Genomic DNA, 57,671 nt, shown 5'->3' with positions numbered 1-57,671 from the left:
ACAGCGTGGTTTAAGTTGTTTCAAACTCTGATAACCGTATGAATGCTGATGTATAATACTCGAAAGGAATCAAGACCACATATGGTTTCTGATAGAAACTTACTAAGTGAAAGAACAAATTAATGCAAGAGCAAAAATCTTTGGAGCTAGAAGCTCGCATGATACAGCGTAAAAAAGAAATTTTAACGCTGAATTGATGAAAATAGATATGAAACTTCTGACTTACCCTCGCCCGATAGGGCGAGGGTTCTTATCTTGCTATAAGAACAATTTCTAGTTCAACACGCTTTTACTAGATAACCTCTTGCGATGTTATCCCTGATCTAGTCGCGGATATTTAACGTCATTGCTTCATGTACAAATCCACAACAGCTACAACGCTTTGATCTTGGGAAAAAGCGATCTACCTCTGCGATAGTGCGCCTTGCCCATTCAGCTTTGTACTTGAGTTGGCGAAGGAACTCGCTCCAACTCTCATCAGCGATATGTTTTGCTAGTTTTACATTGCAGATCATGTTTTTCGCTTGTAGCTCTTCAACAAAAATAATTTTGTTTTCGTTAATGAGTTTGTGAGACAACTTGTAAAAGTAGTCTAATCGACTATCGGCAATTTTTGAATGTAGACGGGCTACTTTTTGCCGTATCTTGCTGCGATTTTTACTGCCTTTCTTTTTCTTGGCTAGTTGATATTGTAGGTATGCCAGTTTGTTTTATAGTGTTTTGTATGGCGGGGCTTATCGACTTTTTTTTACCGATATTAGTGATGAACAGGTTCTTTAAACCCAAATCAATACCAACCAACTTAGCAGTTACAGGCATTGATTTAGGTTCGAATTCATAAAGTATCACCCAGCTTTATCTTTTAAAGTTGTGATTGCACTTGGTAGTTTGCGTGACCTGCAAATATCAAGTAGTTCTTTTGATTTTGCAATGAATAGCTGACTATTGAGATAGTTAAAGGCTGCTATGGTTAGTCGGATAGATTGCTTGTCATTTTTTGATTTGAAATGCAGATACGTGGTGAGGTTTTCCCAGAAGTTTTTAAATTCTTCTTATTGATTACGTATAATCTGCTAGAAGATAACGCTGGATACCTCTTTTAGCCATTCAAACTTGAATTTCAAAGGCACTAGGTGTTTGTCCAATACTGAATGAGCAATAGATTCACCGCGCTCATAGTACGCATCAGTGCGGTATTTTAGAAAGTAATTTCAGATAAAACGACGACAGCCAAACGATTTTACTAGTAGTTAGGTTTGCTGCATAAGTTGGATAGAATCTTTCTTTATATTCTAGTTTCATGTTGCATATTTTACAGAAATTATTACCTATTGGGAAGGTACCTCTTCTCGGTATGTGCTTATATCTCCGCCTATATTGGGCGAGGTTTTACGCACTTAGCGGATAATTGCAGGTAAAAGTGCAGAGGCAATTGCTACCCAGGTTGCAAATATGCTTTGTTGCATGTGTTCTAATTGATCAGTTATGTCTGCTGCCATTTCCTCCGCGATTCTTAAGCCCTTATCTTTTTCCAATTCGGCAATAGATATTTTCAAGCCGTTTGTGTTTTGCATTAATAGGTTCAGCATTGATGTTGCTTCTTGTGTGCCAAATGCTTTGGAAAGTTCGGCCGACTCAGCAATGGAAATAACGTCACTGTAACGTGCTTTTAATATATTAAAAGTGTCTACAATTGGTAGCAATTTGTGTTGCGAATCTAAGAAGTTAATATTTATCGCGTGTTGCACTTTTGAAATCCCCGACAAGAAAGTTCGGTATTTCGTGCCTGAGACACTACCGGACATCGTTGCTTTCAAAGTACCGAGAACACCAATTTGTTCACTCATGCTCACACCAACTACCGTTGCTGATGCCCCCTCTGATGTGAATCCCTCCGACATTTCAGATTGAGTAGTTTTGAATATTTTAATAACTTTAGCTGTTTGACTGCCTAGCATATTCACCCAACAATTAATTTTCTCCACTGTGTTCTATCTGGAACCTTTGGGACTTTAACGGTAATGTCGCCGAGTTTAGTTTGTAGGTGCCGCTCAGGTAAATGACCATTGCAAACCACTTCCTGCTTTCCATTAGCTTGAAGTGATGTAAAATTATTGAAAAAGGATTGAATCTTGGCTTCTATAGCTTGAGTGAACAACTGCTGTACGCCTTGTTTTAGCAGTTCATTAAGGGGGGTCTAGTTTATGAAGATCGGTAACGTTATGATTGTTGTCGATGCGGTGTATTCCTTGTTGGTTGTTAATCAGGCAATATCAATCAACAGGTTACACCGAATTATCTCTTATCCATACACCAGAAATCACTATATCTTGATGCAGTTACGTTTGCATTAATTGGCGACGAAACCTATAATCATCATACTGATAGTATTGAATCACCAGTACATAAGATTTACGCGTTACTTGATGAGGATGGCAACTTTACAAAATAGGATTTATATAACTATTTGATTAACAGAGGGCTTGAGCGCGCCATGTTCTCTAATAGAGATCTGTGTTTAATCAACTTAAGTATCAGATTTGGATGATCAAGGATTTAAAGAGATTTTCGCTTTTGTTCGTCAAGCGCAATAGGCGCTCCTAGCTGGTAATAATGAACCAGATAAAATTAATTCTTAACTAAGAAGTTGAACGTAAAAATGAGGCTTAAGGGAAACCATGGCATTACGGGGCTTGTGATGTTGTTTTTGTTGTTATTCTTGGAATTTATCATGTAGTTTATGAGGAAATAATTGAGTGTAAACTGTCCATCTTATATTTAAGTTTCTATGACCAGTATCCTGCACAACTTCTTCAATACTATAACTTTTTTCTAATAATCGATTTGCCATCTCTCGTCTTAAATCGTGATACTTCAAATTAGCTATGTTTAGTTTGTTTCTAACTCGGTGAAATGGAAAAGTGACACTACTTTGTGTTATACTGGGATAGCAACTCTTGCTCATTACTCTGTTTTATTACAATATCAAATGCTCCACCAAGTAACGGTGGCTATAATGTGATTACCTTGTTTTTTCAGAAGATTTTTTCTATTGCGAACAAATATTATTTTATGGTCTTGATTTAAATCCTCCCGTCTTAAAAAACATACCTCGCTAATGCGCATGTCACTTAATATGCTCAAGTTTAGAATATGAGTAAGAGGAATTATATTAGCGTGATGCTCTTGTCATTTAGCAAGTGTAGCTCTTAGCTTTTTTAACTCAGCATCGGTAGGCCTTCTTGTTCGTTTTTCCAATTAATTACATATCACTTAGTAGTGCGAATGCTTCATCAAAAATTAAAACATTTATATATATATTAAATATAGGCTTTGTTTTTTTCATTATAGCCTTTACGTAGGATCTATCGTGAGAAATCGTTGCAAGTTTCAGCTCCTGAGCTACGTCTATTGCGACAATGAGTAATTAACTTGAGCTGAGTATAAAAAATGAACTAAATGTCAAAGTCTTGACCTGATCGTTTAAAAACTATTGACTGCATAAGAACTTGAACATGAGTAACTTAGACACTGTTCTCGTCGATGTCGACGACTTCTGCCAGACTTTCCTCCCTGCATGGTAAAAATACCCAATTTCTTCCGGTGTCAAACAAAAAAACAAGTCTTCTCGCCTCTCAGTTAGCTAAGTGATGACGATAGTGATCGCTTTCCATCAATCTTGGTATCGAGACTTTAAAACTTATTACATCCACTTTGTTTGCCGCTACCTCATCAACGAATGTCCTGAATGAGTCAGCTACACGCGAAGGCTCAAGCTCATGCAAGGTGTTTTGGTTCCGCTTTGTTCTTACCTCACTCACCTGTCAGGCAAGGCCAAAATGGATTGCCTTCGTTGATTCGTCCAAGTTACAGGTTTATCACAACCTACGCATTTTTAGATATCAGGTTTTTAAAGGTACCTCGAAGCGAGGAAAAGGAACGATAGAGTGGTTTTACGGCTTCAAATTACACCTTATTATCAATGAGTAAGGTGGTATGATCTCACTCAAAGTAACGATGGCTAACGTGGATGATAGGAAGCCTGTGTTGGAAATGGCTGACGAGCTTAGTGGGTGTTTATACGGAGATAAAGGTTATATCTCTGATCCATTGGAGCGGGAACTTGCAAATAAGGGAGTGACACTGATAACGGGTGTGAAAAAACATGAAATCCAAAGTGATGAAACTTTGGAACTACCTGATGATCCGAAAATAATCTATTATAGAAACCGTTTTTGATCAACTAAAAAACATATCCAAAATCGAGTATTCTCGGTACCGTAGCAGCGTCAACTTTATGGTCGACTTGCTGGCGGGGTTTATCGCGTATTCATTTCAACCAAAGAAGCCGAACATCAAGATGACTAGGTTTAATAAGCAAACACTTATGCAGATTTGAGGTTAATTAAGTATTTCATTTTCAATTCGTTTGTGTATATTCTTGCGATCTTACAATTTCTTAGCAGTTTGATGCAGCAACGCTTTGTTCGTCCATTTTTATTAAATAGATCCCTAGCATTGATATAGGTATCGATTAACTTCCCAATCGTACACGTATGCCGAGTGTTCAGTCCGTTTGCTTCTAAGTCTGTAACTCTATTTTTACCATACGTGGTAGCGAGCACCTTTTTTTTGAATGTCTTATTTTTGAGGTGTAAAATCTTGCCGTATTTTTTGATAAAGACAGTCGACTTGTATCGTAAGTCGCTGTTATTTAATGTTCTTTGTTCTATATTGAAATAAGCCATGAATAAGATCCTTAGATCCCCTATTAGAAAAAGGATCTTTTAGGGGGTCTATAGCAAGCATTTATGATACTTTCAGATCATTTATAGGTACTTAAATTACATATGGAAAATCAACACATACAGATACATAACGGCATAACCAGTACTTATGGACTTAATAGATTTAGCGTTGCGCCGATGCTGAGTTGGACCGATCGGCATTGTCGCTATTTTCATCGAATCTTATCGAAACATGCCCTACTGCACACAGAAATGGTAACAACAGGCGCGATCATTTACGGCAAAGGGGATTTTCTTACATTTAATGATCAAGAACATCCTGTGGTGTTACAGTTGGGAGGTGCAAATCCTACTGATTTAGCGCATTGTGCCAAACTTGCAGCAGAGCTTGGCTATGACGAAATTAACCTGAATGTCGGTTGCCCGTCTGATCGAGTGAAAAACGGTAAGTTTGGTGCTTGCTTGATGGGTGAAGCAAATTTGGTTGCGCAGTGTGTGGCGGAAATGAAAGAAATGGTTGATATTCCGGTTACTGTGAAAACCCGTATTGGTATCGATGATCAAGACAGTTATGAATTTTTGGTTGATTTCGTGCGTACCGTGAGTGAGAAAGGCAATTGTAGTAACTTCACTATTCACGCACGTAAAGCATATTTATCAGGCTTGAGCACAAAAGAGAACCGCAAAATCCCAAAGCTGGATTACCCACGTGTATATCAACTTAAGAAAGATTTTCCCCATCTGACCATAGGTATTAACGGTTGTATTAATTCACTAGTTGAAGCGGAAAAACACCTGAAGTTTCTAGATGGTGTGATGATTGGCCGTAAAGCGTACCAAACCCCGTATTTGCTGACAGAAGTGGATCAGTATCTGTTTGGTAGCGATGCACCAATGATTAAACGATGCGACGCGGTGAAAGCCATGTTCCCATATATCGAATCGGAGTTGAGTAGTGGGACGTATCTTAACCATATCACCCGGCACATGCTGGGTTTGTTCCATACTCAGCCAGGTACTAGGCAGTGGCGTCGTTATATCAGTGAAAATGCGCACAAACCTAGCGCAGGTATCGAAGTGTTAGAAGCCGCATTGGCTAAAATCCAAGATGCGTTGAATGTTTAATATACCAAAATAACTTGAAAATGCTCAATTTCAGATATTGTGGTAATAGCAGTTATGCTTGTCCTGATATTTAACCTGATTTTCGTGTACGAAATGAACTAAATATCCAAGTCACGATCTGATCTTTTGCATCAAATTATCCATCACATAAGGACTATTATATGATTACTTTAAACGTTGTTCTCGCCGATATCGATGGATCTCTATTAGGTTTTCCTTTCTATTTTGGGAAAAACACGGTGTTGTTGATTAAATTAGGTCTATAACGCAGTGATCCCAATCTTTTTTACAGTCTTAATTTGTCTGTTAGCGAACAGACATACCGAGTCTTATAACTTTGTTCATCGCTTTTATATTTTCCAAGGTTCACTAACTTGAGCATTGTAATTACGAAGAGTGAGTTTAGGGTTTATCAACTGTTTATAGCGAAACATTGCTGTTTCTGCTAATGAGCGCTTGTGATAACCACTGTCCTTTTTTCATTCCGTCAGTTTGTCCTCTTTATAACGCCTTCACAGCCCCATTTATAGGATGATCTTCCTCCCAGTACTCCTCGTTGCTTCGAGGTGGAATAGTGGGCGTGATTTCTTGGTTCTTCAGTACGTGGTGACATGCTCTTGTGTCATCGGATCCATCAGCACTGACTTGCTCTATCTTTTGTCATAATGGGTTATATAATGTAGGTAAAACCTCATTGTCATCCACAGAAACTAGGCTAACTGCTGGAGCAATACTCTCATGAGTAGACACATCAACGGCAAGATGAAGTTTGCGTCAGATACGCCGTTTATCCTTACCGTGTTTACAGGTTTTCCATTCACCTTCATCGTATATTTTTAGGTTGTGGCATCAATGTAACAACTGAATTGAGAAAGCCTTTTAATCCACGAAGTGGGAATTTAAAAATATATTTCACCATTAGTGCCGTTTCAATCAAGGTATCCAAAAATATAAACCCACGGTCACGATAACCGTGATGCTTTAGACAATGGCATACCTTAATAGCAGCGACGTCTGTCCAAAAAGTCACTGAGCCATGCTTTACTAATGTTTGATTATATTCTTTCCAGTTGCTGATCTTGTGCTTGCTCTTTCCCATTATAACCTCCGACTTAACTCCAGGATGATCTGATTGTAGGAATTGTGATTAGTTCAGATATTAGGGAAACAACCCCGAAAAATACTGGACTTCAGGTGCCAAGGCAAGAAATAGACCTGCTCGCCTTTCAATCAGTGGAGTCATGACTATTATTGTATCTTTTCATCAATCTTAGTTTCTTGACTTTAAAATGTATTACATACAACTTGTTTACTGATCCTAACAGGTGAATTCCCTAATTTCTCGGCTATAAACGGATGTTTAGGTTGATGCAAAGTGCTTTGGTTTCACTTTTTATTATCTGGTTTACGACCAAGCCAAGCTTACGGGTATCGCGTCAGGTGATTCAACAAGCTACAGTTCCATCATAATCTACGTATTTTACGGTCTTGAGTGTTTGATGGGGTGGTTAAATGAAGTGAAGAGGCCGATGGGATTGTTCTATAGCTATAAACTGCATCTTATTACCAACGATCACGGTAGTATCATTTCGGTAAAGGTAACAACAACCAATGTTGATGATAAAAAGTCGTGCCTGATAATCTATGGAGATCCATCTATGGAAATAGGGAGCCTGCATCCAGATGATAACAACGACGCTTATAGTTTAGCGTAGATGAAGCCAACTATCTAAAGTAACCTCAGATCTGCATAAGCGCTTACTTATGCAGATCTGAGGTTAACAACAACTATTTCCATGAAATACGCTAGTTTTGTACGGCATACTTTAAGAGGCTTTGCTATAGTCTTTCCAATATAAGTTTATAACCGTTAGGTGGAGTTATCTGAATGAAAAAATCATACCTTTATATTGTGGCGATAGCAGTGGTTGGTATATTCTCAATGCGTGCACACTCGGCAATGCTTCTAGGGGCGAAAGTTGGTGTTGATACTTGGTATTCCGATAGTACAATCAACGACATACGCACTAATGATGCAAATAATCAGTTTTCTTACTATGTCGCATTAGAGCATTTTATTCCTCTTATTCCTAACGTAAAAGTGCGTCATTCTAGTATGCAATCAATGAAATTCAACACTGATTTTAATCAGATGGATTTTATCGCGTATTACGAAATTCTGGATAACAATCTGATCTCATTTGATGTCGGTCTGAACCTACAATCTTTTAATGGTCGTTTTAATGGGCAGAAGTTCAATGAATGGCAACCAAACATTTACAGTGAAGTACGTCTTGGCATTCCAGCAACGTCAATTTCACTGTTCGGTAGCTTAAGCTTTGGTAGCTACGATAAAACAACTACAGTTGATGGTGAAGTGGGTACGATGTTCACCTTAGGTGTTGCCGCAGCTGATCTGAACTTCAAAACGGGTTATCGTATTCAGGATTACGATTTTAATTACTTTGGCACAAACAAAGGGAAATTTATGAATGATGGCTTTTTCTGTGGAATTGAGTTCAACTTCTAACTACCTAATAGTAGGTAGTAGGTGTGATAAAAGATCGCGATTTGTCACTGTTTATGTGTGTCGTTGACTCTGGCAGAAGTCGTCGGTATCGATGAAAATAGAGTTTAAGTTATTCATGACCAAGCCCTTATGCAGGCGATAGTTTTTTAACGGTCAGATCATGACTTTGGCATTTAGTTTATTTCTTATGCGTAACTCAGGTTAATTGTGGTCTACAATCATGAATGAGGAAATAATCGGATGAGACTTTCCCCATGATATTTGATACTTTAATGGATACACTCAATCACTCGTAGAGTGATCTTTCACCCTCAGGGCGGCTCTTGAAGCGGCGATGTAGCCACATATACTGTTCTGGTGCACGCAAAATAGAACGCTCAATAAATTTGTTAGTGTAGGTGGCTGCTGCGGCCTCATCGTTATATGGAAAAGCGGCCATTGGTGGATCTAACGTTAGTGTATATCCCGTGCCTTTTCGGTCACGTGTAATCGTGAATGTCATGACATCTGCTTTACCTGCGGATGCTAATAAGTGAGTCCCCGTGGTAGTGCAGGCCTTTTCTACTGCAAACAGGGGTGCCCACGCATAACGATGGCATCCGTAGTCGTGGTCAGGTGCATACCAAAGTAGACCACCTTCACGCAGAATCTTCACCATTCGTTTTACGTCAAAACGATCGATAGCACCATTATCTTGGGTTCTTCCTCGGTATTGAATCCAGTCATAGACGGGATTGCTATTAGCACGGTACACACCGAATCCTGACGTGTGGGTGCCAAATGCTCTTGCACCTAGTTCGAGGTTCAGTGAATGAACTGCGATGATCAGAACGCCTTTCTTTTTCGCTTTAATCGCGTCTAGCTGCTCGAAACCAATATACTTAACATGTTTCTTGATACGCCAATCCGGCCAAAACCATGCCATACAGGTTTCAAATAATGCTAAACCTATGTGCTTAGAATTTTCTTTCAGCATAACTTTGCGTTCACCTACTGTCATTTCTGGGAAGCAAAGCTGAAGGTTACGCTCGGCGATGTTTCGCCTGTTTTTAAGAAAATGCATGATCAGTAGTCCAAACTTTTGGCCTAAGAGACGTAGCACTCGGTATGGCAGCCAACTGATGAGGAACATCAAACTAACACCAATCCAAGTATGAAAATACTTTGGATGGAGGAAAGACCATTTAAATGTTGGTGCTTCCAATATTTGACTCATGATCGTTATGTGTTTCCTAAAAAGGCAGAAAACGAGGGCGGTATTTTATACCCAAATGACCCTAAGATTCATTTTCCTTCTAAAATTGATTGGTTTTATCATAAAAATATAGTGCTGTAAGCATTGTAGATTATAGCGTGTTGAATCTTAAGTATCCTCTGCTTTTTAGGTATTGTGGTAATATCGCACACGTTCCTTTTGTCCCATGGAGAAAACAATGAAACTGACCTTGCCTGACTACCAGCGAGCGGATGTACTGATTGTTGGTGACGTAATACTTGATCGTTACTGGTATGGTCTAACAGGACGTATTTCGCCGGAGGCGCCTGTGCCTGTAGTGAAAATCAATCAGACAGAAGAGCGTCCAGGTGGGGCAGCTAACGTGGCAATGAATGTTGCGGCGTTAGGCGGTAAAGCGAGATTGATTGGTCTAGTAGGTCAAGATGAACACGCTAATGTGTTAAATGATACTCTGAGTTCGTCTGAAGTTGAGTGTCATTTTGTTCGCGTAGAAAATTACACTACCATCACCAAACTTCGTGTGATGAGCCGTAATCAACAACTCATTCGCCTTGATTTTGAAGAAGATTTCCACAATGTAGATGTGGCACCTTTGCTTGAGCATATTGAGGCGTCATTGCCTCATACCAAAGTGATGGTTTTATCAGATTATGCTAAGGGTGCTTTGGAAAATGTTCAGTCAATGATCCAGTTAGCGCTTAAAGCTGGCGTACCAACGCTCGTAGATCCTAAAGGTACAGATTTTGCGTGCTATCGTAGTGCATCGTTGTTGACACCAAACATGAGCGAGTTTGAAACCGTTGTTGGTGTCTGTTTGAGCGAAGAAGATGTGGTAGAAAAAGGTCTTGCGTTGATCCGAAAGTTTAAGTTCGGGGCGATGTTGATTACCCGCAGTGAAAATGGTATGACCTTGTTGCGTGAAGGGTACGAACCGTTGAACCTACCAACATTGGCAAAAGAAGTTTATGATGTAACAGGCGCTGGAGATACCGTCATTTCGGTAATAGCTGCATCATTGGCGGCAGGAAAACAGATTGAAGATGCGTGTGCGCTAGCAAATGCTGCCGCTGGTGTAGTTGTAGGAAAACTGGGTACGTCAACTTTGTCTACTATTGAACTGACAGAAGCGGTTCATGGTAGTCATCAATCAGGTTTCGGCGTGGTGTGTGAAGCACAGTTGATTGCTGAGGTTCAGGTGGCTAAAGCTCGCCGTGAGATCGTTGTTATGACTAATGGATGCTTCGATATTTTGCATGCGGGTCACGTGGCATATCTGAATGAAGCAGCAAAATTGGGTGATTACCTGATTGTAGCTGTAAACACGGATGAGTCGGTTAAAATAGTTAAAGGGTCTAATCGTCCAGTTAACCCGACTGATCGTCGTATGGCAGTATTGGCGGGTTTGAGAGCTGTAGATTGGGTTGTCCCTTTTAACGAGGAAACTCCGCAACGTTTGATCAGCAAAGTGTTGCCAAATCTGCTGGTGAAAGGTGGTGATTACAAACCTGAAGATATTGCCGGTGGTGAAGAAGTTCGTGCTGCTGGTGGTGACGTGCATGTGCTGAACTTCGAAGAAGCTTGCTCAACCACAGAGATTATCAATTTGATTCTTAGGCGCTACACATAATATGTGTGAGATCAGACTGAATCTTATAGTTACCATTTTGAGTGGGTATTTGTCCGATTAAATTTAAGCTGAATGCCCTTCTATCAATTCTCTTTCCATCCATTATCATTGCAAATGATATGAGCCCTAAGCATATTTCTATTGAAAGGTTATCTATGTTATCAAGCAGTTGATAATACGGAGACCGTAGAGGGTAATAAACCCGTAGGTTGCTTAGGGCAATGCCAGTAAGACTTGCTTGACTATAAGTCAGATAAGAAAAAAGTGGAACCAAAACATCTTCCATGAACTTGAGTATTCGAGTGTAGCCTTTCAATCAGTGAAGTCATGTTGAGTATTATATCTTTTCATCAAAGACTAAAGCGATATCATGTTGGTAGAAGGTAATAAAAAGCAATATTAATGATAAAAAACCCTTGCCTAATATGACCGATAATCTCTGGAGATTACTCTATGTGAGATAAGGGGTATATATCTAACCTCAGATCTGCATCAGCGCTTGCTGATGCAGATCTGAGGTTGATTACCTTGTAAAGATGCAACACTACGGTCTACCTACACGCTTACTGGATATTACTAATAATCCATTGGTTGCGTTGTACTTTGCTAGTAACACTCATTCAGGAAGAGGAAGAGATAGCTCTAATGGTGAGGTCATTATATATGAAGTTAAAGATGAGGATATGAAGTTTCACGGTAGTGATAATATCCTTGCTATCCGTAACTTAGCAAAAATAGATTTTCAGTTTTCATACCCACGTATAGAAAATAATAAATGAAGTGATAAACAACAGGAGCAAGTTGGTAAGCTCTTACACTTTATTTACGCAGAGAAACCATATTTTAACAGTGCCATCGTACCAGAGTACTTAATATCCATTCAGTCTGTTAGAGCAAAACTAGATAACTAAAGAATTATTCGGCAAAGTGGCGCATTTTTAACTTTTGGTATGCATAAAATAAAAGCCCTTAACCAAGGATTTTTCTAGCTACGGGCTAGGTAGAACAACCACAATTTCTTGGTTTAATCTATTAAAACCATATTCTCAGAGAGAGCTCAACTTATTGATATTTAATGAACTAAATTATATATAGAAAATAGAGTTTTTCTTCGTAAATTCATCTGGGTCTTTAATAATCAACATTATAGAGATATCCTCGACGCTTCACTGTCGCACAGGCAACTTAGAAAAGTTAGACGAAAATAGTGTCTTTGTTCGTGTTAAATCGTACTAAATGTATTAGAGAAATGGACATGCTTAAGCTCCACCACATATAGTTTCTGGGAGGAAATTAATAGGTAAAAGGAACAAAAAGCACCTGCCATCCAACGAAGTAAACAAGTTATATAAAAAAGTAGATTTGAGTAGTGTACAGCACGAAGGTAAAGATGGAAAAACAACAACATTCTTCTACGAGATCGAAGATAGAGGCTATGTATTAAAGGGGAAATCCGATAAAAAGGACGAAATCATTCCAGCCCTTGAAGGGCTGGAGGTATCAAAAGCCACGTTGTTTCCAGAAATTAATGAAGTTGCTCAACACATTAAATCTTATACTGCCGAGTATCTAAAGGATTAGTCAATGTTAGACGCAGCACAAGAAAAAACATTTCAAAACGACATCCTTGACAAAATTCAGTCTCACGGTTGGTTGCTAGGTGAGTCGAATAAATTGAACAAACAATTGGTACTTTACCCTGAAGATGTAATTGCCTTTGCTAAGGCAACGTAACCTGAACAGTGGGATAAATTAGCGGAGCACTTCCCAGAGACAGAGTGTAACCCTAGGGTTACTGCTGATGCACTTCTCAAGTTATTAGAGAAAGAATTAAAAAGAGATGGCACGTTATGGGTATTACGCAATCAAATTAGAGATCGTGGTGCTAAGTTTGACCTATGCAGCTTTAACCCTGATCACGACTTAAACCTAACAACAGTACGTTATGAGAAAAACATTCTACGTGTTGTGCCTGAGCGGGTTTACTCGCTAAATGGTGATGACGGCCGTTTAGATTTAACCTTTTTTGTTAATGGTATTCCTGTCGCTACCTATGAGCTTAAATCTAAGTTTAAACAGTCGATTGATAATGCCAAAGTTCAGTATATGAAATACAGGCAGCCAAAAGATCCTAAAACGAAAAAGCCAGAGCCATTACTAACCTTTTAAGCGTGGTGCATTGGTTCACTTTGCCGTGAGTCAATACAATGTTGCAATGACCACTTCTTTAGATGGTAAAAAGACGTTCATTCTTGCCGTTTGACTAAGGCACAGAGGAAGGTGGTAAGGGCAACGGTATTCCAAGCGATGACAGCTATGTAACGTCATACCTTTGGAATGAGATTTTCCAAAAAGACAACCTACTTCTGATCTTAAGTCGCTACATTCATCTTGAGGTAAAGGATGTTGAACGGTTAGATGGTTCTATTAAGCTAAAAGAAACGATGATATTTCCTCGTTATCACCAATGGGCAGTCGTTTTTAAATTACTCAATACGGTCGATAGTGAAGGCACAGGGCATAAATATCTTATCCAGCACAGTGCTTGTTCTGGTACATAAAACTCGATTGCTTGGTTATCTCACCAGCTTGCTTCAAAGAATTACTACACCGACCATCCAGAACTAAATACAACCTCTGGTGATAAGATATTTGATTTTGTAATCGTCATTATTGACAGAACGGTACTAAATAGTCAGCCATAAGATACTATTTACCAGTTTGATCATAACGAAGGAATGATTGCTCGTGTTAACCGTGAAGAGGCACAAGGCTCTAAATCCAGCCAATTAGCTGGAGGGTTAAAAGCAAGCACCTCTATCATTATCGTGACCATTCAAATATTCCCACATATTTTAAAAGCTATCCGTAAAGACTCCACTCTTTCAGGTCGAAGTTTTGCGGTTATTGCTGATGAAGCCCATTCAAGCCAAACAGGAACAACCGCACGTAAATTACGTGAAGTGCTAATGGCAGAGCAGTTAGACGGGAATGAAAAGCTAGATAGTGAAGATACACTTCGTTTGTTGCTAGAAGCTCGTAAATGCTCAAACAATATTAGTTATTTTGCGTTTACCGAAACAACGAAAGCGGAAAACACTAGAATTATTTAGTCGAAGATCTGAGGCTGATGAGCCAGCAAGCGACACCAATAAACCCTTGCCGTTCCACGTTTACTTAATGCGCCAAGTGATTGAAGAAGGGTTTATTCTGGATGTATTATAAAATTACATCAGTTATTGAGTCGCTTACCAATTAGCATACGACAACCCAGCCTCAGATCACGAAGTTGACAGTAAAAAAGCCGCTTCAAAAATGGCGGAATTGGTTCGTTTATACCAATATAATATTGCTCAAAAAGTAGAAATCATTGTCTGAACACTTCAACGCAAAAGTGAAATACTTATTCGCCGATAAAGTAAAGGCAAGGGTCGTTACCCGTAGCCGTTTAGAAGCGGTTCGCTACAAACTAGCCTTTGAAAAATACGTTCAGGACAAAGGTTATAATAACGTCCATGCGATGATGGCATTTTCTGGCGAAGTGAATAATCCAGATTTCCCTGATCAATCATTCACTGTAAACAATATGAACCTTAATCTTCGTGGTCGTGATATGCGTAAAGCCTTTGATACTTTTGATACTGTGGATTATCAGGTGATGTGAGTTGCTAACAAGTTCTAGACAGGATTTAACCAGCCTAAACTGAACTTGTAAAGGCAAATACAAGATCTTTGTACTCGATTTTGTGAATGATCCAGAAGAGATTTTGGTAGAGTTTAAGGTTTACTTCCACACCGCTGAACTGGCTGGTGTATCAGATCCAAACATCATTTATGATCTAATGAAAAAGCTAGGTAAGGTTGGGATTTACCAATGATTTTAAGTAAAAGGGTTTGTAAATGCCTATAACAGTAAACAAGCAAACCAAGACAAACTTTTAAACATAGTGAAAGCCCCACTTCCTTTGTGTGTTATTTCATCTATATAAATAACAACAGATTGTTTTACATGGTGATGATGCGCCTGATGTAACGGTGTTAACATATTACTGACTCGTCCTTGGGCTTCATCTGGCAAATTGGCTCGGACGGTATGGTTATAGTACTGGCACCTACCCTAGAATAACTAATATTTAGTAATATTTAACGATGACTTGGGTAACTCAAATACTTGATGACGATGGGTAGATTTCGTATTCGGAACAACATTTCCACCGCATTGGTTGTATCAGGTATCTAGCTGACAACACACGATGGAATCGGTTTTTTTTGGTCGCTTACTGGTCTTTTGAGTCCCTCATAGCGAGGCTAAGTGCCCATCTGATTTCAGATGAAATGGTGTTGATCTTTTTGCTCTCGTCCCTTGCTGCTGGGTAGTTTGACGACGGAGAGCGTGATGAGTTCCGTACACTAGCAGACAACCTATCTTCGTACTCATGAAGCTTGTTCCATAGTTCACGGATGAGTGCGTTGGCTTGCTCTGAGCTAACTTGTTTCACCGTTGTGGTTCCCTTTTCAAAATACTTATTTTTCATGAAGCTAGTTTGGCAAGCTGAGAAGCTTACTCAATATGAAATTGTCGATCGGGAGATGATTATCACTTATTGCTTTTCAATGGGGGACTGGTGAACAGTTATGAGTTAGAAAGTAGCTTAATGCCAGTAAAAATATTGATTCTGTGTTGCTTACGCTAAATCTAAAAAGTGCATGATAACATAATAGGCGTTTATGTCAAAGACAAGTTTTCCCACTAATCAATATATTGGAATCCTGACTTAGGTCGGAACATGAATGTTCTTTGATTACTTATCCCTGATAATTCGAATGAAATTAGTGTGTGTTTCAATTGACGTATTCGTGGGCATTAGACAAATTGTCTGTTTTTTTCGTTATGTATTTAATAAATTGAGTGGTTCGTTAATATGACTTGCAACTCCGTTGTTTACTACCTCAGGTACGATGTGTCATCACAGAATTTATAACTCTGAGAAAATTATTTTCTATACTGAAACCAACTTACTAAAAACACGTCCTCGATAGGTGAGACTCAATAAACCTTCGCTATTATTGTGCCTAAAGTATAGAAACTAACGCTACCAGTATCTATCCTGTCGCTTTGCTCTAGCTATCACGTGATACGGCATTTTTTCTTCAAGTACTTCTCGTAAAAAGGCAACTTTTTGGTGAGTTGTTGTATCAGGTGTAATGGTATGATAAAGCCAACGATATGCATCTTCATAATCAAGCGGGCTACCATAATCTGCTACCAGTAGTTCCGCTAATTGCAATATTGCCCGCGTATTACCTAATGACGCCGCTTCGCGCAGGTATGGTATGGCTCGTTCTTTGTCTTGTTGTACCAACGTGCCTTGCGAATAATAACGTCCAAGTTGTTCGAGTGCCACAGGAAGACCTTGCTGTGCAGCAAGCTGCATGTAAAAGATACCTTGTTCTACATCACGACCCACGCAAACGCCCCAAGCTAACATATCTCCATAAAGGAATTGGTATGCTGGCAATTCAACACGAATAGCACGCGCTTCAATATCTTGTAGCAATTGACATTCATCTTTTTTTACTTTCTGTAAGTGAGTATTGCTTTCGAACAAGTGGAGTAATTGAGATTCTGAATACACAGGTAATGCAGAGCCAATGTATGCTTTGGTAGCTGAACTAGTTAACATGATAAATATAAACAGCGATTGCAGTTTCATGTATTCCCACTTAAAGAAAGTGTTGTGACTCTAATACGAATTAGCTTGCCTACTTTGCATCGGCAACTTGTTGCTTAACTTGATCTTCACTGTGAACATTTTTTCGTTCTCCTATTCAATATAGGAACTAAAAGGAAAAAAGCCTCAATCATTGATTTTTCAGCTTGATGCTGATGAAGATGAGAAAGGATGATCTTTAATGATGGTTTCGTTGCGATCAGGGCCAGTTGAAATGATATCAATTGGTACACCAATCAATTCCTCGATACGTTTGATGTAGTCTAACGCTGCTTGTGGCAATTCCTCGAGGGATTTCATACCGAAGGTATTTTCCTTCCAACTTGGAATGGTTTCGTAGATTGGTATGATGTTTTTGTATGAGTCAGCAGCCATTGGAGAGACGTTTAATACCGTACCATCAAGCAGTTGATAACCAGTACAGATCTTGACTTCTTTCAAACCGTCCATGACATCTATTTTAGTCAGGCATAAACCTGAGATAGAGTTGATTTGAACAGCACGCCGCATTGCAACTGCGTCAAACCAACCACAACGCCGCTTACGACCCGTCGTTGCACCAAACTCATAACCATTCATGCAGAGGTACTCACCGATGTTGTCATGAAGCTCAGTTGGGAATGGGCCTGCACCCACGCGTGTACAGTATGCTTTCGCAATACCTAGGATGTAACCGATGTGACGAGGACCAAAACCAGAGCCTACAGCAACCCCACCCGCAGTAGTGTTAGAAGAAGTTACATATGGATAAGTACCGTGGTCGATGTCTAGTAGCGTACCTTGTGCACCTTCGAACATGATCTTGTCACCACGCTTACGCGCATTATCAAGTTCTTGAGTGACGTCTATAACCATACTGGTCAGTACATCGGCTTGCTCTAAGATCTGTGTTAGTGTTTCCTCGTAGCTTACTGATTCAACTTGATAATAATGTTCTAGTTGGAAGTTGTGGTAGGTCATCACATCTTTAAGTTTCTCAGAAAATGTCTCTTTGTCAAATAAATCTCCAACACGAAGTCCGCGCCGCGCTACTTTGTCTTCATACGCAGGTCCGATACCACGACCTGTGGTTCCAATAGCTTTCGTACCACGTGCAGCCTCACGAGCAATATCTAGTGCTATGTGATAGGGAAGAATTAACGGACAAGCTTCTGATAGGAACAAACGTCCACGAACTGGGAAGCCACGCTCTTCTAGTATATTAATTTCTTTCATCAGTGCGCAGGGGGAGATTACAACACCATTACCAATGGTACACTTAACATTGTTGCGCAAAATTCCAGAAGGAATCAAATGAAGAACGGTTTTTTCACCATCGATTACGAGAGTGTGACCTGCATTGTGACCACCTTGGTAGCGAACCACGTAATCAGCGTTTTCAGTTAGAAAATCTACGATTTTTCCCTTACCTTCGTCACCCCATTGGGTGCCGATAACGACTACATTATTACTCATTTTGTCCAGTCAATTGATGATTGAGGGAGAATTCTAGCACCTTCATTTATACGATGCAGTCATTTTCTAATTGTTACTAAGAAGCTGATTGCCAGATTGATATAAGATATTTCTATTTTATTTACTTCAATGGACACATTAAACAGATAAATACCTCCACTCTAAACGACGCTACATCTGATAATAAGTTTCTGCCCCTCACCCTGTTTTACTATTTTGGAGGGATGAACATCACGCAAAAAGAAACGGTCATTTATCCAATAAGTTGAATAGTTCATCAGTATGAGTTGCAATCACGTTCTCCCTCAGTCAGGTGAGATGTACAACCTAGGAGAGAGTCAACCAGATTGAAGTATACTCTCCGTATCCTCTTTTGATGTAGAGATGTGCGTACCCATAAACAGTTAAATAATAAAAATCGGTTTTATAATTAAACACCGATTGACTGAGGGTGATTCCTTTAGCCAGATTGCTAAAACACTTGGCTATACTCACTCAACTATCAGCTGGGAATAACGCAGTATATTCCAGACAATTTTACGGCGTGTACTGTCATCAACTTGTATCAACACAGGCCAAAGAAACCAGTTTCAACACCACGAACGTGTCAATCTTTAGCATATTTCCGGAGAAAAACAAGACATTCATTCATGAATGTTTCAGCATATACACGCCACCAGAAACTGGCTTTCAAGCACGATATGGTGCTCAGTGAAAGTAGTCTGTACTGGCGTTATTTCGCTATAAACAGTCGGGCAATCCTAAACTCACTCTTCGTAGTTACAATACTCAAGTTGGTGAAGTGCTGGCAAGTGTGAAAGTAATGAACAAAGTTATAATACTCGGTATGCCTGTTCGCCAGCAGACAAAGCAGACAAATTAAGACTGTAAAAAAGATTGGGATAAGTACGTTATAATCCTTATTTAATTAATAATGCCGATTTCAGCGGGACAATCATTAACGTAAAAAACGAATTGAGAAAGCCTTCTAATCCACGGATGGGGAGCTTGAAAATACCTTTTACCATCAGTTCCGTTTTAATAATGGTATCGGAAAATATGAATACACGGCCACGATGCCCGTGATGCTTTGAACAATATCATACCTTAATAGCATTATACCTTAATAGCAGTGGTGTCTATCGAAAAAGTGATTGAATCACGGTTTACTAATGCTTGATTATATTGTCTCCAGTTGCTGATCTTGTGCTTTCCCTTTCCCTTTCCCTTCATCCTCTCCCGCTTAACGCTCTGATAATTTGGTTTTATAAATTGAGATTAGTTCAAATATCTGGGAAATGACGCCTCTCTAGGTGTGTAATACATGAGGAGTAAAGTAATATGAAGATTTATCTGTATTCTGTTATCATCCATCAAGTGGAACTTGCGCATTTGATAATGTAACCAAACAGTTGGGGGAACGTAATATGGCCAGTCGTGGTGTAAACAAAGTGATGTTGATTGGTAACTTGGGCAATGACCCTGATGTTCGCTATCTTCCAAATGGAGGTGCAGTTGCAAATCTGACTATTGCGACCTCTGAAACGTGGCGTGACAAGGGCACTGGCGAGAATAAAGAAATGACAGAGTGGCATCGCGTGGTGATGTATCGTCGTTTGGCTGAAATCGCAGGAGAATATCTGAAGAAAGGATCAAAAGTGTATCTGGAAGGCCGTTTGCAAACACGTAAGTGGCAGGCTCAGGATGGTCAAGACCGCTATACTACTGAGATAATTGTTAATGAAATGCATATGCTAGACAGTCGTTCTAGTGGTATGGGGCAAAGTAAGCCAACGCAACAAAACCAAAATGAGCAGCAAAGTAACTGGAGTAAACTTCAACAGCCTTTATCTCAACAACAGACTGCACAGGAACAAGCTCCACCTCAGCAGTCTCAACCTCAGCAGCAGTACAATGAACTTCCTGACTTTGATGACGATATCCCATTTTGAGTATTACCCGAAATTATAGACATGGTGTTGTAATGTTGGAATATAGATTCCAACATATTTAATATATTGAGAAAACCGTCATCCAGTGATGGTTGGAGTTTTTGTAATTCTTTAGGGTGATTATAGAAAAAACTTAAAAATGAAGGTGTCAGGGAGCTTTACTTATGTCATGATTAAGGCATAGCATTTGTAGGTGTAGTGAGTTCTATCAAAAATGGATAACATCGAGCATGGGGTTAGCAAGTTGGCTCTCATTTAGGGTCTCTGTACTCCCATTCCGTCGTTAAATCCACGTGAAATGGACTGACGATTCCTATGAAACTTTTCTCAGAACTGCCCGCACTGATGATCTCTGAAATCAAGTATTTCTAGGTCGTTGGGGTGTTTTTATTTGGATATAGTAAGGAAAATGATTTGACACTAAGAATCGTTTTCAGATTGAGTTGTTCTAAGTGTATACGGTGGATTAAATTTTTCCTCGCAATGCTTTGCGTATGAAGCTTTCCAACAATATGTTATTTTATCACCGCCTGACAAGCGAGTGTTGTATATTTAAGCTATAAACTTTAGCAACGATAGGTTAGTATCTGCCATAGGCGATACTATGCTCTATAACTGTTTTTGTGTGCTGGTAAAACGACATTTAACGTCAACAGTAGCTATGATGATTATCATGTAAGAACAGGTACATTTCCAAAGAAAAATACATTGAATACATGACCTTGAAGCGTATCGAATAGCAAAAACTGTGACGAAGGTATGATCCGTGTTGGTTTTTTAGAAATTCTGAAAGAAGAAATAACCTTCATTAATATATGTTAGCCAGATAAATCATTATGCGTCAGGTGCAGTTTGCCACAGACTTATCTGGGTTCATCTGAAAAATCTTGTTTGCGATCTTTTATCTATTTTACGTTGCTTCAGAGCGTCCTATGCCATAAATAGTCGATAACTAGGTTCTATAGACGCTTAAAGTACTTCATCAAATGGGATGAAGTTAGACTTTTAAAGGAGATAAAAGTCTCGGCCAGTAAAAATGGCAACGCAACTTGTCTGTCGCAATGGGAAACGTCACTGTATGACGGAGAAATCATTGACTATTTAGTAGTCGAGGAGAGTGCTTCTACTCGACTTGACGATTACTTTGATTGAGCGAGAGAATAACAGCTCGCCCCCATGAAAAAATATATATTGATCTACTACCCGTATCTATCTAAGGTCATCAGTTGTCATTATACAGAATAAAGATTACTATAAGTAACACTGGTAGTATGCCAAATTATTGATAGTCATAACACTTATCAACTCAGTTAAGAATCAAAAATAAGACATAGCTTCCATTCTGCTGCACAGTGTGGAAAAGCCATTCAGTATACAATCACCCTATACACCTTGATAAAGTTAAACACACTCTGTGAATATTCTCATTCGACCTTTGCTAATAGTGAAGAAGTAAGGTTTAATATATCCAAAATCTTAGATTTATAATTCCATATACATGTAAAAACATAAAGTTATATAATTTTATTAATTTTAACGGATATTGCACTGTGATTGTAATCCAATCCCTCTTCAGGGGGAAATCTCATTATTGAATATATTCATCAACGACTTTACCCACAAGAATTACAATGTGGATAACTCTGTTGAGAAAGTATACTGAGATAGTGTTAAAATACAAAACTCCCGCGAAAGTCGAGTGGATACTCCAAAATAAAGTGTTCTAGATTTTTTACATAACTTATGTTTCACCTCATGACTGATAACGAATTTATTAGTCAACGATTCAATAGCTTGATTATAATTTAAAGGTAATTTTCACGTTTAATGCATGTATCGAGTGCTTTGTCGTGCATTCCTGTTTATTTCTGGTAATGTGTTCAAGGGATCTTCCGTCTAGGAAACGGATTTGTTCTTGGTTACAAATACTTTTAGTACACATGATACCTGTAGTAGTCGACAACTGGGTTGCAAGTCATACTAACGAACCATTCAACTTATTGAATAGATGCTCTGATCTTTTGGTATCTAATGGTTGTCGAATTGAATTGTTCCAAACGTGTACGTTAGGTCAAATTCTCCCTCTAAATTTGTTGCGTATAAAGCTTGTTAACAAAGTGTTTATTCTCGGGAATAGAGATCGTACACATTTAATTAATAACACCCCTCCAAGTATACAAAAGTAAGCACTGGTTATTCTTGTTACCCACGAAAGACAATTGCTCATCTACTTTGCAAATAAGCACTATTTCCTGTGTATCAAGATGGAATCTTGACACACAGAGGGATGTAAGTTTTTTAAAACTCGGATCATGGCATGAAGGCTTACATAGCGCACTCTAGAGGAGTTGTTTCTATCCGAATTTTTTTATAGAAAGTTCAATAATTCACTCTTTGATCCCTACTTGACAATCTGTGTGTGTATATATCACCTTAGAAGGTTTGTGAGCATGACTGAATACGGGAGCTATAATGGTAACAATGCAAAAGTAAGTATTTCACATAACACAACCCTTTGAATGCATCCCAGATTTTCTGTATACTGCATCCAACTTATATAATATATTTAGCGAAGTATTGGTGCTGCCCGAGAATAAATTGTAAGAAATTTGGAACGACCCTTGAGATTTTAGTTCGTGACTTTAACCTTAGTCAACCTCAGATCTGCATAAGCGCTTGTTTATCAAGCTGAGACATTTTGATGTTCGGCTTCTTTAGTTGAAATGAATACGCGATGAGTCCTGCCAGCAAGTTGACCATAAAACTGATATAACGACGGTGTCGAGAATGCTCAATTTGGGATATGTTTTTTAGTTGGTTAAAAACAGTTTTAATAATAAATAGTTTCCGGAGCATCAGGCGGTTCTAAAGTTTCATCACTTTTGATTTCCTGTTTTTTTAGACCCGTTATCGGTGTCACTCTCTTGTCTATAAGTTCCCACTCCAATGGGCCAGAGATCTAACCTTTATCTCCGTATAAATACCCCCAAAGCTCGTCAGCCATTTCCGACACAATCTTTCTATCATCTAGGTTAGACGTCGTCACTTTGACTGAGATAATGCCACTTTGGTCATTGATAATAAGGTGTGATTAAAAGCCGTGGAACCAGCCCAACGTTCCTTTTCTTCGCTTCACGGTACCTTTAAAGAACTAATGTCTGAGAATGCGTAGGTTGTGATAAACCTGTAGCTTAGATAAATCAACAAAGGCAATTCCTATCGGCCTTGCCTGACGATGAGTGAGGTAAGAGCAAAGCGGAACTAGAACACCTTGTGTGAGCTTGAGTATTTGCGTGTAGCTGATTAATTCAGGAAATTCGTTGGTGAGGTAACGGCAAACAAAGGGGATATAATAGGTTTGGAAGTCTCGATACCCCGATTGATGGAAAGCTATCACTATCGTCATCACTTCGCTAACGTAGAGGTGAGAAAGCTTGTTTCTTTGTTTGATACCGAAAGAAATTAGGTATTTTTCCCATTCATGGAGGAAAGTTTGGTAGAAGTCGTCGACATCGATGAAAACAGCGTTTAAGTTATTTATGCCCAAGTCATTATGCAGCAATAGTTTTTTTAAACGGTCAGATCGTGACTTTGGCATTTAGCTCATTTCTTAAGCTTGTGTTGCATTGACTTTTTATGTTTGTCCTTAATAAGGACTTAAATCTCCTCATATTAAAAAATATTTTTAGTGGCATCGACTACTTTCAGAATTATATTCTGAAGATTGTGTTGCGATAAAATCGCAGTTCCTCGATTGATTCGCGAATGTCATTTAACGCAAGATGGGTAGCTTGTTTATGGAATCCTTTTAGGATGTCTGGTTGCCAACGACATACTAATTCTTTAATAGTACTAACATCAATAGTGCGATAATGGAAGAAACTCTCTAATTCAGGCATTTGCAAATACAAAAAACGACGATCTTGCCCTACGCTATTACCACAAATAGGTGATATACCAGCGGGCACCCACTGTTGTAAGAATAGAAGGGTTTCTTTGACGGCTTGTTGTTCAGAGATAGTACTAGCTTTCACTCTGTCCACCAATCCATTCCGTGTGTGCGTGTTGCTACACCATTCGTCCATCTTTATCAACTCGTCGTCTCTCTGAAAAATAGCAAAAACGGGTCCTTCTGCTATTACATTAAGTTCACCATCAGTAACGATCGTAGCGATCTCAATGATTTTATTGACTTGAGGATTAAGTCCTGTCATTTCTAGATCAATCCAGATTAAATTCTTATCGCTGAAAGACATCCAATTTACCTATTATACAAATAAACCATGTATCATACTTACCCTGACAGGAAAACCAACTAAACTAGTGACATTCTCGTGGCAAAAAAGAAGAAACTCTCAAGAAGCCAATTATACAGCATACGGATAAATAAAAAAAAAGGTATCGACCGTCAGCAAAAGGATATCCAGTGGGAGGCATCCCTGTTGCCGACTCCCCATGAGGGAGTCGTCATTACCCGCTTTGGGCAACATGCCGATATTGAAGATATTCAAACTGGCTTGATTTACACTTGCAAAATTCATCGTTCAATCAAAAGTCTAGTGACCGGTGATGTTGTAGTTTGGCGCCCAAGTACAAAAACACTGCAAGGTATCGTCGGCGTGGTTGAAGCCGTTTACGAGCGACGCTCAGTACTTAGCCGTCCTAATTATTACAACGGTGTAAAACCAGTCGCGGCTAACATCGATCAAGTAGTGATTGTTTCTGCGATATTACCAAAATTGTCTACTAGTATTATAGACCGTTACTTAATTGCAACAGAACAGGTTGATTTTAAACTGCTTATCGTAGTCAATAAGGTTGACTTGCTAGACGTGAGAAGCCTTAAGTTAGTAACGAATACCCTCTCAATCTATAGAGATATCGGCTACGATGTGCTAATGGTTAGTCAAAGATCTGGTGAAGGTATAATCGAGTTAGAACAACGTCTGTCAGAGGTCACCAGCATTTTCGTTGGGCAATCAGGTGTAGGTAAGTCTAGCTTGGTCAATACACTGCTACCTGACGTACATATAGCAACGAGTGAAGTTTCGGAAAACTCAGGGCTTGGTCAACATACGACCACTACGATAAGACTGTATCACTTCCCTAATGGTGGTGATTTGATTGATAGCCCAGGTGTGCGTGAATTTGGCCTATGGCACTTAGAACCAGACCAAGTGACTCAGGGATTTATCGAGTTTCATGATTACATTGGTGGTTGCAAGTTCCGAGACTGTAAACATGGCAGTGATCTAGGTTGTATTATCCGTGCTGCCGTCGAAAAAGGGAAAATTAGCAAGACTCGCTATTTGAGCTATCACAAAATCATCGAAAGCATATCTGAAATGAAGGCAAATCGACAATTTTCAAGAAACAAAGTGAACTGATCCATACTCCATAACGTCCCTCTGGATAGAGGCGCGTTAACTTTTAAACTATACAGATGTTTTAAAGATGGCCTTCAAGGTTTTCTAAAACAATCTACTATTTAGGGAAATCATCGTGTTTAAGAATCTAAAAATTGGACTGCAATATTGTATGCCGAAACACTTTCTTACGCGCTTTATCGGGAAATTCGCTTCTGCGAAAGCCGGCTTTCTGACCACCGCAATGATCAAGTGGTTTGTACACCACTACAAGGTCGAAATGAGTGAGGCAAATAATCCAGACCCTGCGAGCTACCTAACATTTAATGATTTCTTTGTTCGTGAACTCAAAGAAGGTGCTCGTCCTCTGAATACTCAAGTTGATATTATAAGTTACCCCGCTGATGCTTGTATCAGTCAAGCAGGTTCTATTGAGAGAGGCTGTTTGATCCAAGCTAAAGGCTGTACCTTTGATGTTTGTGAATTACTCGGGGGTGACTCTTCTCTGACGGAAGAGTTCACTGATGGTGATTTTATCACGATGTACCTATCACCTAGTGATTATCACCGAGTACACATGCCATGTGATGGCACACTTCGTCAGATGATTTATATACCAGGTGATCTCTTTTCTGTTAATCCACTGACAACTGAAAATATACCTAACTTATTCGCTCGCAATGAACGTGTAGTCTGTATTTTTAATACCTCATTCGGTTCCCTAGCCCAAGTTCTGGTGGGTGCTACTATCGTTGGTAGCATAGAAACTACGTGGGCAGGTACCATTACGCCACCTACAGGTCAAAGTATTCATCGATGGAATTATCCTCTGACAGGTAAACACGCAATTATATTGAATAAAGGTGAAGAAATGGGTCGTTTTAAATTAGGTTCAACTGTGATCAACTTATTTCCGAAAGGCGCAGTACAATTTAATGATAACATTGTACTAGGCAACTCAACTCGCCTAGGTGAAGAGTATGCACGTCAATGTATGACTGTATCTGGATAAGAGACAGATCAATGTAAAATGTACCCACACAAAAGTGAATCCTAAATCTAGCAGGGAAAGGGTATTATTGCCTCTTTTTGAGAGTAAACAGATTTAAATCTAGACGTTATTTAACCTGAGCTACGCATAAGAAATGAACTAAATGCCCAAGTCGAGATCTGATCGTTTAAAAAAACTATTGATTGCATAAGGACTTGGGCATGAATAATTCAGACATCGTTTTCGTCAATATCGATGACTTCTACCAAACTTTCCTCCATGAATGGGAAAAACACCTAATTTCTTCCGGTGTCAAACAAGGAAAGAAGCCTTTTCGCCTCTACGTTAGCGAAGTGATGACGATAGTGATAACTTTCCATCAATCGGGGTATCGAGACTTACAAACCTATTACATCCACTTTGTTTGCCGTTACCTCACCAACGAATTTCCTGAATTAATCAGCTACACGCGAATGCTCAATCTCACACAAGGTGTTCTGGTTCGCTTTGCTCTTACCTCACACATCGTCAGGCAAGGCCGATAGGAATTGCTTTTGTTGATTCATCTAAGCTACAGATTTATCACAACCTACGCATTCTCAGACATTAGTTCTTTAAAGGTACCGTGAAGCGAAGAAAAGGAACGTTGGGCTGGTTCCACGGCTTTTAATCACACCTTATTATCAATGACCAAAGTGGCATTATCTCAGTCAAAGAGACGACGTCTAACGTGGATGATAGGAAGACTGTGCCGGAAATGGCTAGCGAACTTTGGGATCGCCTGATGCTCCGGAAACGATTTATTATTGAAACCGTTTTTGACTAACTAAAAAACATATCCCAAATCAAGTATTCTCGGCACCGTAGTTATATTAGTTTTATAGGCAACTTGCTGGCAGGGTTCATCGCGTATTCATTTCAACTAAAGAAGCCGAATATCAAGATAACTCGGCTTGATAAGCAAGCGTTTATGCAGATCTGAGGTTACTTATATCGTTTCCAGCGGCTAATCTTGTGCTTGGCTTTTCCCGTTCCCGTTCCATTGCTCATCATCACCTCCCACTTAACTCCATGATGATCTGATCGTAGGAATTGCGATTAGTTTATATAGTTGGGAAACCACACCAATTGTATGTGAAGTTATATCACATTGATATAAGGGTAATACTTACATTCCATGAATGTACCGATTACTTTATCGTGCATCTCCTTAGACTTTTAGTATCCAATCGTTTTTCGGTTGAGTTGTTTAAAGCGTGTACGGCGGGTCAAGTGTTCTCTATCAATGCGTTTTTTATAGAGCTTGCCGACAATGTGTTTACTTATCGGGAAGTATATTTTACACATTGAAACTGTCTGTGCATCAAAATGTAACATTGAATATGGATAATCGATTGAAAAGTAAATTGAGTTTCTTTCTTCTACGACAACCGAATGCGTGAGGAATTATTCTCTTCAATCGAGGCTCACAAGCCTACGAGAGCCAGCGCTAATCATTTTATTACCAACGGAAGAGCCTGAATTCAAGTCTGAAGTGCGATATTTTTTTAAGGAAACTGATAATGCCATCTCTTTAAAAAACGGCAGGTTGCGTAAACTCTAAATATTCCTTAGGATGATGATTGTTCCTTGATTGAGCTTAGTTAATTTCTTCATCCGTGATCCTTTTAAAGTTTATCCCTTTCTTTACGTATTGTCTCAAAGATCTATTTTCATTCATCCCTTGTCACCATGAAGGGTAACAAGGGCAAAGTAAATTTCAACATCCAAAGTTTTTGCTGTTTTTTCATGAGGAGTAAACTCCTGACCATTATCTGTCGTAATCGTAAGGATATGATTTTTGCATGGTATCAGTAAATCAATTATCGCTGCGGTGACATTAACTGCCGATTTAGATGTTGTTCTTAAATTAAATAAAAAGTTTTGTATTCTAATATCGTGATGATAACACTAGTATCATTATTGCTTAAAATTGTATAAAAATTCTAATTAACAAATTGTTGTCGACATATCTATAAGATATGTTTACTCATCAATTTATGACCGAAAGATTTTTGAGCTATTGGTATTTTATTTTCGTGGCTACCTGTTTATAATTCATTGCAGTACTGCCTGTCTTCTTGGAGAAAATAGCGTACGACTTTCGGTAGTTGGCTTCTCCTTCTACGTTAGATCATAAGTGTCGGAAGTTATTACCTAAATTCAGGGGAAACGATAGCGTTGGTCTCCACAACGGACAAGACTATGCTTGTTGAGCGTTCTTGTGTTCTGGAAAAAACGACATGTACTATCAACGATAGCTATAATGATTACCATGCAGAAATAGATTTCTTGCACGAAAAATAATCTATTAAATGCATGACGGTTCGTTAGTTGTTTGATAGTGTACCTGATATACTTCAAAAACTTGTAAATATTTGATTTTAAAGGTCATCAGTGCGTTCAGTTCGAGAAAAACACGCATGGTAATGAGTATCTCATTTCACGAAAAGTCAACAACGGAATGTGCACATCAATACAAATACACCCAAGTGAGGTATATTTACTGATGCTCTGCTCGGTATTATTCCATTCTAAATGGATCTCATTACACCTATAAATAGATGCTTTGTTCGTGATATCGGTTAAGATCATTGAAACCTGCATCTTTAAGTTCTTTGGGTATATCCAAGGTTATTAATTAACCTGATCTGCGCATAATAAATCAATTAAATACCAAAATTACAATTCTAATCGTGTAAGTCAAAGAATTAAGTTAAAAAAGGATTTTAACATGAATAAGTTAGACGTTGTTTTATCGGTATTGACTATTTTTGTCAGGTTCCCCTTTCTTTTTTGGAAAAATACCTGATTTAGGTATTAAAAGAAGAAATAAATCTTCTCGCCTTTCAATCAGTGAAGTCATGTCGATTATTATATCTTTTCATCAAAGACCAACGCGGTATCATGTTGGTAAAGGTAACAATAGCCAATATTAATGACAGCAAATCCGTGTCTAATATGACCGATGATCTCTAGAGATCACCCTATGTGAGATAATAGGTATATATCTAGTTTCCTTAAAGATACTCACGAAAAAAGGGATTAGTTTCATCGCAAATACACGGAAGAATATGAAATCAAAGGTAATTAAGTTTTGGGATCGTCTGATGTTTAGAAAACAATTGATCATCAAGACCGTCTTTAATCAACTAAAAAATATATCCTAATTATAGAGAATTCTCGGCATCTAAGTGGGGGAAGATTTATAATCAGCCTGATTACTGTATTCATTGCTTATACGTTCCAATAAAAAAGCCTAGTTTTAAAATTACTCCGCTTGAAAAAGCCGTGCTTATACCAGAACTGAGGTTAATTACGTTGTACTGAATCTGCAGTCGCAATACCGTAGTCGCTATGGCCATTGAGTACTGTGTACCTCTCGGTAAAGTGGTCAAATTATTATGGGAGGTGTCATGGCGATCCAGCTGAATAGCTTTTCTCTTTATCTATCATTAATCATAGATACAAAACTGATATGGTGGTGTTTCAAAGTTAGGGTTCACATGTCATGATGGCATTTACATGACTGTAATTAGTATGGGTAATGCAGGGATGAGATGTACAAACTGGCGTAATTATCAGTGTCTTATTTCCGTTACGGGGAAAGAATGTAGAATTAACAGCGATCTGCGAGAAAATGGACTCCCAGACAACAAATAGGTGGTTCATATGACGGATATTTTTAACACGGAGCTTTTTGATGAGCTATCAACTTTATCCTTTGGTGCTGCTATTGCACTTGCGTGTACAGTACAAACCACTATTTACCTACACGGCGATCTTGGCATAGGGAAAACCACTTTTGCTCGTGGGTTTATTCAATCCCTCGGTTATAAAGGTAGAGTAAAAAGTCCGACATATACCTTGGTTGAACCTTATCAGTTATCAGCCTGGCAGGTATATCATTTTGACCTGTATCGTCTTACCGATCCTGAAGAACTTGAATTCATGGGTATACGTGACTACTTTACACAAAATGCATTGTGTCTCGTCGAATGGTCGAACAGGGGTGTAGGTTTTTTGCCTGAGCCTGATTTGGATATCATATTGAAAGATAACGGTAAACGGCGTAGGCTGAAGGTTAAAATAAATACTCTTTCTGGCAGAACTTTGGTTGATAAGCTAGTGTGGAATTAACGGGATGCAGTGGCTAGGAGTGCCTATAGGGCTACTGTGTTGGCTAGGAATGATTGTTTCTACATCGGCAAATATACTTGAAAATATACGGGTTTGGCCATCTCCTGAAGAGACTCGGGTAGTAATAGATATGGCAGACATGCCAAACTTCACCTATTTTATGCTGACGAAACCTCATCGCCTTGTTGTTGATTTGTATGGTACCTCACTGAATACTAAACTGCCTATAGGTATACAAAACAGTAAGGTTTTAAACCTTATTCGTAAGAGTAACCCCTCGAAAGAAGAATCTTGTAGACTGGTATTTGAGCTAAAAGACAGCAGTTATCCACGTATTTTTATTCTCAATCCTAGTGGTGAATATGGTCATAGACTTGTTGTTAATTTACCGCATAAACTGCAAAAAACGGTGGCTGTGCAAAAGAAAGTGGACGTTACAGAAACGAAAGGAGCATTACCATTTGGCACTGAAGATATTGTTATTGCTATTGACCCGGGTCACGGCGGAAATGATCCGGGAGCGGTGGGGCTAGGTCGGAAATATGAGAAGCATGTGACATTATCAATCTCTCGTAGGTTAGCGGCCAAAATCAATGCCATTATTGGTATGAAAGCAGTCTTGACTCGCCACGGTGATTATTTTGTGGATCTGAATAAACGTTCAGAGATCGCTCGAAATCAGGGTGCTCATTTGCTGGTGTCAGTGCATGCAGATGGATTTGATAAACCCCAACCGAGAGGGGCATCTGTGTGGGTGCTTTCTGTCAGTCGCGCTAACAGTGAAATAGGACGTTGGATTGAAAGACACGAAGAGCAATCCAATTTATTGGGAGGAGGTGCACTACTCAATGATAATGAAGATAAATATCTAAGTCGTGCAGTGCTTGATTTACAGTTTAGTAATTCACAAAAAGAGGGCTATGAGGTTGCTCTTCGCGTACTTAAAGAAATTGGCAGAGTGACAAATCTCCACAAAACCAGCCCAGGACATGCTAGTCTAGCTGTGTTGAAATCTCCAGATATTCCGTCATTGCTGGTGGAAGCCGGCTTCATCACCAACCCACAAGAAGAAATCTTGTTGTTGAACTCTAGTCATCAGCAAAAAATCGCGAATGCCGTATTTAAAGGTATTTTGGCGTATTTTAATGAATTTCCACCCGATGGTACCTTGATGTCTGCGCTGAAAAATGGTATTAGGCACAAAGTGACGCTTGGTCAGTCACTGTCTGTGATTGCAAAAAAATATGGTAGTTCCGTTTCTGGCATCAAGGCGACTAATGGTCTAAAGTCTAATATCCTTAAAATTGGTCAGGTACTGACGGTGCCAGATATGAATGCTAAGGAATTTGTGCCTGCATCAACCATCGCTGTGAGGGAATCAACATCGTCAATTGATCCCATTACCACTTGGACGTACATGCATACTGTGGCGCGTGGTGAGTATTTGGGTAAAATTGCAACGAACTATGGTGTGACCGTCAGCGGAATTCGCAGCATAAATAAACTTAAAAAGGATATATTATGGGTTGGTCAGAAACTCAAAATTGTGTGTAAAAAACCTAAAGACACGAGCATCAAGGTTGAAAATGGTGAATACCTAAGTAAAATTACCAGCAATTAAGGTGTGTCGATTGATGGCATTCGTAATGCCAATAAATTGCAATCTGATGAATTGTCGGTAGGTCAAACATTGATTATCCCTAGGAGTTGGGTTATGTATTCAATAGACTGACCTTCGTGTAAAATAGTAATTTTTCAAGGTAATAGTTGTGACTAACATTGATGTTAAATATCTTTTTAACTAACCTGAACTGCGCATACGAAATGAACTAAATGCCAAAGTCGCGATCTGCCTGTTTGAAAAAACTATTGATTGCATAAAAACTTGGGTATTAAATAAATTTAGACTCTGTCTGCCAGACTTATCTCCCTGCATGGAAAAAACACCTAATTTCTTCCGAAATTAAACAAAGAAACAAGCCTTCTCATCTTTCCGTTAGCGAAGTGATGACGATAGTGATAGCTTTCCATCAATCTGGATCTCGAGACTTCAAAACGTATTACATCCCCTTTGTTTGCCATTACTTCCCCAACGAATTTCCTGAATTAGTTAGCTACACGCGCATGCTCAAGTTCATCAAGGTATTCTGGTTCTACTCTGTTTTCCCTCAGCACCGTCAGGCAAGGTCGATAGGGATTGCCTTCATTGATTCGTCTAAGCTACAGGTTTGTCACAACCTATACATTCTCAGATATCAGATTTTTAAAGGTACCGCAAAGCGAGGAAAAGGAATGATAAGGTAGTTTTATGGCTTCAAACTAGACCTCATTATCAGTGACCGAGGTGGCATTATCTCAGTCAAAGTGATGACGGCTAACGTGGATGATAGAAAGCCTGTGTTGGACTTTCCTGACGAGCTTTTGGGCTGTTTATACGGAGATAAAGGTTATATATCTGGTTCATTGGAGCGAGAACTTGCAGACAAGGGCGGACACTAATAACGGGTGTGAAAAAAATATGAAATCAAAACTGATGAAACTTTAGGACCGCCTAATACTCCGGAAATAATTTATTATTGCAACCGTTTTTGACCAACTAAAAAACATATCCTAAGATAGAGCATTCTCGTCACCGTAGTTGTATCAGCTTTATGGTCAACTTGCTGGCGGGCTTATGCGTATTCATTTCAACCAAAAAAACTATCATCAATATGACTCAGCTTGATAAATAAGCGCTTATGCAGATCTGAGGTTAAGTTATGCATGCCAAAGTCCTTAGGCAGGTAATAGTTATTTTCAAACGATCAGATCGCGACTTGGGCCTTTAGTTCATTTTGTATGCGCAGCTCAGGTTAATTTAAAAGCAATATCGAAACTGGCAGGTGATATCACCGTAGCGAGAATAGATTTACTGATACCATAAAAAAGCATATCCATACGATGGAGATAGATAATTGTCGAGAATTATTTCATCATGAAAAGATAGTAAAATGCCCTCCGTCAGGTGAAATGCACAAGCTAGCGAAGAGTCAGCCAGATTGAAGTACACTGTCTGCATCCTCTTTTGGTTTGGAGATGTGAATGACTCATAAACAGTCAAATAACAAGGCCAGATTTTATATTGAGTAACGATTGGATGCGTGTGATTCTTTTAACCAAATTACCCAAACACGTGGCTGTGCTCACTCCACCCACAGTCGAGAAATAGAGCGCCATGCACTAAATAATTTGCACGGCATATACTGTCAACGCATTGCATCAAAACAGGCTAAGTAAACCCACTCAAACACCCAGAACGGGCTATCTTTTGATAGTATTGAGAGAGAATGAATGTATTCATGCATGAAGGTCTAAGTACGCATACGTCACCTGATATAATTAGCGCCGAACTGGTTCTAAAGCACGATGTGATGCTCAGTGAAGGCACGATTTATCGTTATATAGGGTATGACATAGGTAATGGTGGGGCTCTAATACAAGGATCTTCCCCATCAGGGAAAATTCTACAGAATTAAGATGAACATCGGCGATAAGGTAAAAATAAAGAACCGAGTTGGCATTGAGAAACGGACTGATATTACAGACGAGAAGACATAGTTTTGTCTTTTAGAAATTGATACTGTTATCAGGACTTGGCATAAATCTTTGCTTCTTATCGTAGTAGTAACGTTTATTGATATTATAAATTCCACCTTCCATGAGTTCAAAATCCTTACGTCAGACAACGGTACAGAGTTTACCGATCATGAAAAAATGACCTTTGCTTAAGAAAGGAAGAATTATCTACCTAAGAAATATTTAGGGTTTAATCAGCTTGCCGTTTTTTAAAAAAATGGCATTAATAACTTGATTGAAAAGTGTCTTATTCCAGACTTAAATTTAGAGTATTTATTTTGCAATAAGAACAATAAGCGCTGGCTTTGTTATACTTGGGAACTTCGATTGAAAACGGTCATGACTCACGCTTTTGACCGTCGTAGCTAAAGGATATTTAATCATCTTTTGATGACACTTATCTGAATATAAGGTGACTTCTTAATATACTTATGGTTACAGTGTCTACGATTATATTCCTCTAGAATAAATATATGATAGGCAAGCTTTAAATGCAACTTATTGAGAGGAAAGATGGGCGTTGTTTCCAAAATATCTTAACGAATCGCCATTCCTACAATCAGGTCATCATGGAGTTAAACGGGAGGTGATAAGGGGAAAACACAAATACAAGATCAGCCACTGGAAACAATATAATCAAGCATTAGTAAACTGTGGCTCAGTCACTTTTTGGATAGATGCCGCTTCCATCAAGGCATGGCATTGTCTAGAGCATCACGGTCATCGTGGCCGTTGATTTATATTTTCGGATACCGTAATTGAAATGTCACTGATGGTTAAAGGTATTTTCAATCTCCCATTTCGTGGATTAAAAGGATATCTCAATTCGGTTTTTACGTTAATGAATGTTTCGCTGTAATCCACTACATACACCTGCATTAGTAATGGGATCTAAGACCGTAAAAGTTAAGTACCTTTTGCCGAGTCGAGGAGCTATCATCCTCGTTGTTATTGATACAACAGGCCTAAAAGTATATGTCTAAGGTGAATGGAAAACACGTAAATACGTTAAGGAGACGCGGTGTATCTGGCGCAAACTTCATCTCACCGTTGATGTGTCTAGTCATGAGGTTATTGCTGAAAAAGTGAACCTAGTTTCTGTGAGTGATAATTAGGTTTTTTCTACATTGCTTAACCCATTACGATGAAAGATACAGCAAGTCAGTGCTGATGGAGCCTATGACATAAGAGCATGTCACCACGTACTAAAAAACAAAGGAATAACGCCCAGTATCCCACCTCGAAGCAAGGCTGGCTATTGGGAGGAAGACAGCCAAGAAATAAAGCTGTAAAGGCGTTAAAAGAGGATAAAACAGCGGAGGAAAAAAGGCCTTGGTCTATCACAAACGCTCATTAGCAGAGACAGTAATATTTCGCTATAAGCAGTTTGCTCAGCCCTAGACTCATGCTTCGTAATTACAATGCTCAAGTTGGTGAAGCGCTGGCAAATGTACAAGCCATGAATAAAGGTTATAAGACTCGGTATGCCTGTTCTCCAGTAGACAAATTAAGACTGTAAAAAATATTGGGATCAGTGCGTTATAAGCCTGATTTAATCAACAATGCCGTTGAGTGAGAAAATTTTTATTTCTCGTACCTGTTTAAAACAAGTCAATCAGAACATCTATCGAACATTTAAGATAGGCGGAAATGCACGATAAGGTGGTAGGAATCTTCATTGAGTGTGAGCATTATACTTAGATCACAATAAACATATCAAATACAGGCTTAGGAGTTAACCAATGGCCATTCGGATTTTATCGACACGGTTAGCCAACCAAATTGCTGCGGGTGAAGTGGTTGAACGCCCAGCTTCAGTAGTTAAAGAGTTGGTGGAAAACAGTATTGATGCATGTGCAACCAGGATTGAAGTTGATATTGAAAAGGGTGGTAGAAAACTTATCCGTATTCGAGATAACGGCTGTGGTATCAAAAAAGGTGAGCTTGAACTAGCATTAAGTCGCCATGCCACCTCCAAAATTTATTGTCTTGACGATCTTGAAGCCATTACCAGCCTTGGTTTTCGAGGCGAGGCGCTTGCGAGTATCAGTTCGGTATCGCGTTTGACCTTGACCTCTCGTACCGAAATGCAGGCAGAAGCGTGGAGCGCGTATGCCGAAGGGCGAAATATGTCGGTGCAGGTGAAGCCAGCAGCACATCCTGTTGGTACGACGGTAGAAGTGGTGGATCTGTTCTTCAACACACCGGCAAGACGTAAATTCCTTCGCACCGATAAAACCGAATTTAGTCATATCACTGAATTATTGAAACGTATTGTATTGAGTCGATTTGATGTCGCCGTTACGCTGCGTCATAATGGTATTATTATACGCCAATACCGTGCGGCATCGAATGATGTACATCGGAAGCGACGACTTGCAGTAGTGTGTGGATCTAAGTTTATCAAGACTTCAGTACAGGTAAGCCTCGAACATCTCAATTTGTCGTTTCATGGTTGGATTTGTCTGCCGGAAGGTGCTAGAGTACAAAACGATATTCAGTACTGTTTTGTCAATCAACGAATGGTGAAGGATAAATTGATAAACCATGCGATTCGTCAGGGATACGAAAGCATGTTAAAACTCGGTCAATTTGTAGCTTATGTGCTTTATATCGATATCGATCCTCACCAAGTCGACGTTAATGTGCACCCTACTAAACATGAAGTACGTTTCCATCAAAGTCGTTTAGTTCATGACTTTATTTATCAAGCGGTGTCTGATGCGTTACAACAAATTATGGCATCTGATCCGTCTTCTTTAGGTAGTAAAGATGAACAGGACATTAAACATTTCGAGGGTGCTGATGAAGATAAACAGCCTCTTTTAAAGGAATACTCATTACAGTCGTCAAGCGTATTAAATTTATCAGGCGCACAATTGGCATTGGCGAATAATAATGAACGCTGTCGATCGACAACGTTTCGGAAAATGGAAGCATCCTATTCTTCTAATGAGGCAATGGTATGTCTTAGGCAAGACGAAAGTTCGTATTATTGTCCGAGGTCTAGCTTTACTTACCAGTATCCATCTAATACTTTTTATTCAACCTCACCCTCACCGGCGAAAGCCATGCAACTTGCTTATTCAGAATTGATAATAAACCCTGATAAGCAGGCAGATCATTGCGTGGTAGAAGCATCAACTGTAATGTCGGCCATGCCTGTTGGGGATGAGTATAACAGCCTTGGAAAGGCATTAACGATCATTGCATCTCATTATTTGTTAGTGCAACGTACCGAGGGTATAGCACTGCTAGATTTAGATGTTGCTAATTATCTGCTTACGTTCGGTCAGTTACATTTAAGACTACATCCACAAGGTCTAAAAGCACAACCTTTACTAATTCCACAAACCATCCCAGCGTCTATTCAAGAAATTAAATTGTTTGAAAAATATGACACTTTATTGCGACAATTTGGCATTGTTTTGCGAAAGAAATCATCTAACCATATTATGGTCATGGCAGTGTGCCAACCGTTTCGTCAGCACAATTTGCAGCATTTTATTTCTCAATTATTGTATTTCTTGTCGCTGCAAGCAGACAAAGAAATACAACTTCCTTCCGATGACATGGCTATATGGTTGGCAGATAAGGCAACGAAAAAGAGTGGTAAGTATGGATTTTCTCAGGCAGTTACATTGGTCACTGAACTTGAGTATTGCTGGCAGGGAAAACTGGCGGAATATTATTCTAGGTTGGTGCGTCCAGTTGATGTGGCAGCAGCAATAGAAGCATTTTTATATGATTAACGGGAAGCCTAAAGCGATTTTCCTAATGGGGCCAACGGCATCGGGAAAGACCGACCTAGCGATCGCACTGAAGCAACAGTTTCCAGTAGACATTATTAGTGTTGATAGTGGGCTTATTTATCGTGGTATGGACATAGGAACCTCGAAACCAACTGCGGAAGAACTGGCATTTTCACCTCATTACTTGATTGATATTCGTGATCCTTCTGAGGCTTATTCCGTCGCAAATTTTCGTCAAGATGCCCTGAGAACTATGACGGAAACTGTCTCCAGAGGGAGAATTCCTCTTTTGGTTGGTGGTACAATGCTTTACTTCAAAGCCTTATTGAAAGGTTTATCACCTTTGCCTGCTACAAATACTGTTATTAGAGAGCAAATTGCGCAGGAAGCTTCAGTATATGGATGGCAAGTGCTTCACAGAAAACTGTGCGAGATTGATCCTATCTCTGGGGTAAGAATTCATCCGAATGATCCGCAACGTTTGTCTAGAGCACTGGAAGTTTTTCGTGTTTCGGGTAAAACTCTTACAGAGTTAACTAAAATCACAAACAACCCATTATTATACGAGGTTTACCAGTTTGCAATAGCACCTAGAGAAAGGAGTGAGTTACATCGCAGGATTGAGCTTCGTTTTCAGGCAATGATGGAAGCAGGCTTCGAGGAGGAAGTAAGTATGCTATGTGGCCGTGGGGATCTAAATCCAGATCTGCCATCTATCCGATGCGTGGGTTATCGTCAGATATGGGATTATTTGTCTGGTAACTGTTCACTTGATGATGCAATTTATCGTGGAGTGTGTGCTACTCGTCAGTTAGCCAAGCGTCAGATTACTTGGTTGAAAAGTTGGGACAACTTGACATGGCTTGATAGCGACAACACTTCATTATCGTTACAAATAGTCGAAAAGTGTTTAACCTAATCTCAGATAGATCGGAGTATACTCAGATTGTTGTAGGTGATGTCGTTGATCTTTTTGTTGAAAAAGACAACTCTATCTAAAATAAGGAAAATTAAAAATGGCTAAGGGGCAATCTCTACAAGATCCATTTCTGAACGCTCTTCGTCTTGAACGTATGTCTGTTTCTATTTATCTTGTTAACGGTATTAAGCTTCAAGGTCAGATTGAGTCATTTGACCAGTTTGTGATCTTATTGAAAAACACTGTAAATCAAATGGTATATAAGCATGCGATTTCGACTGTGGTACCTTCTCGCCCTGTGAACTATCATCAAAATTTAACCAATCGTTCTCTTAATGAACGTCCACAAGAAGATACTGAGGAGTAAAAATCTTTTGGCAAGGAGTTTTTTGATTGTTTGACCTCTACAAAGCCGGTGAACAGGCAGTTTTAGTTCATATTGATTTCACCAAAAATGGCGGATGGGAAGATTTCAGTGAGTTTGAAAGTCTAGTATCCTCAGCGGGGATGTGTAAGGTGCAAATGGTTACAGGTAGGCGTCAATCCCCGCATCCAAAATACTTTGTTGGTGAAGGTAAAGCCTTTGAAATTTCTGATATAGTGCGAATTGCTGGGGCTGATATCGTTATATTTGACCATACATTATCACCTTCACAGGAACGTAATCTGGAGCGTTTGTTTCAGTGCAGTGTACTTGATCGCACAGGGTTGATCTTGGATATTTTTGCACATCGAGCGCGAACATACGAAGGTAAGTTGCAAGTTGAACTTGCACAGCTGCGTCATATCGCAACCAGATTAATCCGAGGGTGGACGCATCTTGAACGTCAGAAAGGTGGCATTGGTTTACGAGGTCCCGGTGAAAGTCAGCTTGAAACCGACCGTCGTTTGCTGCGTGAACGCGTAAAAAGGATTTTGCGGAGGCTTGATAAAGTCGCTAAACAACGTGAGCAAGGTCGACGAGCAAGAATCCGAGCAGAAGTACCTACAGTATCACTTGTGGGATATACTAATGCTGGTAAGTCAACGTTGTTCAATCGTATCACAGGGGCAGGTGTTTATACTTCAGGGCAGTTATTTGCGACATTAGACCCGACTTTACGCAAGATTCAAGTGGTTGATGTTGGCGACACTATCTTGGCTGATACGGTCGGGTTTATTCGTCATTTGCCACACGATCTGGTCGCGGCCTTCAAGGCAACTCTGAAAGAAACACAAGAAGCAACATTACTGCTTCATGTGATTGATGCAAGTGATGATCGTTTTCAAGAAAATATTGACGCTGTTAATGTGGTTTTGGAAGAAATTGAAGCTCATGAAGTGCCGACCTTGTTGGTGATGAATAAGATTGATTGTGTGGAAAAAGCTAGTCCCCATATTGAACGTAATGGGGAAGGCGTTCCTAGTATTGTTTGGGTATCAGTACTTGCAGATCAAGGTATAGATCTTCTTTTCGAAGCAATGACTGAAAGGTTGGTTGGTACTATGGTAAACTATCGCCTACGTATTCCTCCCACAGAGATTGGTAGAATGTACAGTAAATTATGTCGGTTAAGATGTATTTTACATGAAGAATACGAATCAGACGGATATTTGCTGATAGATGTTCGGTTAACTCAGATCGATTGGATGAGATTAAAAAAACGGGAAGGCAGTAAATTTGGTGACTTTATTGTCAGTGAATGGAATGTTACAATCTAAGGCAAGAGACTATCGTCATATCATATTGATGGAGTGTTATAATGGCGTGGAATGAACCAGGAAGCAATGGCGGTCAGGATAAAGAACCGTGGGGTAAACGGGGAGGTCGAAACCAAGGCCCACCTGACCTCGATGAAGTGTTTAGTAAACTGACTCATAAACTGAGTGGTCTGTTTGGGGGTAAGATGCCGTCCATTGGTGGTGGCAATATTGCGGGAATAGGTGTAATCGTTGTTGTAGGTATGATCATTTGGGGTGTATCAGGCTTCTATACCATCGGTGAAGCGGAGCGTGGTGTGGTTCTGCGTTTCGGCAAGTATAGTCATATTGTACCTCCAGGGTTAAATTGGAAACCAAACTTCATTGATACAGTTACAACTGTCAATGTTGAAGCGATTCGATCGCTGAGGGGTTCAGGTGATATGCTGACCAAAGACGAGAATGTTGTTCGCATCGAAATGGATGTGCAGTACCGTGTTGCTGATCCACAGAAATATCTGTATTCAGTGACAAATGCTGATGATAGTTTACGTCAGGCGACTGATTCAGCATTGCGTGCGGTGGTTGGTGATGCGGTGATGGATGAAATCCTAACCACGGGGCGTCAACAAATCCGTGAGCGTACTCAGGTGGAAATCAACCGGATTACTGATCGTTATAACATGGGCCTTTTAGTTGTGGATGTGAATTTCGATACCGCGCGTCCACCTGAACAGGTGAAAGATGCTTTTGATGACGCTATTGCAGCGCGAGAAGATGAAGAGCGTTTTACTCGTGAGGCAGAGGCGTATCGTAACGACGTTTTACCAAAGGCAAAAGGTCGTTCTGAACGTTTAAAAAAAGAAGCACTCGGCTACCATGAGAAAACGGTTAATGGAGCACAAGGTGACGTTGCGCAGTTTGACAAGTTGCTGCCTGAGTATTTAGCTGCCCCAAAAGTGACACGAGCTCGTCTCTATCTTGAAACGATGGAAAACGTGTTTTCCCGTACGAGTAAAGTGTTGATCGACTCTCAGGAAGGTGGAAATAACTTACTGTACTTACCTTTGGATAAGTTGATGAATCAAACACCTCAAACACCTCAAAAACGTTATTCTGGTGAAATTAGTGCTCCGGACTATGGCCTGACGCTGGAAAATACGACAGTAGCTCCAGGTACGTCCACACCACGTCAATCAACATCACGCCCTGGGAGATATTAATTATGCGTAATTTATTAATTCCTCTCATTATCCTTACTACTTTTATTGGACTGATGTCAGTCTTCGTGATTAAGGAAGGGGAGAAGAGCATGGTTATTCGTTTTGGTCGAATATTAAAAACTGATGATAATCAGACCCATATTTATGAGCCTGGCTTACAGTTTAAGGTTCCGCTGTTTGACCGTGTAGAAAAATTAGATTCGAGAATCCAAACTATGGATGATCAATCGGATCGTTTCGTGACGTCAGAGAAAAAAGATGTGATTATCGATTCTTATGTAAAATGGCGTATTAAAAACTTCGGTCAATATTATCTATCTACCGGTGGTGGTAATCGGTTGACGGCAGAGGCGTTATTGCAAAGAAAGGTAGCTGATGGACTGCGTGCTGAAATTGGTTCGAAGACGATTAAACAAATTGTATCTGAAGAACGTGAGCAGGTGATGGCCGATGTACTGAAGGAAGTACGAGAAAGTGCTGATGATCTCGGTATAGAGGTGATAGATCTTCGGATTAAGAAGATTAATTTACCCGAAGAAATTAGCGAATCTATCTACGCGCGTATGCGTGCAGAACGTGAAACTGTAGCACGTCGTCACCGTTCTCAAGGTCGTGAGAAAGCAGAAGTTATTCGTGCTCAAGCAGAACTTGAAGTAGCTACATTGTTGGCAGAAGCTGAGAGGACAGCACGTGTAACCCGAGGAGAAGCGGATGCAACCGTGGCGAAGATTTATGCAGACTCTTTCACTAAGGATCCTGAATTTTATAAATTTCTTCGCTCCTTGAAAGCCTATGAAAATAGTTTTAACAACAAAGGTGATATTCTGGTGCTCGATCCGAATAGTGAGTTCTTTCAATACATGAAACAGCCAAATGCTATAATTCAATAAGGTTTATACTAATTAACCTGAGTTGCGCATAAGTAATGACCTAACGGCTCAATTCTTGACCTGAGCGTTTAAATCAAATCCTCTGTCGTATAAAGACTTTGGTATGCTAATTTAGATGATTTTTTACTGATATCGATGATTCATTATCATGAATTCAATAAGTTGATTATGTTCTAAAGGCAATACTCACGTTCAAAGAATATCCCGATCACTTCGTCGTATATTTTGGTTGATTTTGAGTATCCAGTAGTTTTTAGATTAATCCGTTACAAGCGTGGATGGAGGGTCAAATCCTCCCTCCTAATATGTTGAGTATGGAGCTTGCCAACAATGTGTTTGTTCTCGGGAAGAAATAGAATAATAGAATACCCTTCGAAAAGGCGCTGTTGCTTAAAGAAGGCTTATGATGCCCTGCTCCCAGTTTTCTCTAAAATTTTAATTTATTTGCTGTCGAACAGGAATACTGACTCTTATAACTTCGTTGATTGCTGCCATATTTGCCAACGTTTCACCAACTAGAGCATTGTAATCACGAAGAGTGAGTTTAGGGCTGAGCAACCGTTTATAGCGAAATATTACTATCTCTGCTAATGAGAGTTTATGATAAACCCTATCCTTTCCACCCCTACTGTTTGTCCTCTTTTAACGTTTTTACAACTTACTTTCTAGGATGCCCTTCCTCCCAGTACTCCGCGTTACTTCGAAGTGGAATATTGGGCGTTATTCTTTTATTCTTGAGTGCGTGGTGAGAGCTCTTCGACTTGGCAAACGGTACTTAACTTCCACGGCTTTTGATCGCATTACTAATGCAAGTGTATGTAGGTGATTTCTGTGGAACATTCATCAACGTAAAAACCGAATTTAGAAAGCATTCTAATCCACGAAGGGGGAGATTAAAATACCTTTCACCCTCAATGCCGTTTCAATCCAAGCTCCTAAGCATATCATATCTAGATGATTATTGTTGTTACCGACGAAAAACGATTGCTCATCTATATTGCAGATAAGCACTACTTCCTGTACATCAAGAGGAAATATGGTTATACAGCGGGATGTCCGGTTTCTAAAACGCGGATAACCGCATTAATGCTGATGTGTAGCACTCGATATGAATTACGGATACCCGTATTGTACATAGTAAATTCAATAATTTTCTCTTTTATCTCAGTCTTATAAGTTGTGCATGTATATTGACGCTGGAAGGTTCGATAACATGACTGGCAAGGATAGCGGTGACGTCCCCACGACCTCCACCATGCTTTTTAACCGTTCTTGTGTGCGGGTAAAAACTATATTGAACGTCAACGATAGTTATAATTATCACCATACAAAAGAATACTCTTCTACACAAAGAGTATTCTATGAAATGCATGACAGATTATTCCTATAAGGATTTTCCTTGAACTGGATACTCTGCTTACCTTTCAAATCAAACATATTCAAATTGTTTTGGTATAGAAACGACGAAGCGTTTTTCCATCTATTCTAATAACTTGATAATCAAGTGTTTTGGAAACAAAACTCATCCAGCTGATAAAGCAGTGTTGTAATTAACACGGTTCGACACCTGACATAATACGAATAATAGTGGAGTGTAACAGACCTGCTATCAGTACATAAACTAAGCTAAACGTAATAGAGGGACTAAATGCCAAGTCTTGATCTGATCGTTTTAAAAAAAATATTGACTGCATAAGGACTTGGGCATGAATAATTTAACCTCAGATCTGCATAAGAGCTTTCTTATCAAACCTAGTCATCTTGATGTTTTTCTTCTTTGGTTGAAATGAATACACTATAAGCCCCTCTAGTAAGTTGCCTATAAAATTGATACAACTACAGTGCCGAGAATGCTTGATTTGGGATATGTTTTTTAGTTGATTAAAAACGGTTTCAATAATAAATCGTTTCCAAAACATCAGGCGATCCCAAAGTTTCACCACTTTAGGTTTCATATCTTTTTCACACCCGTTATGAGTGTCACTCCCTTGTCTGCCACTTCCCGCTCCAATGGACCAGAGATATAACCTTTATCTCCGTATAAACACCCCAAAATCTCGTCAGCCATTTCAGATACAGGCTTTCTATCATCCACATTAGCTGTCGTCACTTTGATCGAGATAATGCCACCTTGGTCATTGATAATAAGGTGTAATTTGAAACCGTAGAACAACCATATCGTTCCTTTTTCTGGCTTCGCCATGCCTTTAAAAACCTAATATCTGAGAATTCGTAGGTTGTGACAAACCTGTAGCTTGGACGAATCAACGAAAGCAATCCCTGTCAACCTTACCTGACGGTAAATGAGGTAAGAGCAAAGCGAAACTAGAACACCTTGCATGAGTTTGAGCATCCTCGTGTAGCTAACTAATTCAGGAAATTCGTTGGTGAGGTAGCGACAAATAAAGTGGATGTAATAGGTTTTTAAGTCTCCATACCATCGATTGATGGAAAGCTATCACTATCGTCATCACTTTGCTAACGGAGAGGAGAGAAGGCTTGTTTCTTTGTTTGACACCGGAAGAAATTAGGTAGTCCTCCCATGCAGGGAGGAAAGTCTGGAAGAAGTCTTCGATATCGAGGAAAACAGCGTCTAAGTTATTCATGCCCAAGTCCTTATGCAGTTAATAGTTTTTTCAAACGCTCAGATCGAGATTTGGGCATTTAGTTCATTTCTTATCTGCAACTCAGGTTAAATAATTATCAATCTTGGTAATCGAGTCCAACAACAGAAAGATTATTTTTTGCCCAAAAAACGGCTTGGACACGATTTTTTACATTAATTTTTTTGAAAATATTGTAAAGGTGAGATTTAACCGTGTGTGCAGAAACGAACAGACTATCAGCAATTTCGTTATTGGAGGCACTAGTCACGAGCTTCCGAAGTATTTGCTGCTCTCGGTTAGTTAAATAGAGTTTAGAGTAATCAATCACATTATTGTTATTCTTTTGATAATAGTGGATAAGTTCTGCTAGCTTTTGACGGGGTAACCAATATTCTCCAGATAGCATTTTCTCAATACCATGACAGAGGTGTTCAAGGTCGTCTTCTTTTCTAAATACGCCTGTGATAAATGGCCAACTTGCCAGTTCTTTGGCGGAGAGATCGTGGGCATTAAATAGCGCGAAGATATGCTGTTCACTAAATGGTGCAAGGATTCGCTTAAAGTAACTTATGACATCAACCTCAAACGCACCTATGTCTACCAATACTAAGCCTGACGAGGTTGCCAGCTTGTCGCCAATTTCCTGTTTTTTCACCAATGCCACGGTGCCTTTTATTTTTTTATCTAGGCATGAAATCAACGCATTGATCGTCATGCTCGGCTCTGAAACAAGTAAGATGGTGTACTTGTCCGAGGTGCTATCAATGATCGGCATTTGGATCCTTAATGTTTATAATGGTGACGAAGCGCCCTTCGTTTTCCGCTAAACAGCCAGTATACCCATCTCGTTTGAAGTTGCAGCATTCTAATTGTCAAAGTAAACAGATTTTCGTATCACTTTTATATCATCACTCCCATATATTGATCAGGGTAAAACTCGTATCCGAATAAAATGCCCCTGAATTTAGATAATAACTGTTACGCTAGATCATAAGTATCTCGGATTAAATTATGAAATTTACCTATAGATAAATTGCGTCTAATACGTTTTAAAGTCACTAAACTAACCTGATCTGCAGATAAGAAATGAACTAAAGGCCCAAATCTCGATCTGAGCGTTTGAAAAAACTATTAACTGCATAAGGACTTGGGCATGAATAACTTAGACGCTGTTTTCCTCGATATCGAAAACTTCTTCCAGACTTTCCTCCCTGCATGGGAAAACTACCTAATTTCTTCCGGTGTCAAACAAAGAAACAAGCCTTCTCTCCTCTCCGTTAGCAAAGTGATGACGATAGTGATAGCTTTCCATCAATCGAGGTATGGAGACTTTAAAACTTATTACATCCACTTTGTTTATCGCTACTCACAACGAATTTCCTAAATTAGTCAGCTACACGAAAATTCTCCAGCTCATGCAAGGTATTCTCGATGAGTGACTTTAAAGTAATCCTCTTATCGTTAGGCATGATGCGGTTAACTCCTAATAAGAGTTTTTGTAACGGTTTAATTTCATTTTCATAATACATTGGACTATATTGTAAGGGGTTACCGAGGCTTGAGCCTTCGGGGGGTAATATGCTCACTTAACACCACTGAGTGGTGATGAGCCACTATAATTTCTTGTGATGATATTTTCTTGATCCCTTCAAATTCATCTGTTAAGCCAATGTTATTCATTGGGATTAGTTGAACCACTTTTTCTTGAAGTGACATTTAAAGAGCTTTGCTTGGAGTTTGATGCCAAGCTTAGTGAATGTAACGGGGAAGGCAATCACGTTTACTTGTTAATCTCAACATCACCAAACACTTTCAGCGTTGCAAAACTTGTGTACTCACTTAAATCCGTTAGTTACAGAAGACTTCGATGGGAGTTTTATGATATTGCGGGTTTGTTTAGCCAGAATGTTCTATTTGGAAAATGCTCATTAATAACCTTATTAATATTTAACGCTCACTCAACCGATTTCGGTCTTATTTCACCTAGAAATTTCCTCCTAAAAACTATATGTGGTGGAACTTATAGGTCAGGTTGATGAATTTGATGTGGGTGTAGCGGTATTTGAGGATGCTGAAGACAATGGTGGCATAGTCTAGTATTTTAGTGATGTTCCCAATAACGGCATCATTGATCTTGTTAACCTTCTCTTTGAGAACAGTCAGCTAGGTATTTTTGCGCTGGAAGATGGTTTTAGATGTGTATCAGGATGCATGTATATGAGGATAGGTCACAAAGTTGATAATTAGAAGAAGTTCTGGCCTATATCCATATTGGCGACAGCAAAATATGTTAGACATTAGGGTGAATGAAAACCTATCATCATTCGATGATTATAGATCCATGGGGATCTAATCATGAGTTAGTTATAAAATCAAGTAGCTAATACTTGGATAGATGTAGATTTCACCACGAATAGCGCCATATGTAGTAAGATAATAATCTTATAGCAAGCTCGGTTTCAATGCGCGATGAAATAGCGTAGTCTCATCTTATTATTAGTTGACCTATCGCATCACGTCCTATGACGTGTTGCGGTTGTTATCTTCAGTATTAAAGAGCAGTGAATATATGAATCTGGAACACGTCGAAGAAACGATACTTCACCTGTCAGGTGTTACCAAGAACCACCTCAGCCAAATGTTGGAACACTTGGCAGCAAGAAATATCGATTACGGCGATATTTATTTTCAATCATGTTGGCATGAGTCACTCTTCTTGGAAGATAGTATAATCAAAGATGGCTCCTTCAATATTGATCGTGGAGTGGGTGTTCGTGCGATTAGTGGTGAAGGAACTGGCTTTGCTTACTCAGATCAAATTAACGCGGATGCGTTGATACAAAGTGCCACTGCGGCACGGTGTATCGCAGACAGGGGTGGTAAGTTAAAAATTTCTGCTTTCACCACCCGTGAGTATCCTTCAGTGTATCAAGCTATTGACCCTTTTCAGAGTATGAGCAAGCAAGAAAAGATTGCATTACTGAAAGAGATTGATACCTATATTCGGGTTAAGGAGCCTTTGATACAAGAAGTGTCTGTTAGTATCAGCGGCGTTTATGAAAAAGTGCTAATTGCGGCTACCGATGGCACCTATGCTGCAGATATACGTCCACTGGTTCGCTTGTCAGTCAGTGTACTGGTAGAGAAAGGAGGACGTCGTGAGCGCGGGTTGTCAGGGGGAGGTGGCCGTTTTGGTTACCAGTATTTTGTTAGTGAAGAAAACGGTAAACTAGTCGCGTTAGATTATGCTGATGAAGCAGTACGGCAGGCGTTAGTGAATCTTTATGCGAAGGGCGCCCCAGCGGGAACAATGCCTGTTGTTTTAGGTGCAGGCTGGCCTGGTGTATTGTTGCATGAGGCAGTCGGACATGGCCTAGAAGGCGACTTTAATCGCAAAGGATCATCTATTTTTACTAACAAAATTGGGAAGCAAGTCACGTCATCACTTTGTACCATTGTTGATGATGGTACGATGCAAAACCGACGTGGTTCAGTAAATATAGATGATGAGGGTGTCTCTGGGCAATACAATGTATTGATTGAAAAAGGTATACTCAAAGGGTATATGCAAGATAAACATAATGCACATTTGATGGGTGTTTCACCTACTGGTAACGCTCGCCGAGAATCTTATGCGCACTTACCAATGCCTCGTATGACCAACACGTATATGTTACCAGGTGAAAGTACCTTGGAAGAGATAATAAGTAGTGTTGAATATGGTCTTTATGCGCCTAACTTTGGTGGTGGTCAGGTAGATATTACGTCTGGTAAGTTCGTGTTCTCTACCAGTGAGGCGTACCTGATTGAAAATGGAAAAGTGACTACATCAGTAAAAGGAGCTACTTTGATTGGTAGTGGTATCGAGGCCATGCAAAAAGTGTCAATGGTTGGAAATAATTTATCATTCGATCGTGGTGTGGGTGTTTGTGGTAAAGGAGGACAAAGCGTACCAGTTGGTGTAGGTCAACCAACTGTGAAGTTGGATGCAATGACAGTCGGTGGTACGGAATAGCTCTAGCTTAGAATTGATATGACAGTTCCTTATTTTGGTTTGTATATGCCAAATTAAATTTTGGCTAAATTCTTTCTCGCTCCAACTAGTTCTCCGGTGTTTAATGTTTCAAGGAGCGTAAGACTACAGCATATTTTCCATGATGGGTTCGCTTATTGTTTAATCAATTATCCACTCTGCAAGATTTTTTGTTACTCCTCAAATCAAGGTTTACGTATGGTTTTTCTAGATATCCTTTGCTTGAATTTATTTAATATTGTCTTATAGGAGCGTTTATAGATGCTGTTTGTTGGTAGATATCACTCTGGTTTTCTTATAGTTAATATCATTGATAGCTAGGTAATCTGAGCGGCGTATAATAAATAAACTAAATGTCAAAGTCGCGATCTGAGCGTTTAAAATAAACTATTAATTGCACAAGGACTCGGCCATGAATAACTTAGACACTATTTTAGCGATGTTGATGACTTCTGCCAGACTTTTCTTCCTGCATGGAAAAATCACCTAATTTCTTCCAGTATCAAACAAAGAAACAAGCCTTCTCTCCTCTCAGTTAGCGAAGTGATGACGATAGTAATAGCTTTCCATCAATCTGGGTATTGAGACTTAAAAACCTATTACATCCACTTTGTTTGTCGCTACCTCACCAACAAATTTCCTGAATTAGTTAGCTACACGAGGATGCTCAAACTCATGCAAGGTGTTCTAGTTTCGCTTTGCTCTTACCTCATTTACCGTCAGGTAAGGTCGACAGAGATTGCTTTCGTTGATTCGTCCAAGCTACAGGTTTGTCACAACCTACGAATTCTCAGATATTAGGTTTTTAAAGGCATGGCGGAGCAAGAAAAAGGAACGATATGGTTGTTCTACGGTTTCAAATTACACCTTATTATCAATGACCAATGTGGCATTATCTCGATCAAATTGACGACAGCTAATGTGGATGATAGAAAGCCTGTATCTGAAATGGCTGACGAGATTTTGGGGTGTTTATACGGAGATAAAGGTTATATCTCTGGTCCATTGGAGCGGGAAGTGGCAGACAAGGGAGTGACACTGATAACGGGTGTGAAAAAGATATGAAACCTAAAGTGGTGAAACTTTGGGATCGCCTGATGTTTTGGAAATGATTTATTATTGAAACCGTTTTTGATCAACTAAAAAATATATCCCAAATCAAGCATTCTCGGCACCGTAGTTGTATCAATTTTATAGGCAACTTACTGGCGGGGCTTATAGCGTATTCATTTCAACCAAAGAAGAAAAACATCAAGATGACTAGGTTTGATAAGCAAGCTCTTATGCAGATATTAGGTTAAGTAGATGATGGGTTTATCTTCTTTTTGATGTTTCTCTATTCTTTCGCTGAAGTCTTGGTATTTTTGTTTACAAGATTTAGGATGAAACAGAATTTTTAAAAAGTGATATTGAGGCGCTTCAATGCAGAGTGAATCACAGGTTGAGTGATATTATGGTGTTGTAATCGCTCCCACTGTTAATCATGAGGGAATTTATCTACATCCTTAAGTAAAATATTTTCATCAATTTTTGTAGCGGGTTTATTTGTATAACACAAAACTCTATTTTCTTAGCCAAACGAAATAAGATCCGCATTCTAACATCAAAATTAACGTTTATCTGTTAAAACGTTAATTCCTGTTCTTCTTTGTAGGCTAGAACTCTCTGGTGAAAATCTAAACTATAAGCCATTCACGCATTGTCTAACATTATAGTTATCTAGCTATAGGTGACGGCAGACACCTTGCGTATAATGCGTTTCAGAATCACGATATTTTGATTGATAAAAATAGACAATAATCGGCGACATCGTAAAAACAGCATCCAAGTTATTCATGGTAACGTCCTTTTGCGACGGATGGTCTATTTAAACGATCAGATCACGACTTGAATATTTAGTTCATCTCTTATACGCAGTTCCGGTTTCTTAGATATTTAAAAATCTCCTTAGAGGCTTTAGCCTGCTTGTTGTCTTTTTGCTCTTTTCTAGCCTGCCGAGCAAGCTGTCTCAAAGTTTGACGTTCTATAGAAGGATGTTTCTTAAGCACTTCATCGATGGCTTTATCACCTTCTACGATTACCTGATCACGTAACCTTTCTAGTTTTTGTAATTTAATGGTTTGTTGACCGTGTTTATTGTTGAGGAGGTTCAATGCTGCTTGAATTGGCTCAGGGTCAATTGTGCGCATAAGTTTACCGATTAATTGCAGTTGACGTCGTTTTGCTTCCTTGCTAAAACGTTGTGCGTCCGTAATTGCGATGCGAAGGATATTTTTCAACGGAAACTTCGCCAATACTGCAGGACTTAGTTTGACCAACTCTTCACCAAGTGCTTGTAGTGCTTTCATTTTACGCTTCATCTCGCTTCGGCTAACCAAAATGATGTTCGCCTCATTTCTCGAAGGTTCTTGTTTATTTCTACGGGTCATAACATTTCCAGAGGTTAATAACGTACTTAATCAGTATCCCCAACCAACTTGAAGATGCAGGTTTCAGCGAGCTTTATTGGTATCATGATCAAGGCATTTCTTTATAAGTGCAATGAGTTCTATTAAAAAGGGATAAATATGAGAATGGAATCAGTAAACTTGCCCTACGGGAGAGTATCTGTGCGTTAAATACTCGTGAAATAGACTGATTATTCTTATAACGATTCGCTTTGAACTAAACGAACAGATAACATCTAAAATCGAGTATTTTCAAGTTATTTGAGTATATCTTATCAAGAATGTCGAATTCTGCTGTTATTTTTAAGCATTTTCTTCATTCTGAATGGTATGCTTATTAGTAATACACACTAATTTAAGACTTTATGGACGTGAAACAGCAGGTTGTTCAACAACGGATTGATCTAGAAACTGTAGTAAGTGACGCTTTAGCGCTTGCGGAAAGAAAAGCAAATGCTGCAGAAGTCGCTGTTACTAAAACTACAGGAATCAGTGTGGCGACACGCATGTGTAAGATGGAAAGTGTCGAGTTTAATAGTGATGGTTCGTTGGGTATTACTGTATATCGAGGCCAACGTAAAGGCAGTGCCTCGACTTCTGATTTATCAGAAAAGGCTATTGCACAGACCGTTGCTGCAGCCCTAGATATTGCGAATTATACATCAGAAGACTTTTTTGCAGGCCCTGCTCCTGCAGAACTGATGGCTTATGACTATCCTGATCTGGATTTATTCTACCCAAATGAGCTGGAACCTGATCAAGCCGCGGAAATAGCGATTGCCGCTGAACGTGCTGCGCTAAACTTTGATAAACGCATAAAGGTTAGTGACGGTGCCAGCTACGATAGTCACTATGGTATTCGTGTTTACGGTAATAGCCATGGTATGTTGGGGAGCTATGCGTCTAGTCGTCACAGCATTAGCTGTAGTGTAATTGCTGAAGACAATAAAGGTATGGAACGTGATTATAGCTATTCCGTATCACGTGACAAAGTAGATCTTTGGACACCAGAACAAGTAGGTATTGCGGCTGCTAAACGTACGATAGATCGCATTGAACCTTGTCGTTTAAGTACGAGGAAAGTACCTGTTATATTTGCGGCTGATGTGGCAACAGGGTTATTAGATCATCTTGTGATGGGGATTAGTGGTTCAAATATTTATCGTAAATCGTCTTTCTTGCTTGATAAGGTGGGTCATCAAATCTTTCCAGAATGGTTTGAAGTCTATGAGCGACCTCATATCCTAAAAGGCATGGCTAGTGCCCCGTTTGATGGGGAAGGCATGTTTACGCGTGATTTGAATATCATCAAAAGTGGTGAATTGCAGACATATTTGGCAACTAATTATGCGGCCCGTAAGCTCGGTATACAACCAACTGGTCATGCAGGGGGTGTTCACAACTGGTTTGTTGGTAATACAGGTCAAACATTTGATCAAATGCTGAGAGAACTGTGCACTGGTTTGTTGGTTACCGAACTCATGGGGCAAGGTGTGAATATTGTGACTGGCGATTACTCACGTGGCGTGGCGGGTTTCTGGATAGAAAACGGAGAAATTCAGTATCCCGTCAGTGGAATAACGGTCGCCGGCAATTTGTCGGATATGTTCAGACAGATTGTAGCGGTAGGTAGCGATACTGAATTTCGTACCCAGATTCAAACAGGATCAATATTGATTGAATCAATGAAGATTGGTGGTGAATAATACTACATATCTTATGTCGTATAGTTGTCGATAGTACTTGCTTTCCCAAGGCTTTTAATTAATCTGAGCTGCGCATAAGAAATAAACTAAATGCCCAAGTTGCGATCTAATCATTTAAAAAAACTATTGACTGCATAAGGACTTGGGCATTTAGTTTATTTCTTATGCGCAGCTCAGGTTAATAAGATCATGGGGGGTCCATTCAGTTGCAACCGTTCTCTATTAATGGAATCTAAATAAGAAAAATGGTTGCTAGACCAAGGAAGACAGAAAGGCCAACTATGTCTGTTGTGATGGTCAGAGCCATACCGCCAGCAAGAGCAGGGTCGATCTTCATTTTCTTAAGAAGGATTGGGACTGTGACGCCTACGATGCTCGCAACGACTAGGTTAGTGAGCATCGCCGCAGCAATAATGCTGCCTAGCATCCAATTGCCTTTCCAAAAGATGATTACACTACCAATGATACAGGCCCAAAAGATACCATTGAATAAGCCAACTGAAGCTTCTTTGATTACTAACCAGCGTGTATTGGAATGACGGATGTGGCCGAGAGCTAGGCCACGGATCACTAGTGCAACGGTTTGGTTTCCGGCGACCCCTCCCATGGAGGGCACGATGGTCATGAGAATAGCTATGTCTGCCATTTGCTCTAGTGTATTTTCAAATAGGTTTAAAACAGAGGCAGCGGTGAGTGCAGCGAGAATATTCACACTCAACCAAATGCTGCGACCGCGAGCAGATTTGAAAGCGGGTGCAAAGGTATCTTCTTCGTCATCTAAACCCGCCATGCTCATCATGGAGTGTTCTGCATCTTCACGGATAATATCAACCACGTCATCGATAGTAATACGACCAACCAGTTGGTGTTGTTTATCAACAACAGGAGCAGATACCCAGTTCCGACGCTCAAATAGATTCGCCACTTTACTGTCATTCATGTTAACAAAGATGGCTTCGTGGGAGTCTTCCATTATATCCATCACCTTGGTGTCTAACTGTGTAGTCATCAGAGTAGATAGGGAGAGGGAGCCAATCAGATGGCTATTTTCATCAACTACATATAAGGCATCGGTGGCTTTTGGTAATTCACCTTTCATACGCAGGTATCGCAGTACGACATCTACAGTGACATCTGATCGAATGGTTACCACGTCGGTATTCATTATACCTCCCGCAGTACCCTCAGGGTATGCCAGTGCTTGTTCTACGCGAGCGCGATCTTGTGCATCCATTTGTGCTAGGACATCTCTAGACACTTCATTCGGAAGACTTCGTAAAAGGTAGGCAACGTCATCGGTGTCCATGCCTTCTGTCGCTGCAGCAAGTTGCTCTGGTTGCATACGTACCATGATGCCGTCTTTTACATCTTCTGATAGCTCTTCAAGAATCTCACCTTGTTTTTCTGGGTAGGTCAGTTGCCATAGAATCAGACGGATTTTTGGTGGGGAAGCTTCAAGCAAATAAGCTATATCTTCGGACTCCATGTCTTCGAGCATACGTCGAACCTGGATGAACATACCGTTCTCTAAGGCGTCGTTAACTTCCTGAAGCATTTGATCTGTTTGGTTGGAATGCTCTACTTCGTAATTTTCTACCATGATGTTGTCCGTTTAACAGTGGTTGACGAAATGGCATGAATTCTAGCGCAATCTGCACAGGCTGTCTTTTGCCAATTAGGTTGAGTCCCATGAAAGTACATAGGGTTGTGTATTCAATAGCAGGTTTTTGTATAAAAGTTCTATTTTTCATGATGATAATCACTATTAAAAAGTATGCTATCTGCATGGTTGATTAGAAATACAAGTGAATTGTCTGTCATGCTGGCACAATTTCTCACTTATTTGATGCATGATCGTGTAGAGGGGAATGAGGATACATTAAGTATGTGATAGCGAATGGATGTTCAAGATAATGTCAGCTATTATCGTTAAAGCTTGCTTTTGTTTATGCAGTGAAGACAAGTGACGCTTTTTATGTGTCACCACTCCTTGTACAGATATTGTGATCTACTCACCTTCAATTTAGTCTAGCAAAAAAAATGGTCATGACACTATTTTCGGTGACCGTTTGATCCGGTTTTGTAATTGTTAAATCGGCATTAAAACCCTGTGCTAATTCAACCAGCTTGATGAAAAATCTGGCGTACAAGCTAAACCGGTTGCATCTTAATATCTTTCTAACTTGAATTGCATATATTATATAGATGAACTAAATGCCCAAGTTGCGATCTGATCGTTTAAATCAAATCATCAGTCTCAAAAGGATGTTATCCTGACTAATTTAGACGCTTGTTTTATTGATATCGATGATTCCAAGAGCTATGATCAAACTTGGTGCACAGCTTCCAGAGTAGTATTAGGATGGTTGATGTTTGTTTCACGAATGCCATATCTGAATTTTACGCCTTTAATGATATCCACAAGTAATTCAAAACCTCGTTAGCCTACGGTAGTTAATTTCAGCGATTCGCATAGGTTTGCAGACCATTGCCAGTGTCGTTTTGCGGTTTCCACAATTCTTGTTTTTGTTCGTTCTTAGCCTCACCGTTTCAAACGTTGATTCAATGGGGTTTGTCGTTCGAATATGTGTCCAAGACTGGGCAGAAAAATCGTAAAATACTAGCATTTCCACTTTGTCTTTGGTCAGGCACTTTGCTGCTTTGGGATATTTAGCACCATATTGTGTTTCGAACTATCCGAAGGCTTTATATGCCTCTTATTGTGTCTCTTCCATCCAGATATCGTGAAGCGTTTCTTTCATTTTTGGTTAAAAAGATTTTGGGACTTTGTTTAATACATTGGCCGTTTTGTGTACCAAGCAGAGCTGATGACGCGTCGTTGGCCAATGCTTTGTCACTGTATTCTGCATTCCAAAAACCTAAAGCGCTATCGCCAATGGCGAGTTCAGGAGCGATACTGATACCTTGGGACGTTAGCTATGATAGAACTTAAAACCAACTGACCTATGACTCCCTGTACCCATCGACAACGGCTAGCACTTCCTTGTGATCGGCATCATCGACACTGATGACAACAAGCAGGCAAAGCTTATCATCCTTCCTGATCAGCTTCTTTGGTTGAAATGAATATGCGATGAGCCTCGCCAGCAAGTTGACTACAAAGTTGATATAACTACGGTGCCTAAAATGCTAGATCTGGGTATTTAGTTCATTTCTTATGCGCAGCTCAGGTTAATTATTAAGAGTAAGTTTAGGGCTAAGCAACTGTTTATAGTGAAACATTGCTGTCTCTGCTAATGAGAGTTTGTAATAACCCTTTACTTTTTCACTCCACCAGTTTGTCCTATTTTAAAGCCTTTACAGCTTCATTTCTAGGATGCCCTTCCTCCCAGTACCCCGCGTTGCTTTGAGGTGGAATACTGGATGTTATTCCTTTATTTTTTGGTACGTGGTGACATGCTCTTGTGTCATAGGCTCCATCAGCACTGATTTGCTGTATCTTGCGTCGTAATGGGTTAAGCAATGTAGGTAAAACCTCATTGTCATCCACAGAACTAAGCTAACTTATGCAGCAATAACCTCATGAGTAAACACATCAACGGCAAGATGAAGTTTGCGCCAGATATGCCGATTTTCCTTACCGTATTTACGCATTTTTTATTTACTTTCGTCGTATACCTTTAAGCCTGCAGCATTAATAACAACGGGGGCGATAGCTCCTCGACTAGGCAAACGCTACTTAACTTCTACGGTCTTTGAATACATTACTAATGCAGATGTATGTAGGGGATTTCAGAGCAGGACATTCATCAACGTAAAAACCGAATTGAGATAGCCTTATACTCCACGAAGAGGGAGTTTAAAAATGCCTTTCACCATCAGTTCCGTTTTAATCGA

Annotated in this window: 44 protein-coding genes and 15 pseudogenes (1 of these 59 running past the window's edge); 36 read left to right on the top strand and 23 right to left on the bottom strand. The window is 39.6% G+C overall.

Annotated elements, in window-relative coordinates; genetic code table 11:
- The 5 genes and pseudogenes from BTN49_RS20695 to BTN49_RS06460 form a co-directional block, all read right to left on the bottom strand.
- Positions 1–62 (bottom strand): annotated as a pseudogene (locus BTN49_RS20695) (IS1 family transposase); its annotated part reaches 60 nt to the left of the window's first position; the annotation flags it as partial.
- 261 nt (positions 63–323) lie between these two features.
- On the bottom strand, positions 324–704 hold the full coding sequence (locus BTN49_RS06480; protein WP_097356505.1) for an RNA-guided endonuclease TnpB family protein: 381 nt from the start codon (positions 702–704) through the stop codon (positions 324–326).
- Entirely contained in the window at positions 658–849 is a 192-nt protein-coding gene (locus tag BTN49_RS06475; protein WP_097356504.1) for a hypothetical protein, read from the bottom strand. The genes BTN49_RS06480 and BTN49_RS06475 overlap by 47 nt, the downstream gene beginning before the upstream one ends.
- A gap of 548 nt (positions 850–1,397) precedes the next feature.
- The gene (locus BTN49_RS06465) at positions 1,398–1,985 is read right to left on the bottom strand and encodes a phage tail tape measure protein (RefSeq protein ID WP_223823771.1); all 588 of its coding nucleotides are present in this window, start codon (positions 1,983–1,985) and stop codon (positions 1,398–1,400) included.
- Entirely contained in the window at positions 1,961–2,158 is a 198-nt protein-coding gene (locus BTN49_RS06460; RefSeq protein WP_097356502.1) for a hypothetical protein, read from the bottom strand. Before BTN49_RS06460 ends, BTN49_RS06465 begins: the two co-directional genes overlap by 25 nt.
- Positions 2,159–2,204: 46 nt before the next feature.
- On the opposite strand from BTN49_RS06460, the gene BTN49_RS13980 reads away from it, so the two are divergent.
- A complete protein-coding gene (locus BTN49_RS13980) occupies positions 2,205–2,354 on the top strand; it encodes a hypothetical protein (RefSeq protein ID WP_158523658.1) in 150 nt (49 codons plus the stop codon).
- Positions 2,355–2,713: 359 nt separating this feature from the next.
- Here the strand turns inward: BTN49_RS13980 and BTN49_RS19670 are convergent, their stop codons facing one another.
- Positions 2,714–2,965, bottom strand: coding sequence for a tyrosine-type recombinase/integrase (locus BTN49_RS19670; protein ID WP_317845703.1), 252 nt, complete (start codon positions 2,963–2,965; stop codon positions 2,714–2,716).
- A 550-nt stretch (positions 2,966–3,515) separates the two neighbouring features.
- On the opposite strand from BTN49_RS19670, the pseudogene BTN49_RS22165 reads away from it, so the two are divergent.
- Together BTN49_RS22165 and dusA are read left to right on the top strand one after the other, a co-directional pair.
- Positions 3,516–4,399, top strand: a pseudogene (locus BTN49_RS22165) (IS982 family transposase).
- 451 nt (positions 4,400–4,850) lie between these two features.
- Positions 4,851–5,873 carry a tRNA dihydrouridine(20/20a) synthase DusA gene (gene dusA, locus BTN49_RS06440; protein ID WP_097356500.1) on the top strand — a complete coding sequence of 341 codons (1,023 nt, stop codon included), beginning with the start codon at positions 4,851–4,853 and terminating at the stop codon, positions 5,871–5,873.
- Between the two features lie 306 nt (positions 5,874–6,179).
- Here dusA and BTN49_RS06435 read toward each other — a convergent pair.
- Positions 6,180–6,972, bottom strand: a pseudogene (locus BTN49_RS06435) (IS5 family transposase).
- Between the two features lie 301 nt (positions 6,973–7,273).
- Here BTN49_RS06435 and BTN49_RS06430 point away from each other — a divergent pair.
- Both BTN49_RS06430 and BTN49_RS06425 read left to right on the top strand, forming a co-directional pair.
- Positions 7,274–7,588: a transposase gene (locus BTN49_RS06430; RefSeq protein WP_097356499.1), complete on the top strand. Its 315-nt coding sequence runs from the start codon at positions 7,274–7,276 to the stop codon at positions 7,586–7,588.
- A 173-nt stretch (positions 7,589–7,761) separates the two neighbouring features.
- Positions 7,762–8,403 carry a TIGR04219 family outer membrane beta-barrel protein gene (locus BTN49_RS06425; protein WP_097356498.1) on the top strand — a complete coding sequence of 214 codons (642 nt, stop codon included), beginning with the start codon at positions 7,762–7,764 and terminating at the stop codon, positions 8,401–8,403.
- A 286-nt stretch (positions 8,404–8,689) separates the two neighbouring features.
- Here the strand turns inward: BTN49_RS06425 and lpxL are convergent, their stop codons facing one another.
- Positions 8,690–9,619 (bottom strand): LpxL/LpxP family Kdo(2)-lipid IV(A) lauroyl/palmitoleoyl acyltransferase, encoded by a 930-nt coding sequence (gene lpxL, locus BTN49_RS06420; protein ID WP_097356497.1) that lies wholly within the window; start codon positions 9,617–9,619, stop codon positions 8,690–8,692.
- Between the two features lie 217 nt (positions 9,620–9,836).
- On the opposite strand from lpxL, the gene hldE reads away from it, so the two are divergent.
- From hldE to BTN49_RS19100, 8 genes and pseudogenes are all read left to right on the top strand, one after another.
- Positions 9,837–11,267, top strand: a complete 1,431-nt coding sequence (gene hldE, locus BTN49_RS06415) for a bifunctional D-glycero-beta-D-manno-heptose-7-phosphate kinase/D-glycero-beta-D-manno-heptose 1-phosphate adenylyltransferase HldE (RefSeq protein WP_097356496.1) — start codon at positions 9,837–9,839, stop codon at positions 11,265–11,267.
- Positions 11,268–11,791: 524 nt separating this feature from the next.
- A pseudogene (locus BTN49_RS17735) lies at positions 11,792–12,046 on the top strand (FRG domain-containing protein); the annotation flags it as partial.
- A 583-nt stretch (positions 12,047–12,629) separates the two neighbouring features.
- Positions 12,630–12,848 (top strand): hypothetical protein, encoded by a 219-nt coding sequence (locus BTN49_RS06405; protein WP_097356495.1) that lies wholly within the window; start codon positions 12,630–12,632, stop codon positions 12,846–12,848.
- A 3-nt stretch (positions 12,849–12,851) separates the two neighbouring features.
- Positions 12,852–13,001, top strand: coding sequence for a hypothetical protein (locus BTN49_RS17730; RefSeq protein ID WP_223823773.1), 150 nt, complete (start codon positions 12,852–12,854; stop codon positions 12,999–13,001).
- Positions 13,002–13,235: 234 nt separating this feature from the next.
- A complete protein-coding gene (locus tag BTN49_RS17725; protein WP_241896459.1) occupies positions 13,236–13,436 on the top strand; it encodes a type I restriction endonuclease in 201 nt (66 codons plus the stop codon).
- 569 nt (positions 13,437–14,005) lie between these two features.
- Positions 14,006–14,380, top strand: coding sequence for a hypothetical protein (locus tag BTN49_RS17720; RefSeq protein ID WP_223823774.1), 375 nt, complete (start codon positions 14,006–14,008; stop codon positions 14,378–14,380).
- Between the two features lie 257 nt (positions 14,381–14,637).
- Complete coding sequence (locus BTN49_RS17715; protein WP_097356494.1) at positions 14,638–14,931, top strand: hypothetical protein; 294 nt, start codon at positions 14,638–14,640, stop codon at positions 14,929–14,931.
- Positions 14,932–15,013: 82 nt separating this feature from the next.
- Positions 15,014–15,145, top strand: coding sequence for a hypothetical protein (locus BTN49_RS19100; RefSeq protein WP_263363561.1), 132 nt, complete (start codon positions 15,014–15,016; stop codon positions 15,143–15,145).
- 399 nt (positions 15,146–15,544) lie between these two features.
- Here BTN49_RS19100 and BTN49_RS20690 read toward each other — a convergent pair whose 3' ends face one another.
- The 3 genes from BTN49_RS20690 to BTN49_RS06385 all read right to left on the bottom strand — a co-directional run bounded on the left by BTN49_RS20690 (position 15,545) and on the right by BTN49_RS06385 (position 18,454).
- Positions 15,545–15,802, bottom strand: coding sequence for a DUF6444 domain-containing protein (locus BTN49_RS20690; protein ID WP_150140541.1), 258 nt, complete (start codon positions 15,800–15,802; stop codon positions 15,545–15,547).
- Between the two features lie 558 nt (positions 15,803–16,360).
- Positions 16,361–16,981, bottom strand: a complete 621-nt coding sequence (gene motX / locus BTN49_RS06390; RefSeq protein WP_097356493.1) for a flagellar protein MotX — start codon at positions 16,979–16,981, stop codon at positions 16,361–16,363.
- 159 nt (positions 16,982–17,140) lie between these two features.
- The gene (locus BTN49_RS06385; protein ID WP_097356492.1) at positions 17,141–18,454 is read right to left on the bottom strand and encodes an adenylosuccinate synthase; all 1,314 of its coding nucleotides are present in this window, start codon (positions 18,452–18,454) and stop codon (positions 17,141–17,143) included.
- A gap of 441 nt (positions 18,455–18,895) precedes the next feature.
- Between BTN49_RS06385 and BTN49_RS20685 the strand changes: the two genes are divergently transcribed.
- A complete protein-coding gene (locus tag BTN49_RS20685) occupies positions 18,896–18,970 on the top strand; it encodes a helix-turn-helix domain-containing protein (RefSeq protein ID WP_223823777.1) in 75 nt (24 codons plus the stop codon).
- A 205-nt stretch (positions 18,971–19,175) separates the two neighbouring features.
- A pseudogene (locus tag BTN49_RS15550) lies at positions 19,176–19,337 on the top strand (IS5/IS1182 family transposase); the annotation flags it as partial.
- Positions 19,338–19,392: 55 nt separating this feature from the next.
- On the opposite strand, the pseudogene BTN49_RS17710 reads toward BTN49_RS15550, so the two are convergent.
- Positions 19,393–19,687 (bottom strand): annotated as a pseudogene (locus BTN49_RS17710) (transposase); the annotation flags it as partial.
- Positions 19,688–19,881: 194 nt separating this feature from the next.
- Here BTN49_RS17710 and ssb point away from each other — a divergent pair.
- Positions 19,882–20,406, top strand: coding sequence for a single-stranded DNA-binding protein (gene ssb, locus BTN49_RS06375; RefSeq protein ID WP_097356490.1), 525 nt, complete (start codon positions 19,882–19,884; stop codon positions 20,404–20,406).
- Positions 20,407–23,064: 2,658 nt separating this feature from the next.
- On the opposite strand, the pseudogene BTN49_RS22160 reads toward ssb, so the two are convergent.
- Positions 23,065–23,947, bottom strand: a pseudogene (locus BTN49_RS22160) (IS982 family transposase).
- 169 nt (positions 23,948–24,116) lie between these two features.
- Positions 24,117–24,662: an oligoribonuclease gene (gene orn / locus BTN49_RS06365; RefSeq protein ID WP_097356489.1), complete on the bottom strand. Its 546-nt coding sequence runs from the start codon at positions 24,660–24,662 to the stop codon at positions 24,117–24,119.
- 78 nt (positions 24,663–24,740) lie between these two features.
- Here orn and rsgA point away from each other — a divergent pair, with 78 nt between their 5' ends.
- The 3 genes and pseudogenes from rsgA to BTN49_RS22155 all read left to right on the top strand — a co-directional run bounded on the left by rsgA (position 24,741) and on the right by BTN49_RS22155 (position 27,745).
- Positions 24,741–25,793: a small ribosomal subunit biogenesis GTPase RsgA gene (gene rsgA, locus BTN49_RS06360; protein ID WP_097356488.1), complete on the top strand. Its 1,053-nt coding sequence runs from the start codon at positions 24,741–24,743 to the stop codon at positions 25,791–25,793.
- A 115-nt stretch (positions 25,794–25,908) separates the two neighbouring features.
- Positions 25,909–26,784, top strand: coding sequence for an archaetidylserine decarboxylase (gene asd / locus BTN49_RS06355; protein ID WP_097356487.1), 876 nt, complete (start codon positions 25,909–25,911; stop codon positions 26,782–26,784).
- A 200-nt stretch (positions 26,785–26,984) separates the two neighbouring features.
- Positions 26,985–27,745 (top strand): annotated as a pseudogene (locus BTN49_RS22155) (transposase).
- 236 nt (positions 27,746–27,981) lie between these two features.
- On the opposite strand, the gene BTN49_RS20675 reads toward BTN49_RS22155, so the two are convergent.
- Complete coding sequence (locus tag BTN49_RS20675) at positions 27,982–28,140, bottom strand: IS1 family transposase (RefSeq protein WP_097356486.1); 159 nt, start codon at positions 28,138–28,140, stop codon at positions 27,982–27,984.
- 1,643 nt (positions 28,141–29,783) lie between these two features.
- On the opposite strand from BTN49_RS20675, the gene BTN49_RS20670 reads away from it, so the two are divergent.
- The 12 genes and pseudogenes from BTN49_RS20670 (at position 29,784) to hflC (ending at position 43,021) form a co-directional block, all read left to right on the top strand.
- Positions 29,784–29,972 (top strand): transposase, encoded by a 189-nt coding sequence (locus BTN49_RS20670; RefSeq protein ID WP_097356485.1) that lies wholly within the window; start codon positions 29,784–29,786, stop codon positions 29,970–29,972.
- 502 nt (positions 29,973–30,474) lie between these two features.
- Positions 30,475–30,942, top strand: a complete 468-nt coding sequence (gene tsaE / locus BTN49_RS06335; RefSeq protein ID WP_097356484.1) for a tRNA (adenosine(37)-N6)-threonylcarbamoyltransferase complex ATPase subunit type 1 TsaE — start codon at positions 30,475–30,477, stop codon at positions 30,940–30,942.
- 4 nt (positions 30,943–30,946) lie between these two features.
- Complete coding sequence (locus BTN49_RS06330; RefSeq protein WP_394336652.1) at positions 30,947–32,563, top strand: N-acetylmuramoyl-L-alanine amidase; 1,617 nt, start codon at positions 30,947–30,949, stop codon at positions 32,561–32,563.
- Positions 32,564–32,566: 3 nt separating this feature from the next.
- Positions 32,567–32,674, top strand: a complete 108-nt coding sequence (locus BTN49_RS20665; protein ID WP_394336651.1) for a LysM peptidoglycan-binding domain-containing protein — start codon at positions 32,567–32,569, stop codon at positions 32,672–32,674.
- Positions 32,675–32,838: 164 nt separating this feature from the next.
- Positions 32,839–33,674: pseudogene (locus tag BTN49_RS22150) on the top strand (IS982 family transposase).
- A gap of 1,472 nt (positions 33,675–35,146) precedes the next feature.
- Positions 35,147–36,059, top strand: a pseudogene (locus BTN49_RS06315) (IS5 family transposase).
- Positions 36,060–36,299: 240 nt separating this feature from the next.
- Positions 36,300–38,309, top strand: a complete 2,010-nt coding sequence (gene mutL, locus BTN49_RS06310; RefSeq protein WP_097356482.1) for a DNA mismatch repair endonuclease MutL — start codon at positions 36,300–36,302, stop codon at positions 38,307–38,309.
- Positions 38,302–39,228, top strand: coding sequence for a tRNA (adenosine(37)-N6)-dimethylallyltransferase MiaA (miaA, locus tag BTN49_RS06305; protein WP_097356481.1), 927 nt, complete (start codon positions 38,302–38,304; stop codon positions 39,226–39,228). The genes mutL and miaA overlap by 8 nt, the downstream gene beginning before the upstream one ends.
- Positions 39,229–39,325: 97 nt before the next feature.
- Entirely contained in the window at positions 39,326–39,595 is a 270-nt protein-coding gene (gene hfq / locus BTN49_RS06300; protein WP_097356480.1) for an RNA chaperone Hfq, read from the top strand.
- A 26-nt stretch (positions 39,596–39,621) separates the two neighbouring features.
- A complete protein-coding gene (hflX, locus tag BTN49_RS06295; protein WP_097356479.1) occupies positions 39,622–40,929 on the top strand; it encodes a ribosome rescue GTPase HflX in 1,308 nt (435 codons plus the stop codon).
- Between the two features lie 41 nt (positions 40,930–40,970).
- The gene (gene hflK / locus BTN49_RS06290) at positions 40,971–42,131 is read left to right on the top strand and encodes an FtsH protease activity modulator HflK (RefSeq protein WP_097356478.1); all 1,161 of its coding nucleotides are present in this window, start codon (positions 40,971–40,973) and stop codon (positions 42,129–42,131) included.
- A gap of 2 nt (positions 42,132–42,133) precedes the next feature.
- Positions 42,134–43,021 carry a protease modulator HflC gene (gene hflC / locus BTN49_RS06285; RefSeq protein WP_097356477.1) on the top strand — a complete coding sequence of 296 codons (888 nt, stop codon included), beginning with the start codon at positions 42,134–42,136 and terminating at the stop codon, positions 43,019–43,021.
- 435 nt (positions 43,022–43,456) lie between these two features.
- Here the strand turns inward: hflC and BTN49_RS19090 are convergent, their stop codons facing one another.
- The 4 genes and pseudogenes from BTN49_RS19090 to BTN49_RS06270 all read right to left on the bottom strand — a co-directional run bounded on the left by BTN49_RS19090 (position 43,457) and on the right by BTN49_RS06270 (position 46,402).
- Complete coding sequence (locus BTN49_RS19090) at positions 43,457–43,579, bottom strand: hypothetical protein (RefSeq protein ID WP_263363904.1); 123 nt, start codon at positions 43,577–43,579, stop codon at positions 43,457–43,459.
- A gap of 482 nt (positions 43,580–44,061) precedes the next feature.
- Positions 44,062–44,199, bottom strand: a pseudogene (locus BTN49_RS20660) (IS1-like element transposase); the annotation flags it as partial.
- Positions 44,200–44,742: 543 nt separating this feature from the next.
- A pseudogene (locus tag BTN49_RS22145) lies at positions 44,743–45,627 on the bottom strand (IS982 family transposase).
- A 97-nt stretch (positions 45,628–45,724) separates the two neighbouring features.
- A complete protein-coding gene (locus BTN49_RS06270; RefSeq protein WP_097356475.1) occupies positions 45,725–46,402 on the bottom strand; it encodes a LuxR C-terminal-related transcriptional regulator in 678 nt (225 codons plus the stop codon).
- Between the two features lie 378 nt (positions 46,403–46,780).
- Here BTN49_RS06270 and BTN49_RS13005 point away from each other — a divergent pair, with 378 nt between their 5' ends.
- The 4 genes and pseudogenes from BTN49_RS13005 to BTN49_RS22140 all read left to right on the top strand — a co-directional run bounded on the left by BTN49_RS13005 (position 46,781) and on the right by BTN49_RS22140 (position 50,961).
- Entirely contained in the window at positions 46,781–47,011 is a 231-nt protein-coding gene (locus BTN49_RS13005; RefSeq protein ID WP_146679216.1) for a hypothetical protein, read from the top strand.
- A 325-nt stretch (positions 47,012–47,336) separates the two neighbouring features.
- Positions 47,337–47,663 carry a transposase gene (locus BTN49_RS20655; protein ID WP_223823915.1) on the top strand — a complete coding sequence of 109 codons (327 nt, stop codon included), beginning with the start codon at positions 47,337–47,339 and terminating at the stop codon, positions 47,661–47,663.
- Between the two features lie 533 nt (positions 47,664–48,196).
- The gene (gene tldD, locus BTN49_RS06260; RefSeq protein ID WP_097356473.1) at positions 48,197–49,642 is read left to right on the top strand and encodes a metalloprotease TldD; all 1,446 of its coding nucleotides are present in this window, start codon (positions 48,197–48,199) and stop codon (positions 49,640–49,642) included.
- A 430-nt stretch (positions 49,643–50,072) separates the two neighbouring features.
- Positions 50,073–50,961 (top strand): annotated as a pseudogene (locus BTN49_RS22140) (IS982 family transposase).
- 606 nt (positions 50,962–51,567) lie between these two features.
- On the opposite strand, the gene yjgA reads toward BTN49_RS22140, so the two are convergent.
- Positions 51,568–52,089 (bottom strand): ribosome biogenesis factor YjgA, encoded by a 522-nt coding sequence (gene yjgA, locus BTN49_RS06250; RefSeq protein ID WP_097356472.1) that lies wholly within the window; start codon positions 52,087–52,089, stop codon positions 51,568–51,570.
- Positions 52,090–52,472: 383 nt separating this feature from the next.
- On the opposite strand from yjgA, the gene pmbA reads away from it, so the two are divergent.
- Entirely contained in the window at positions 52,473–53,813 is a 1,341-nt protein-coding gene (gene pmbA / locus BTN49_RS06245) for a metalloprotease PmbA (RefSeq protein WP_097356471.1), read from the top strand.
- Positions 53,814–54,045: 232 nt separating this feature from the next.
- Here pmbA and mgtE read toward each other — a convergent pair whose 3' ends face one another.
- From mgtE to BTN49_RS17665, 3 genes and pseudogenes are all read right to left on the bottom strand, one after another.
- On the bottom strand, positions 54,046–55,413 hold the full coding sequence (gene mgtE / locus BTN49_RS06240) for a magnesium transporter (RefSeq protein ID WP_097356470.1): 1,368 nt from the start codon (positions 55,411–55,413) through the stop codon (positions 54,046–54,048).
- A gap of 726 nt (positions 55,414–56,139) precedes the next feature.
- Positions 56,140–56,879 (bottom strand): annotated as a pseudogene (locus BTN49_RS17670) (IS256 family transposase); the annotation flags it as partial.
- 129 nt (positions 56,880–57,008) lie between these two features.
- Positions 57,009–57,671, bottom strand: a pseudogene (locus tag BTN49_RS17665) (IS5 family transposase); the annotation flags it as partial.

This window comes from Candidatus Enterovibrio escicola, from assembly GCF_002464935.1.
Taxonomy (GTDB): domain Bacteria; phylum Pseudomonadota; class Gammaproteobacteria; order Enterobacterales; family Vibrionaceae; genus Enterovibrio; species Enterovibrio escicola.
The sequence above is the reverse complement of the archived record's forward strand: the minus strand, read 5'-3'. Positions and strand labels throughout refer to the sequence as shown.

Bases quoted from the DNA above. Each gene is read 5' to 3' on its own strand.
- lpxL (WP_097356497.1), bottom strand. From the start codon at position 9,619: ATGAGTCAAATATTGGAAGCACCAACATTTAAATGGTCTTTCCTCCAT.
- mutL (WP_097356482.1), top strand. From the start codon at position 36,300: ATGGCCATTCGGATTTTATCGACACGGTTAGCCAACCAAATTGCTGCG.
- orn (WP_097356489.1), bottom strand. From the start codon at position 24,662: ATGTCTTTCAGCGATAAGAATTTAATCTGGATTGATCTAGAAATGACA.
- BTN49_RS20675 (WP_097356486.1), bottom strand. From the start codon at position 28,140: ATGTTACATTTTGATGCACAGACAGTTTCAATGTGTAAAATATACTTC.
- tsaE (WP_097356484.1), top strand. From the start codon at position 30,475: ATGACGGATATTTTTAACACGGAGCTTTTTGATGAGCTATCAACTTTA.
- BTN49_RS06330 (WP_394336652.1), top strand. From the start codon at position 30,947: ATGCAGTGGCTAGGAGTGCCTATAGGGCTACTGTGTTGGCTAGGAATG.
- motX (WP_097356493.1), bottom strand. From the start codon at position 16,981: ATGAAACTGCAATCGCTGTTTATATTTATCATGTTAACTAGTTCAGCT.
- BTN49_RS17720 (WP_223823774.1), top strand. From the start codon at position 14,006: ATGATTGCTCGTGTTAACCGTGAAGAGGCACAAGGCTCTAAATCCAGC.
- BTN49_RS06425 (WP_097356498.1), top strand. From the start codon at position 7,762: ATGAAAAAATCATACCTTTATATTGTGGCGATAGCAGTGGTTGGTATA.
- hfq (WP_097356480.1), top strand. From the start codon at position 39,326: ATGGCTAAGGGGCAATCTCTACAAGATCCATTTCTGAACGCTCTTCGT.
- BTN49_RS17730 (WP_223823773.1), top strand. From the start codon at position 12,852: ATGTTAGACGCAGCACAAGAAAAAACATTTCAAAACGACATCCTTGAC.
- hflK (WP_097356478.1), top strand. From the start codon at position 40,971: ATGGCGTGGAATGAACCAGGAAGCAATGGCGGTCAGGATAAAGAACCG.
- hflC (WP_097356477.1), top strand. From the start codon at position 42,134: ATGCGTAATTTATTAATTCCTCTCATTATCCTTACTACTTTTATTGGA.
- dusA (WP_097356500.1), top strand. From the start codon at position 4,851: ATGGAAAATCAACACATACAGATACATAACGGCATAACCAGTACTTAT.
- pmbA (WP_097356471.1), top strand. From the start codon at position 52,473: ATGGACGTGAAACAGCAGGTTGTTCAACAACGGATTGATCTAGAAACT.
- BTN49_RS06385 (WP_097356492.1), bottom strand. From the start codon at position 18,454: ATGAGTAATAATGTAGTCGTTATCGGCACCCAATGGGGTGACGAAGGT.
- BTN49_RS20690 (WP_150140541.1), bottom strand. From the start codon at position 15,802: ATGAAAAATAAGTATTTTGAAAAGGGAACCACAACGGTGAAACAAGTT.
- yjgA (WP_097356472.1), bottom strand. From the start codon at position 52,089: ATGACCCGTAGAAATAAACAAGAACCTTCGAGAAATGAGGCGAACATC.
- hldE (WP_097356496.1), top strand. From the start codon at position 9,837: ATGAAACTGACCTTGCCTGACTACCAGCGAGCGGATGTACTGATTGTT.
- miaA (WP_097356481.1), top strand. From the start codon at position 38,302: ATGATTAACGGGAAGCCTAAAGCGATTTTCCTAATGGGGCCAACGGCA.
- mgtE (WP_097356470.1), bottom strand. From the start codon at position 55,413: ATGGTAGAAAATTACGAAGTAGAGCATTCCAACCAAACAGATCAAATG.
- BTN49_RS06270 (WP_097356475.1), bottom strand. From the start codon at position 46,402: ATGCCGATCATTGATAGCACCTCGGACAAGTACACCATCTTACTTGTT.
- BTN49_RS13005 (WP_146679216.1), top strand. From the start codon at position 46,781: ATGAATAACTTAGACGCTGTTTTCCTCGATATCGAAAACTTCTTCCAG.
- BTN49_RS13980 (WP_158523658.1), top strand. From the start codon at position 2,205: ATGAAGATCGGTAACGTTATGATTGTTGTCGATGCGGTGTATTCCTTG.
- BTN49_RS19670 (WP_317845703.1), bottom strand. From the start codon at position 2,965: ATGAGCAAGAGTTGCTATCCCAGTATAACACAAAGTAGTGTCACTTTT.
- ssb (WP_097356490.1), top strand. From the start codon at position 19,882: ATGGCCAGTCGTGGTGTAAACAAAGTGATGTTGATTGGTAACTTGGGC.
- tldD (WP_097356473.1), top strand. From the start codon at position 48,197: ATGAATCTGGAACACGTCGAAGAAACGATACTTCACCTGTCAGGTGTT.